Origin of the sequence: Nesterenkonia sp. AN1 (assembly GCF_000582475.1) — a bacterium.
GTDB lineage: Bacteria > Actinomycetota > Actinomycetes > Actinomycetales > Micrococcaceae > Nesterenkonia > Nesterenkonia aurantiaca.
Map to the genome: position 1 here is coordinate 1 of NZ_JEMO01000015.1, position 57671 is coordinate 57671.

Below are 57671 nucleotides of genomic sequence, written 5' to 3' on the forward strand. Positions count from 1 at the left end.
CCTCGGCGAACGCCCGGTAGCGGGCGGTGCGCGCCGCCGCCTCCGGGCCCTCCCCGGAGGCGGGGTCCACGGAGGCCCGCACCGAGAGGACCGGATCCAGTCCCAGATCGCGCAGCTGGGCGGCCGCCGTGGCGGTGACTGCCTCGCTGCCCGGGTGCAGCTGATGGTCGATCACGACGGCGCCAACTCGGGCCGTTGCGCCGGCACCCTCGCCCTCGGGGACGTCCTCGCTCGAGGCCTGGGCACTGGGGCCGTCCTCGTCGGGGCGCTTGACGGGGTTCTCCCCCGCGAGGCGCCGCTGGTGGAAGGCGGCGGCTGCGGCCAGGGCGAGGGAGTCTGCCCCACCGGAGCAGGCCACCAGGTTCAGCCCCGCAGGGTCGAGGGCGGCTTCCACAGCGCGGCGCGCCCGGTTCACCGAGTCGGGGAAGCGGGGGCTCACGCGAGCCCCATGCGCTCGATCCATTCCTGCGGGTGGTGCAGCTCCTGCTCGGTGGGCAGATGCGCTGGGGACTCCCAGATGATGTTGAACGAGTCCATGCCGATGGTGTCCACGATGTGGCCCACGAACTTCTGCCCGTCGCGGTACTGCGCGGCCTTCACATCGAGCTGGAGCAGCTTGCGGATGAACTTCTCCAGCGGGGTGCGCGTCTTGCCGCGAGCCTCGAAGCGGCGTCGGATCGTCTTCACGGTGGGCACGATCGAGGCGTCGACCCCGTCCATGATGACGTTGGCGTGACCCTCGAGCAGGCTCATCACGGCGGTCAGGTGGGACATGGTCTCGCGGTCCTGCGGAGTCTGGATGACCTCGATGAGTCCGCGGCCCGCGCGGACCTGCTCGATGACCTCCCCGAGCCGGTCCCCCAGCCCAGAGGCCATGCCCATGGTGGAGGAGCTCAGCTCGGTGATCTTGGACTTGAGGTGATCGGCGAGCCAGGGGGCGGCGGCGAACTGCACCCGGTGGGTCTGTTCATGCAGGCACACCCAGAGCCGGAAGTCTTCCGCCACCACGTTGAGCTCGGTGGTGATCTCCGCGATGTTCGGGGCCACCAGGATCAGCCGGTTCTGGGTGAACGGATCGAACTGGCCGAGCACATGGGCGGAGAGGAAGGCCAGCACCGCGCCGAGCTCTGCACCGGCGAAGGAGGAGCCGTAGACCTGCGCACTGGAGCCCTCCTTGCCCAGCTCGGGCTTCTGCTCCAGGGCGATCTTCAGCGCCGGGCCCAGCAGCTCTCTGAAGCTCTCCACATTGGCCTTGGACCAGGTGGCGCGGTCCACCACGAGGGTCTCGGCGGGATCGGCGCCGAGGTTCCGGGCGGCATCGAGCCCGGTGATCCGGTGCACGTGGTCCACGGCCTCTGCGGCCGCGCTGCGCAGCGCGGCCACCTCCTGGCTGACCTGGGCGGCGCTGAACCGGGGTCCTGCCGGGGCCACCCGTGCCGCTGTTGTGGTGGCGAGCTCCCAGTTGATCATCAGGTCACTGGCTCGGGCCGCGGAGATGCTGTTCATCGGTCCATCACACCACAACAACCGCGGCCGCGTGAGCGTCTCGCCGGCCGCGGCGGCGAAGCGCCGGGCCCGTGGTGTCGGGCATCACACCGGCAGGCTGACGCTGGAGCGCGCACCTCGAGAGTCAGCCCATCACTCGTCCGGTGATCTGGTCCAGCAGCTTGTCGCTGAGCATCCGGCGGCCGAAGAGTCCGGCCCAGGCCAGGTGGCCCAGCGCGTAGCGGGTGCGAGGACGTGAGGAGCGCGCGGCGCGCTCGATGACCCGAGCGATCAGATCGGGCCCGGAGGCGCGGCGCTGCACGCCGTCGGGGTTGAGGATGCCGCGGGCCAGGCGCTCGACCCGGTGCGCGTAATGCCCTTCTCCCGAGGCGCTGCGCGCCGCGAGGAGCGCATTGGCGCCCCACTCGGTCTTGATCGCGCCGGGCTGGACCACGACCACGCGGATCCCGAAGGGGGCCACCTCTTGGCGCAGCGAGTCGCTGAAACCCTCCAGCGCGAACTTCGTCGCGTGATACCAGCCGCCCATCGGTCCGGCGACCCGCCCAGCGACCGAGGAGACGTTGATGATGGTGCCGGTACCGTGGGAGCGCATCAGCGGCAGACTCAGCTGCACCAGTCGGGCCAGGCCGAAGAGGTTGACCTCGAACTGGCGGCGAGCCTCCTCGATCGGGACGTCCTCCACCGCTCCGAAGGCGCCGTAGCCGGCGTTGTTGACCAGCAGGTCGAGGCGTCCGGTGTCCTCGTGGATCTGCTTGAGCGCGGTGTTCAGCGAACCCTCGTCGAGCAGATCCAGAACCAGCGGCACGACGCCGTCGCCGCGCAGCTCCTCGAGGCGTTCAGCTCGGCGCGCGGCGCCGTAGACGTGGTACCCGGCGGCGGCGAGCCTGCGCGCGGTCGCGGCACCGATCCCGGAGGAGGCTCCGGTGACCAGGGCGACGGGCTGTGGGGAGGTCATGCGGTAGGCCTTTGCGTGAAGTGGCGGAGCGGTCTGCGAGCGCGCGGGATGAGGAAGTCGAGCACGGGGCGCTCGGGCGCGGGAAGGACCGCGGACACACATCGAGTGGGCGTTCTGAGGTGGATTCCCGGTCCAGAACGGTGGGAGAGCCCCGCAAAACGCCCACTCGATGAAAAGTGGGGCTGGATCAGCCCTTGAAGCGCTCGATGGAGCGGGTCAGCTCGGCCTCAGCCTCGGTACGGCCGGCCCAGCCCTCGATCTTGACCCACTTGCCGGGCTCGAGGTCCTTGTAGCGGGTGAAGAAGTGCTCGATCTCCTGGCGCGTCCACTGATCCACATCCTCGAGCTCCTGGATGTGGTCGAACCGCTTGTCCTTGGGCACGCAGAGCAGCTTGGCGTCGCCGCCGCCGTCGTCGGTCATGTTCAGCACGCCCACGGGGCGGGACTCCACGACGACGCCGGGGACCAGGTCCACGCCTGGGATCCAGACCATCGCGTCCAGCGGGTCACCGTCCTCACCGAGGGTGTCATCGAAGTACCCATAGTGGGTCGGGTACTGCATGGGGGTGAAGAGCACGCGGTCGAGCCGGAGACGGTGGGTCTCATGGTCGATCTCATACTTCACGCGAGAGCCTTCGGGAATTTCGATGGTGACGTCGTGAGTCAGGGTCACGGGTTCTCCTAGTGTTGAGCGTCAAGAGCACTGTTGCGCGGCCGCGTCGGGGCCCGCGGGGGGCCTCCCGGTGCGCGTCCGCTTCCACGGCCAAGCGTACACATTGCGCCCGGTCGCCGATCCTCGTGGCGCACGGTCACGGGCCCTCGCGTCACCGGTCACCGGTCCTCGCCGCCGCCCAGGATCTGCATCTCGGTGCCGAGCTGGGTGCTCAGCGTCCTGGCCGCGGCGCGGACGCGGGCGGTGACGGAGCGGGTGCTGTGTCCGGGTTCGGGGAAGACCCGGTTGATCTGCAGCACCGGGCCCACGCGCTGGAGGTCCACCCGGCCCACCAGTTCGGTGCCGGAGAGCACCGCCATCACATAGTGTCCATAGCGCCGTTTGTCCTTGGGAACGTAGGCCTCGAAGGTGTAGTCGAAGTCGAAGATCCGCCGCGCCCGGCCGCGATCGCGCAGCAAGGGATCGAAGGGGCCGATGAGCCGAGACTGGCCCGCCGGGGCGGTGCCAGCCGCAGCGACGGCCTGCTCGGGCAGCTCCGGAAGACAGTAGCCGAGGTCCTTCCACCCGGGGACCTGCAGCGCGGTGAGTCCGGCCAGCTCGATCCCGCAGGCGGCGTCGGCGGTGGAGAGATGGTAATGGTGGGCGAAGTCGGCCACGGTCATCACCGCCAGGGTGCCGGCGGCGCGGCGCGCAAGGTCCCCGCGCAGCTGTTCCGGCGGCAGCTGGGCGGCCTCCAGGATCGGGGCGGGCAGCGCGCGTTCGGGCAGGTCGAAGAGCCGGATGATGCCGTTGCGCGCGGTGATCACCAGCTCCCCGGTGCGGACCATCAGCTCCGCGGCGTGCTTGATCTCCGACCAGTTCCAACCTGTGGTGCGCGTGGCGCCCATCGCGGCTTCGATCCCGCCGATCTGGACGCCGTTGCGCGCTGCGGCGACCACCTCGCGGATCTGCGCGCGCATCCTCGGATCGAGTCGCTGCGCGTAGGTCTCGCGGACGCGTTCTCGGCGCAGCTGCAGCAGCGGCCAGTCCTCGATCGGGAACAGACAGGCCACCTTGGTGAAGGCCTCGAAGGAGACCGGTGTCCCGTGCAGCGGGGCTCCTGCGGGCCACAGCGAGGAGTCGATCTCCTCGGCCCGGGCGCTGCGCGGCAGACGGGTCAGCGTGGTGAGCCGCTGGGCGGTGGAGACCCGGGTGAGCGGGTCCAGCTGGATCAGACCGATGCCGCGCAGCACCGCGGCCGCATCGGCGTAGGGCCCGGGTCCGGCGGGGGCGGGGATGCGCTGAGCACCGGTGACGACGGCGCGGACCCAGTCGATGCTCACGGGCAGCGCGGACGCTGTCGGTGTCGACTTCGACGTCGTTGTCGCCGTCGACATCGGGCTCGTCGACGTCGGTGTGGCCGTCGGGCTCGCCGAGATGCTCGGTGTCCTCCTGACCGCCGGAGTGCTGGCGGGTGCGGGGCTTGTCTTTGACTCAGTCATGGCCGAAGAACGTCCTGAGCTTCTCGTTGCCGGAGACCTGGACCTGGAAGGGCGGGCGGAGCAGGTCATTCTTCGGCAGCCGGAACAGGTGCTCCCACTCAGGCTCGACTCCGTGGGCGTCGGGGACCCGCCGGGTGCCGGAGGTGAAGTAGCCCAGGGATTCGGAGACCCGCCGGGAGCGTTCGTTCCAGGTGTAGGCCCCGGATTCGGCGTATTCGGCGCCGAAGTGATCGAAGGCCCAGAGCAGCATCGCGGCCCGGGCCTCGGTGCCCAGACCCTGGCCCTGCCGGTCCGCGCGCAGCCAGCTTCCGGAGCTGACCGTGCGCAGGATCGACCAGTCTTCCGCCTGGCAGTCCTGCATCCCGATCAGCTCCCCGGGGGCTGCATCCTCGGGGCTCCCGGAGCCGGCCGGAGGCTTGAGGAAGACGCCCAGAGGCAGGTACCAGCGATCCGGGCCGATCGCGGAGCGGGTGGACCAGAGATACGGCAGCGAGGCCTTGACCAGCTCCTCCGGGCCCTCCTCGTTCCAGGCGAAGCGGAAGGGGTTCCTGCTGGTCTGCGTGACCCCGGAGGCCGCGGCGGCCGCGTAGGCGGGGAAGTCGGTCTCGCGCACGACCCTCAGCTCAAGCCGTGGGGATGCGATGCGCAGACCGAAGGGCGGCCAGAGCTCCTCCAAGGTTCTCGCGGGGGTCACCGAGGGCTCGCTGGGCTGAGGCATCCCACGATCCTAACCTCGGCCCGTGATCCCGCAGTGTCCCCGCTCACACGATGGCGCGTACTATGTCTGGCATCACATCAATCGCACCGTAACCGGCGCCTGCCCGCACGCAGGCGCCCCTCAATGAGGAGGACACGATGGACGGGGTCAATTCTCTGGTCATCGCCGCTATAGGCGTCGCCATGATGCTCAGCGGCTATTTTCTGTATTCGCGGTTCCTCGCGAAGAAGGTCTACAAGCTCAATGCGGAGTTCAAGACTCCGGCACACCAGTTCAACGACGGCGTGGACTACGTCCCCACCAACCGTTACGTGCTCTGGGGTCACCATTTCACCTCGGTGGCAGGCGCAGCTCCCATCGTGGGTCCCGCCGTCGCCGTCATCTGGGGCTGGCTCCCGGCATTCATCTGGGTCACCGTCGGCACCGTGTTCATCGCCGGCATGCATGACCTGGGCGCGCTCTGGGCCTCGCAGCGCAACCGCGGCCAGTCCATCGGCACACTCTCGGGCCGCTATATCAGCGCCCGCGGCCGCAACCTGTTCCTGGTCGTGGTCTTCCTGCTGCTGCTCATGGTGGTCGCAGCCTTCGCCGTGGTGATCTCGAACCTGCTGGTCTCCCAGCCTGGCGCAGTCATACCCACCTGGGGTGCGCTGATCGTCGCACTGCTGGTGGGCCAGGCGATCTACCGATTCCGCTGGAACCTGTTGGCGGTCACCGCCGTCGGCGTCATCGCGCTCTACAGCCTGATCATCCTGGGCAACGCGTACCCCATCGAGCTGCCGGAGAGCACCTTCGGCCTGGCGCCCAACGGCGTCTGGATCATCGTGCTCTTCGTCTACGCGGGAATCGCCTCGCTGCTGCCGGTGTGGGTGCTGCTGCAGCCGCGTGACTACATCAACGGCGTTCAGCTCTTCATCGGTCTGGGCATCCTCTACGGTGCCACCATGTTCGCCACCCCGACCATCGTGGCACCGGCGATCAACACCAACCTGCCCGAGGGCACTCCCTCGATGGTTCCGCTGCTGTTCGTCACCATCGCCTGCGGCGCGATCTCCGGCTTCCACGGCACCGTGGCCAGCGGCACCACATCCAAGCAGCTTGACCGTGAGACCGATGCCCGCTTCGTGGGCTACTTCGGCGCCGTCGGCGAGGGACTGCTGGCCCTGGGTGCGATCATCGCCACCACCGCCGGCTTCCAGACCCTGACCCAGTGGGAAGAGGTCTACGCCACCTTCAACGACAACCCGGTCGGGAACTTCGTCCAGGGCGGCGGCGCCATCGTCAACGCCGGCCTCGGGATCCCGGTTGGCCTCTCAGCCACCATCCTGGCCACCATGGCCGTGCTCTTCGCGGCGACCACCATGGACACCGGTGTCCGCCTGATGCGCTTCGTGGTCCAGGAGATCGGCGAACTGGCGAAGATCCGCATCGGCGTCATCACCGCGACCATCGTGGTGATCGTCATCGGCGGCGGCCTGACCTTCTCACAGGGCGCCGACGGCTCCGGCGGCATGCTGATCTGGCCGCTGTTCGGCACCACCAACCAGCTGCTGGCCGCGCTGACCATGGGAATCATCGTGGTGATGCTGATCCGCAAGAGGCGCCCATTCCTGCCGGTGCTGATCCCGATGGCATTCGTGCTCGTGATGAGCTCCTGGGCGGCAGTGGTCCAGGTGTTCAGCTTCTTCAACGATGGCGAGTGGCTGCTGTTCTCCATCAACGTGGTCATCATCTTCGCCGCGGTCTGGGTGTTGGCGGAGTCCATCATGTCGATGAAGCGGGCCTGGAGCGGGGAGAAGGAGCCCGAGGACGACGTCGCGCTCACCGCAGAGGAGAAGCTGCCGCTGCGCTGAGCCAGCGACTCAGAGCTCCATCCGCATCGAGTGGGCGATTTGAGTGATTTTCCGGGCCAGAATGCCCGCGGAATCCCCTCGAATCGCCCACTCGATGCGTTTCTGGCGATATGCCGAGACCCCGGCGCACAGGTCCGCTGCGACTCAGCTGTGCAGACGCCTGGTCTCAGGCGTCAGTCCTGCTCCAGCAGACTCCGCAGAACCGGCACCAGTCCGTCCTCCTCCACCGGGGCGGTGAGCTCATCGGCGACGTCGATGACCTCCTGGGGAGCCTGCCCCATGGCCACTCCGCGAGCCGCCCAGCCGAGCATCTCGATGTCATTGCGCCCGTCTCCGACGGCCACGGTGTCCTCAGCCGGCACCGCAAGCCGTTCGCGCAGCGCCTCGAGCGAGGAGCCCTTGGTGACGCCGGCGGCGGCGATGTCCAGCCAAGCCGACCAGCCCACCGAGTAGGTGACTCCATGCAGCCCGATGCTCTGCACCGCGGTGGCGAACTCCTCGGCGGTGGCCTCGGTGGAGTTGACCACCAGCCGGACTGCCTCGGCTTCCTTCATCTCCTGGAAGCTCACGCCGCGGGCATCGAGGCCGAAGGACATGTCTTCGAAGCGCTCGGTGGAGAGGAAGTCCCCGACGGAGGTCTCGATGGCGTAGCGCGCGTTCGGCAGCCGGTCCATCAGCGCGTCGAGCGCGGGGGCGGGATCGAAGACCCTCCGGTCCAGGACCTCGTAGCCATCTTCCAGGGACACGTCGATCCGCACGGTGACTCCACCGTTGCTGCACACCGCGTAGCCCTGCTCGATGCCGAAGGTCTCGACCACCGGCAGCGTGGCCGGCAGGGACCGCCCGGTGGAGACCACGACCGTGTGACCCTCGGCCACCAGGGCGCGACCGGCCTGCTTCACGGCCTCGGACATCCGCCCGTCATGGAAGACGATGGTGCCGTCCACGTCGAGGCACACCATCTTCTTGCCCGGCGTATGGGAGAAGCTGCCGCCCGCACCTGCCGGCGGGATCGAGAACTCTTCAGAAGTTGTCATTGCCGATGTATTCATTGTCATCACACTCGCTCAGAAGGGGTAACCGGTCATTATGCCTCATCGGCCAGTCTCGCACCGTCGCACCCCCTGGTTCGGCACGAATAGGCCGAACTATGGCCTTTTGGGTACTGTTGCCCCACATGTAACTTCACGTTTCACTGCCGCGGCCCGCCCGGCCCTCAGCCGGGTCGGGGCAGTGCCAGGGGAACGCGAAGGATTGCGACCTTCGTAGGAGGCACCACAATGGACGCGACGAACCCGGTATCCATCACCGGCGGCGGATACTCGGCGCAGATCAGCCTCCTCGGCGGTCAGCTGCTGAACCTCACGCATCACGAGGACGAGCTCATCGTGCCCGCTGCCAAGACAGAGGGCGCCTTCGCCGGTGCCGTGCTGGCGCCCTGGCCCAACCGGACCAAGGGTGGGCGCTACACCTTCAACGGGGTGGAGCATCTGCTCCCGGTCAGCGAGGAGGCCACCGGGGCCGCGCTGCACGGACTGCTCATGGACCTTCCGCTGCGCGTGATCTCGCAGAAGCAGTCAGAGGTGCAGCTGGCGGGCTGGCTCGAGAGCTCGGAGGGGTACCCCTTCGGCCTGGACATCGCCCTGACCTACCGGGTCTCCGCGGACCTCGGCCTTGCCGCGACGCTGATGGCGCGCTACCGCCCCGAGGAGCTGACCGAGGATGCCACCCCGGGCCAGGATGAGCTGCCGGCCGAGCCGGAGGACACCGTCGAGCCTTCGGAAGGCCTCGAAGCCGCGGCCCCTGAGACGCCGGAAGACGAGAGCAACGAGGACACCGGCGCAGAGCCGGCCGAGGCAGACCAGGCCGGCACAGACCAGGCCGAGGCAGCCGAGGGTGAGGGCGTGGAGCACGAGTTCGCAGCCTCTGCGAGCGAGGACCCGAGCGCCGAGGGTTCAGAGCCTGCGGGCTCTGAGGCTGCAGCCCCCGATGCTGAAGTGCCCGATGCTGAAGTGCCCGATGCCGAGGTGCCCGAGGACCCAGAGGCTGAGGCGTCTGAGCGCGATTCATCCGGGCCGTCCGAGGGCTCAGAGGCTGAGCCCACCGAGACCGATGCATCCACTGCGTCCGAGTCGACCGAGTCGACCGAGACCGATCCGTCCCCCACTCCGGTTCCACAGACCGCGCCCTTCGGCGCCGGCTTCCATCCCTACCTCACGGCCGGCGGGGCCTCGCTGCGGGAATGCCGACTGCGGCTCCCCGCGCGGACCATGCTCAAGACCAAGGCCGATGGCACCGTGACCGGTCGCAAGACCGTGACTCAGGACTTCGACCTCACCAACGGTCCGCTGCTGTCAGGGCGCACCATCGATCACGCCTTCACCGACCTGCCCGAGGAGGGCTGGACCGCGGAACTCATCCACGGCCCCTCGGGGTTCGTGGTGCGCATGATCGCTGATTCTCCCTGGGTCCAGGTCTACACCGGCGAGCGGATCGACCGCGCCGGCGTCGCCGTCGAACCGATGACCTGCCCGCCGAATGCACTCAACAGCGGCGAGGATCTGATCCACCTGGAACCCGGGAAATGGTTCCGCATGGGCTACAGCATCGAAGCGATCCGCGCCGCCTGATCCGGTTCACCCGGGCTGCGGGACCCACTGCAGCGGCGCGTCCACCACGCATCGCATCGCGCGCAGTGCTCCGCCGGTGGCGGCGGGGGCGGCCTGGGCCGAGGCCGTGCGCACCCTGAAGGTGCTCCATTGTGCCGAGAGCACCCGGGAGTTGAGCTCCTTCTCGATCCGGGGACGCAGCATGTCCGCCAGCGGGCCGTAGACCCCGCCGAGCACGATGTCGTGGACGTCGAGCAGGTTCATCGCGCCAGCCAAGGCCACGCCGAGCGCCCATCCGGCGCGGTCGATCGCGTCGCAGGCGATCCGGCCGGCCTCGTCGTCGCGCTGACTGAGCTCCACGAGGTCCTGCGCGGTGGCGGTGCGCTCCATCCCGGCGGCCGCGAGCAGCGAACGCTTCCCGGCGTAGGTCTCCAGACAGCCCAGCGCCCCGCAGCTACACTGCGGGCCCTCGGGCTCCACCGAGATGTGCCCGATCTCCCCGGCCCAGCCGTGCTGGCCGACGTCGACCACTGATTCGATGACCACGGCGGCGCCGATGCCCATCTGCGCGGAGACGTAGAGGAAGGTCTGCTCCTGCTGATCTTTCGCCGCGAGCTCCTGCGCCACCGCGAGCGCGGCCAGCTTGGCCTCGTTCGCGGCGTGGATGAAGCCGCCGAAGGCATCACGGTGCTCTCCCACCAGCAGCGGCACGGCGTCCACGCCGCGCCAGCCGAGGTTCGGGGCCAGCACCAGCGAGTGCTCATCGGCGCCGATCAGCCCGGGCAGCGCCAGGACGGTGCCGACCACGCGCGCCCCGCGGGCGGTGGCCTGCTGGGCCACGCGCAGCGCCATCGCCCCGGCCTGGGGCAGCACCGCCGAAGGATCCGAGCCGCGGAAGTCTCCGTCGATGATCTCCTCGGCCAGGGTCTCCCCGGTCAGGTCCAGCGCACGCGCGGCCATGAAGTCCACGCTGATCTCCACGCCGAGCCCGGCCAGGGTCGCCCGCGCCGGATACAGCGGCACGGCGGGACGGCCACGGGAGCCGCCCCCCACTGCCGGGGAGCCCTCGCGGATGATCCCGGCGGCGAGCAGGTCATCGACCAGCCGGGAGACCGTGGAGCGGGTCATCCCGGTGCGCGTCGCCAGGTCGGCCCGGGAGAGCGGCTCCACGGCGGAGAAGATCTCCTCGGTGAGCAGCAGCAGGTTCGATTCGCGCAGGGTCTCTTGACGCGCGCCGGGACGCGAGGACTGGTCGCTCGGGCCGCCCTCCGCGCGCGGGGCGCGGGAGAAGTCGCCGCGGTCGTCTCCGGAGCTGCGGCCCAGACGGGCCAGCGAGCCGCGCGAGGTCACGCCGAAGGCGGTGCTGGGCCTGGGTCCTGCGGTCCTGCGGGTAGTGTCTTGGGTCACGGACTTGATCTTAGCCCCAATAGGATTTAGGTTACATCTAGAAACAAAATGAGTGCCGGGTCACAGCCTTCCCGGTGCACCCCGGAACCATACCTTTTCCTTGCAGGAGGCCCCCATGGCATCGACGCCAGCATCTGACTACAAGCTCTCCTTCGGTCTCTGGACCGTCGGATGGACCGCGCAGGACCAGTTCGGGTCGGCCTCCCGTCCCGAGTTCGAGCCCTGGGAGTACCTGCCGAAGCTGAAGGAGGCCGGCGCGTCCGGCGTCACCTTCCATGACGACGACGTCGCCCCCTTCGGCACCGATGACTCGGCGCGGGAGAAGTACTTCACCCGTTTCAAGGAGGTCGCCGATGAGGTCAGCCTGAAGGTCGAGATGGTCACCACCAACACCTTCTCCCACCCGGTCTTCAAGGACGGCGGGCTCACCTCGAACGATCGCTCGGTGCGCCGCTTCGGGCTGCGCAAGCTGCTGCGCAACGTCGACCGCGCCGCCGAGTTCGGCGCCGAGACCTTCGTGATGTGGGGCGGGCGTGAAGGTGCGGAGTATGACGGCTCGAAGGACCTCTTCGCCGCCCACGAGCGCTACGCCGAAGGCGTGGACACCATCGCCAGCTACATCAAGGACAAGGGCTATGACCTGCGCATCGCCCTGGAGCCCAAGCCCAACGAGCCGCGCGGCGACATCTTCCTGCCCACCATCGGTCACGCGCTGGGCTTCATCGCCCAGCTCGAGCACGGCGACATCGTCGGGCTGAATCCGGAGACCGGCCACGAGCAGATGGCCGGGCTGAACTTCACCCACGGCATCGCCCAGGCGCTGTGGGCCGGCAAGCTCTTCCACATCGACCTCAACGGTCAGCGCTCGATCAAGTACGACCAGGACCTGGTCTTCGGCCACGGCGAGCTGGCCTCGGCGTTCTTCACCATCGACCTGCTGGTCAACGGCTTCCCCGGCGGTGGCCCCAGCTACGACGGCTGGATGCACTTCGACTACAAGCCCTCCCGCACCGACTACGTGCAGGGCATCTGGGACTCAGCGAAGGCCAACGTCGAGATGGTCACCATGCTCGCGGACAAGTCCAAGGCCTTCCGCGCGGACCCCGAGGTCCAGGCCGCCCTGAAGGCCTCCGGGGTCTACGAGCTCGGCGAGACCACCCTGGCCGCCGGCGAATCGCTCACCGACTTCCTGGCTGATACCTCCACCTACGAGAACTTCGACGTGGACAAGGCGGCCGAGCGCAACTACGGCTTCGTGAACCTCAACCAGCTGGCCATGAAGCACCTGATCGGCTGACCCTCAGCAGTTCTGCCGAGGCTCGGCTGTTCCGCCGAGCCTCATCGCGTGGCCGGTCGCACCAGGACACTGGGGCGGCCGGCCACTGCTGTGAGACCCTCGACACGACGTTTCCGACCATCCCGCCAGCTCCTCCCTCCGGTCTCCACGGCCGCCCCCGACCGGGCGGCGTGCCCGGGCGGGTGTCACGAAAGGACACTGCATGCCCACTCTGGTCGCAGGTATCGACTCCTCCACCCAGTCCTGCAAGGTCGTCATCCGTGACGCGCACACCGGGGAGCTGGTGCGCACCGGCTCCGCGAAGCACCCTGAGGGGACCGAGGTCGCCCCGGCCGCCTGGTGGGATGCCCTGCTGGACGCCATAGCGGCCGCCGGCGGGCTCGCCGACGTCGCGGCCGCCTCGGTGGGCGGGCAGCAGCACGGCATGGTCGCCCTGGACGCCGAGGGCGAGGTGATCCGTGACGCGCTGCTCTGGAACGACACCCGCTCCGCCGATGCCGCCGCCCAGCTGATCGCCGAATTCGGCGGCGGCGCCGAGGGCGCGGCGGCCTGGACCTCGATGACCGGGTCGGTGCCGGTGGCCTCATTGACCGTGACCAAGCTGCGCTGGCTCGCTGATGCTGAACCGGAGAACGCCGGCCGCGTGGCCGCCGTCGCACTCCCCCATGACTGGCTGACCTGGAAGCTTTCGGGCTCCACCGAGCTGGCGGACCTGGTCACCGACCGCTCCGACGCCTCAGGCACCGGCTACTTCGACGCCGCCACCGGCAGCTACCGCTACGACCTTCTGGCCCGCGCGCTGCGGATCAGCGAGGATGCCGCCCGGGCGATCATCCTGCCCCGGGTCGCCGGTCCGCAGGAGCAGGTGGGCACCGGCGACGCAGCCCGCGACTGGGCGCACCTGCTCCTGGGCCCCGGCGCCGGAGACAACGCCGCCGCAGCCCTGGGGCTGGGCATGCGCACCGGCGACGTGGCGATCTCCATCGGCACCTCCGGAGTGGTGTCTGCGGTCTCGCCGAAGCCGATCCAGGACCCTTCAGGCATGGTCACCGGATTCGCCGATGCCACCGGCGAGTTCCTGCCGCTCGCGGTGACCCTCAACGGATCCCGGGTCCTCGACGGTGCCGCGAAGATGCTCGGGGTGGACCATGCCGGTCTGGCAGACCTCGCCCTGGCCGCGGCGCCCGGTGCGAACGGGCTGACCCTGGTGCCCTATCTCGAGGGCGAGCGCACCCCGAACCTCCCTCACGCCACCGGCTCCTTCATCGGCCTGACCCTGGCCTCGATGAACCCCGAGGACGTGGCCCGTGCGGCCGTGGAGGGCCTGCTCTGCGGGCTCGCCGACGGCCTGGAGGCGATGACCTCCCAGGGCGTCCCGGTGGAATCCATCACGCTGATCGGCGGCGCCGCCCGCTCCGCGGCCGTGCAGCAGATCGCCCCGGCGATCCTGGGCCGCGAGGTCAGCGTCCCGGCCCCGGGCGAGTACGTGGCCGACGGCGCTGCGCGTCAGGCCGCCTGGGTGCTCTCCGGCGCGGCCCAGCCGCCGGCCTGGTCCACGGTGGAGACCCAGACCATCACCGGCACCCCGACCCCGGAGGTCCGCCACGCCTATGCAGCCCGTCGCGACCTGATCGCCGAGAAGCACTGAGGCGCTGCCCGGATGTGATCAGGCCCGGGTGCGATCACACTCTGGCTTGAATCACGGACCATGGCACACTGTCTGTGATCCGCCCCGCCCAGGGTGGTGTTCACGCAGGTCGGGGCCGCATCGCAGCACGGCACTGCCCGGCGCAGGGCGCTCAGCCGACGCGCTGAGCCAGGAAGGAGCTGCATGGCAGCCCAACAGCGCCAGGTGACCCTGACCGAGGTGGCGCGAGCCGCCGGAGTCTCCACGGCCACCGCCTCGCGGGCGATCAACGGCAGCTCTCGACGCGTGAGCGAAGACATCGCGGCGCGGGTCAAGCGCACCGCCGAAGAGCTGGGTTATCTGCCGAACCTCTCCGCCCAGACGGTCGCCAAGGGCGCCTCCCCCACGGTGGCGGTGCTGCTCAGCGACATCGCCGACCCCTACTTCAGCGCCATCGCCTCGGGCATCATGGCCGGAGCCAGCGAGGCGGCGCTGATGGTGACCATGGCCGCCTCGGAGCGCAGCGGTGCTCGGGAGCTGCAGATGCTGCGCACCTTCCGCAGCCAGCATCCCCGGGCCATCATCGTCGCGGGCTCCCGGGATGAGGAGAACACCCATTCACCGGAGGCCACCGCCGCGCTGCGCGCCTACGCCGAGACCGGCGGGCGCGTCGTCGTGATCTCCCAGGGGCCCTCACCCTTCGATCTGGTGGACATCCAGAACCACGACGGCGCCCGGAAGCTCGCGCACGCGCTGCTCGATCGCGGCGGGGCGCACTTCGGGGTGGTCTCCGGAAGGGTCACCCTGCACACCAACGCCGACCGGATCAACGGCTTCCGCACGGGCCTGGCCGAGCGCGGCCACACCCTGGCCGATGACGCGATCGTGGAGGCGGAGTTCACCCGCGACGGCGGCTATGTGGGCATGCAGAAGCTCCTTGCGCGGCGCGAAGACCTCGGCGCCCCGCTGGACACCGTCTTCGTCACCTCGGACATGATGGCCTTCGGCGCCGCCACCGCCATCCGAGACCATGGGCTCAGCGTCGGAGCGGACATCTCGTTGGCCGGCTTCGACAACGTCGGACTGACCCAGGACGTGACCCCGGCGATGACCTCGGTGGAGATCCCGTTGCATGAGGTGGGGCGCAGCGCGGTGCGGATGGCGCTGGGATCCGGCACGGAACCGGGGCACCTGGCAGTCCAGACCCACGTGGTGCTGCGCGCGAGCACCCCGCAGCGCTGAGCAGACTTCTCGGAGACCCTCCCCCGCACTGCCTTGCCCCCCGTCCCGCTCAGCCCTGCCCAGCCCCGCCCTGCTCAACCCCGTCCTGGCTCCGCCGCCGATGGCGACTTTGGTGACCCAATGTGATCTGAGCCACGCGATTTCTTGACTTAAGGCGTGTGATGCAACTAAGTTCTAGGAAAACGCTTACCTTGTGACCTGGATCACGGTGCATCTCCTCGCCGCAGGGTAGCTGAGTCACTCTGAGGGGAGCTGCATGAGCGCCATCGGTGTCACCGAGGGGAGCAGCCAGCCGGCGCTGCGCGAAGCCGGCGTCGTGCCTGAGTTCAAGGACCCGAATTCCACGCCGAAGAAGAAGCGCCGCGCGGACCGCAAGGGCTATGCCGGGACCAACAACACCAACACCTGGAAGCATGCGTTCAAGACCGACTGGCGGCTCTACACGCTGCTGATCCTTCCGCTGCTGTTCCTGCTGATCTTCCGCTACCTGCCCATGGCCGGCAACGTCATCGCGTTCCGCCGATTCCGCCCCGGATCCTCGATCTTCGGCGACGAGTGGGTCGGGATGCACTACATCGAGATGTTCATCCAGGACCCCACCTTCTGGCGGGTCTTCTGGAACACGATCATCCTGGGTGTGCTGACCCTGGCGATCTGCTTCCCGCTGCCGATCGTGCTCGCGCTGATGTTCAACGAGCTGCGCAGCAACAAGTTCAAACGGATCGCCCAGTCCATCTCCTACCTGCCGCACTTCATGTCCATCGTGATCGTCGCAGGCATGGTCCTGCAGCTGACCAGCGTGAACGGCACGATCAATCAGCTGATCAGCTCCTTGGGCGGGGAGTCCATGCCGTTCATGCAGCTGCCTGAGTGGTTCCGCACGATCTACGTCACCTCCGAGGTCTGGCAGACCGTGGGCTGGGGAACCATCCTCTACCTGGCGGCGCTGACCACTATCGACCCCCAGCTCTACGAGGCGGCCCGGATCGACGGCGCCAACCGCTGGAAGCAGATGTGGCACGTGACCATCCCGGGCATCACCCCGACCATGATCGTGCTGCTGATCCTCAACGTCGGCACCTTCATGGCCGTGGGCTTCGAGAAGGTGCTGCTGCTCTACAACCCGCTGATCTACGAGACAGCCGACATCATCGCCACCTACGTCTACCGGGTGGGCATCACGTCGTCGAACTTCTCCTACGCCGCCGCCATCGGTCTCTTCGAGGCGCTCATCGGCCTGGTCCTGATCCTGTCCGCCAACGGCATCGCCCGCAAGCTCGGAGGTAATTCGCTGTGGTGACAATCCCCGCCGACCCCGGCACCACGATCGAGAAGGACCCGCGCCTGGGTTCCCGCCCGACCCAGACCATCAGGATCAAGGACTCGAGATCCTACTCGGCGTTCCGGGTCTTCAACGGCATCGCGATCATCGTGATCTGCGCGGTGACCCTGTACCCCTTCCTGAACATCATCGCCCAGTCGTTCTCCTCGGAGGGCTACATCAACGCCGGACAGGTCAACCTGATCCCGCGCGGCTTCAACGTCACCACCTTCGAGGTGGTGATGAGCGATTCGATGTTCTGGCGCAACTACGCCAACACCGTGATCTACACGGTGGTGGCCACCGCGATCGCCATGGTGCTGACCACCTGCTTCGCCTATGCGCTGAGCAAACGACACCTGAAGGGACGCAGCTTCTTCATCGGGCTCGCCGTGTTCACGATGTTCTTCAACGGCGGCCTGATCCCGAACTACGTGCTGATCAACGCGATGGGCTTCACGAACACGATCTGGGCGATCGTGCTGCCCAACGCGATCAGCGTGTTCAACCTGCTGGTGATGAAGGCGTTCTTCGAAAACTTCTCCCAGGAGCTCGAGGAGGCGGCCGAGATCGACGGCCTGACCACCTACGGCATCCTGTGGCGGATCGTGATCCCGCTCTCGAAGGCCGTCATGGCGACGATGATCCTGTTCTACGCGGTGAGCTTCTGGAACGCCTGGTTCCAGGCCTTCCTCTACCTGGACCGTCGTGAGCTCTACCCGGTGACGGTCTACCTGCGCAACCTGCTCGCCGGCGCCACCGGCACCGAGCAGATGGGCGGTGCCGCCGGTGAGGGCACGCAGATCGCCTCCAACGTCCAGTCGGTCACGATGCTGCTGACCACGCTGCCGATCATCTGTCTCTACCCCTTCCTGCAGAAGTACTTCGTCCGCGGCATCATGCTCGGCTCCGTCAAGGCCTGATCCCTCACCGAACCCGCCGCGCAGCCCAGGCGGCCCCAGACCTCGCACCGGATCAATGATCGATCCGGTCAGGCACGAAAGGAACACTCGCACATGAAAACTCCAGTCACCCGGTCAGCTCAGGGACGACGTCGACGCATGCGGCACGCCTGGCCGATCACCTCGATCTTCGCCGCCTCGGCGCTGCTGCTGGCCTCCTGCGGCGGCGACACCGAGAGCGAGGCAGAGGCCGCAGAGATCGATATGGAAGCCTCCGGAGCCGGTGCGATGGAAGACTTCGCCGCCGGCGAGACCTTTGTGGCCACCGAACCGGTGGAGTTCTCGCTGCTCTACCGCGACCACCCGAACTACCCGATCCAGGGTGACTGGGACTTCTTCACCCAGCTTGAGGAGGAGCACGGGGTGAGCCTGGAGACCAGCAACGCTCCGCTCTCGGACTGGGCGGAGCGCCGCGCGCTGGTCATCGGCGCCGGCGACGCCCCAGATTTCATCCCGATCACCTACCCGGGAGACGAGACCCAGTTCATCGCCGGCGGAGCGCTGCTGCCGGTGAGCGACTACGTGGACCTGATGCCGAACTTCCTGGAGAAGGTCGAGGAGTGGGGCCTCGAGGAAGACCTCGCCTCGCTGTACCAGGAGGACGGCAAGTTCTATGTGCTCCCCGGCCTGCATGAGTCGCCTCAGCACCAGTACTCCTTCGCGGTGCGCGGCGACATCTGGGACGAGCTCGGCCTCGGTGAGCCGGAGAGCTTCGACGAGTTCGCCGATCAGCTGCGCGAGGTCAAGGAGGCCTACCCGGACATGATTCCGCTCTCCGACCGGTGGTCGGAGAACGGTCCGCTGGAAGCCACGCTGACCACAGCGGCTCCCAACTTCGGCACCAGCGCCGGCTGGGGCTACGGCGATGGCATGCACTACGACGCCGAGGCCGATGAGTTCGTCTACGCCGGCGCGATGGATGAGTATCGCGACCTGCTCGGCTACTTCGCCGAACTGGTCGACGAGGGACTCATGGACTCCGAGTCACTGACCCAGGATGATGATCAGGCGGTCCAGAAGTTCGCCTCGGGCCGGTCTGCGGTCATCGGGGCCAATGACCAGACGGTGCTGGAATACCGCACCTCGGTCGAGGAGGTCGGCGACGAGGACATGGAGGTCCGGCAGATCAGGGTTCCCTCCGGGCCGGCCGGAGACATGGTCGAGGGAAGCCGCTTCGAATCAGGGATCGCGCTGTCCGCCTCCACCGCAGAGGAAGACGACTTCGTCGCCCTGATGCAGTTCCTCGACTGGCTCTACTACTCCGATGAGGGCATGGAGTTCGCGAAGTGGGGCGTGGAGGATGAGACCTACACCGTCGATGACGAAGGCACCCGCTCGCTTGCCGAGAACGTGAACATGCACGGGCTGAACCCCGAGGCCGAGGAAGAGCTCAACGTCGATTATGGATACCACAACGGCGTCTTCCTGCTCGCCCATGGCTCCTCCACCGAGCTGGTCCAGTCCATGCTGCGTGACGAGGTCATCGAGTTCCGCGACTCCATGGATGACAAGGAGCTGCTGCCCCCGGACCCCGCCCGCCCGCTGGACGAGCTCGAGCGCGAGCGCGCCTCGATCAGTCAGACCCAGCTGACCGACCAGGTCCGCACCGCCACCGCCCAGTTCATCCTGGGACAGCGCGACATCGAGGACTGGGACGCCTTCGTCGCAGAGCTGGAGTCCTCCGGCATGGCCGAGTTCGTGGACCTGCACAATGAGGCCTACCAGCGCGCGCAGGAGAACATCGACAGTGACGTCCTCGAGGACTGAGCCTGAGCCTGAGGTGCTGCAGGACCGCTTCTGACGACCCACCGCTGCGCCCCGGCCCCTCACGGGCCGGGGCGCACTATCTTGGAGCTCTATGGACATCGATCGCAACGGCCCGCTGAGTCGGGTCACGAACTTCGTGTACCGGCTGCTCATCATCGAGCTCGGGTTCGTGCTGGCCACCGCCCCGGCGCTGATCGGGATCTTTCTGCTCGAACCCGATGCCAGCAACATCCCGCTCTATGCGGCGTGCGCGCTGCTCTTCGGTCCTGCCGTCACCGCCGGGGTCTACGCCTGGCGCACCGACCACGACGTCGTGCCCTGGCTGCGCTTCTGGAAGGGCTGGGTCGACGGCCTGGGCCAGTCCCTGCTGATCTGGGTGCCGGCCGTGGCGCTGCTCGGCCTGGCCGCCTTCAACGCCGCCTATGCCCAGGTGGGGATCGGCTTCATCGTCGCTGGCATCGTCCTCGGCGTCTCCGGGGTGATCGCCGCTGTCGCCGCCCTGGTGGTGATCGCGAACTTCTCCTTCCGCAGCCGGGACCTGTTCAAGGTCGCGCTCTACGGTGCCGCCTCCGCCCCACTCGCGGCACTGGGGATCATCTCGATGATCGTGCTCACGGGCGGTCTGATCGTGGTGGTCTCCGACTGGCTGCCGGTGTTCCTGGCCTCGTTCCTGCTGCTGCTGCTCGCCCGGACAGTGACCCCGATGCTGCACCAGATCCAGTCGGACCTGGTGGTCACGCAGAACTGAATCACAGCGGCTCAAGCCACCTCACCTCAAGCCACCTCACCTCAAGCCGCCTCGCCTCAAGCCGCCTCACCTCCGGCCGCCTCACCTCCGGCCGCCTCCGGCCGCGGTGGGTCTCCGCCCGACCTCTGCCCAGATCTGTCGCATCCCCATGCCATGTCCCATCGCTTTGGACGGAAATAGCGATGGACATGGCATAGGCATGCGACAAATTGCCGGGGGCTGAGCAGGCTGGCGGCGCCCGGGGCTGAGCAGATCGAGCAGGCAAGGCCGGCTGCGCCGCGGGGGCGGCGCAGCCGGGGCTCAGCTCATGCGGACCGGGGTTCGCAGCACGCGCTGGCCGCTGATCTCTCGGACCTCGCCGACCAGGGTCACCTCGGCCTGCAGCGGCAGCTCCCCGACAGAGGGACCGGCGTAGAGGTCGATCGCACCGGGCTCCACGATCCGGCGGTAGTGCACCCCGGTGAAGGAGAACCGGTCGGCGTGGACCTCGAAGGTCACGGTGCGGCTCTGCCCCGGAGCCAGCTCCACCTTGGAGTAGCCGAGCAGCTGGCGCACCGGACGGGCCACCGAGGCCACCCGGTCACCGAAGTAGAGCTGAGCGACCTCCTCGGTGGGCCGCTCTCCGGTGTTTCTCAGCGTCACCGAGACCTCCACGGCGCCGTCCACCGGGACCTGGGCCTCGGAGACGGTGAGGTCCGAGTACTCCACGGTGGTGTAGCTCAGGCCGTGGCCGAAGGGGTAGAGCGGGGTGGGATCGAGGTTGGACACGCCCTGGCTGTTGAGCCCGAGCGGCGCCGCGATATAACCCGAGGGCTGTCCGCCGGAATGCACCGGCACGCCGATGGGCAGCCGGCCGGTGGGCTCGATGGCGCCGCTGAGCAGGTCCACGATGGCGGGTCCGCCTTCCTCTCCGGGGAAGAAGCCCTGCACGATCGCGGCGCAGCGCTGCGCCAGGCCGCCCAGCGCATAGGGCCGGCCGGAGATGACCACGAGCACCACCGGGGTTCCGGTGGCCAGCACGGCCTCGACCAGCTCGTGCTGGGCTCCGGGGAGCTTGAGGTCTTCGACGTCACAGCCTTCCCCGGAGGTGCCGGCACCGAACATGCCGGCCAGGTCACCGACGGTCACCACGGCCAGGTCTGCCGCGGCGGCGGCTTCGGCGGCCGCGGCGATCTCGGAGTCGTCATAGCTCACGATGGGCGAGCCGTAGCTGTAGGTGACCTCGGCCTCGGAATAGGTCTCGCGCAGGGATTCCAGCACCGAAGGCATCGGCACCCCGATCCCCTTGTGCGGGAAGGTCCCTGCGGGGTATTTGGCCAGCACGTGGTTGGGGAAGGAGTAGCAGCCCATCATGGTGCGCGGCTCATCGGCGGAGGGTCCGACCACGGCGATCCGCTTGCCCGCCAGCGACTCTGCGGGGGCCGGCAGGACGCCGTCGTTCTTGAGCAGCACCAGGGACTTCGCGGCCACCTTGCGGGCCAGGCTCCGGTTGCTCTCGGAGTCCAGATCCACCGTCTCGTCGATGATCGGCTCCCAGTCGGTGTCATCGGCGCGGCGGTCGAGCAGCCCGAGCTCGGCCTTCTGCCGAAGCACCCGACGCACCGAGCGTCCAGCACGGATTCCTCGAGCAGTCCATCACGGACCTGCTGGGCCAGCGTGCGGTAGCCGCCGGTGTGCGGCAGCTCCACGTCGAGTCCGGCGGAGATCGCGAGCCGGGCGGCCTCGGCCTGGTCGGCAGCCACATGGTGCATCTTCTCCAAGAACGCCACCGACCAGTAGTCCGCGACCACGGTGCCCTCGAAGCCCCACTGCTCGCGCAGCACCTCGGTGAGCAGCCAGTGCGAGGCGGCGGGCGCCTCGCCGTCGATGTCGGCGTAGGAGTTCATCACCGAGCCGACCTTGCCCTCGCGCACGGCGAGCTCGAAGGGGTAGAAGATCATGTCGATGAGTTCACGCCTGCCCATGTGCACGGGGGCGTGGTTCCGGGCGGCCCGGGAGGCGGCGTAGCCGGCGAAGTGCTTCAGCGTGGCGATGATTCCGGCCGACTGCAGTCCCTTGACGTAGGCCGTGGCCAGCGTGCCGATCACATAGGGATCCTCGCCGATGGTCTCCTCCACGCGCCCCCAGCGGGCGTCGCGGACCACGTCGAGCACCGGCGAGAGCCCCTGCTGAACCCCGGTGGCGGCCATATCGGCGCCGATCGCGGCGGCCATCTCCTCGATGAGCTCCGGGTCGAAGGTTGCGCCCCAGGCCAGTGAGGTCGGGTAGACGGTGGCCTGATATGCGGTGTAGCCGGTGAGGCATTCCTCGTGGGCGATCGCGGGGATCCCGAACCGGTTGGCGGCGACCACTGCGGCCTGTCGCTGACGCAGATCCGCAGCACCTTCGGGCACCGAGAGCGCCACGGTGCCATAGGTGCGGGTCAGGTGCCCCTCGCCGTCGAGGATCTCGGACTCGAAGGGCAGCTTGCCCGAGGACATGGCGTCCTCCATCGGGGCCACCTCGCCCTGGGTGTCGGGATCCTCGCGCATCTCCCAGTGCGAACCGAGCTGGGAGACCTTCTCTTCGAGGGTCATCTCGGCCAGCAGCGCCTCGGCCCGCGCCGAGGCGGAGAGCGAGGTGTCGTTCCAGGGGCCGGTGGTCCGTTCTGGGTTCTGGTTGCTCACGTGGGAACTCCTAGGGTTTACGGCGCAGCGCAGCTGTCGCGGTCGGTTCGGGAACAGCGAAGCTGCCGGTCATGGAGGACCGGCAGCTTCGCCGAGGGGATCAGGGTTTGGCGCCGAGGCTCATTTGCCGAAGCCTGCGGTCAGCCCGGCCACGATGTGACGGCGGGCGAGCATGTAGACCACCAGCAGCGGCAGCGCGGAGAGCACCACGGCGGCCAGGGTGGCCGGCACGTCGATGCCGAACTGGCCGCTGTACTCCCAGAGCGAGAGCGGCAGCACCCGGACGTCGCTGCTCTGGGTGAGCACCAGCGGGAACAGGAAGCCGTTCCAGACCTGCAGCGCCTGGTAGATGCCCACGGTCATCAGCGCCGGCTTGGCCATCGGCAGCACCAGCGCGGTGAGGATCTTCCACTCCCCGGCACCGTCGACCTTCATCGACTCGAAGAGCTCGGCAGGGATGTCGCGGACGAAGTTCACGATGATCAGCACGCTCAGCGGGATCGCAAACGCGATCTGCGGCAGGATCAGCGCCCAGAGGGTGTCGTAGAGACCCAGCTGCTGGATCAGGTAGTAGACCGGGATGATCGTGGCCTGCACCGGGATCGCGATGCCCAGCAGGATGATCTGGAACAGCCGCCGACCGCCCAGGGTGGTGGACCGGGCGATGTAATAGGCCGCCATCACCGAGACCGCGAGCACGACGGCGACCGTGGAGAGCGTCACGATCAGCGAGTTGGTGAAGTAGTGCAGGAAGTCGTTCTGGATCACCTTGATGAACGGCGCCAGCGTCGGGTTGGTCGTGGGCAGCAGCTGGTTGGAGGAGCGCAGGTCCTCGCTGGTGCGGAAGGAGGTGATGACGATGTAGTAGATCGGCAGGATGATGATGGCCAGCCAGAGCCAGCCGCCGAGACCGCCGAGGAGGTTCGGCTTCTCCCCCGGGGCGCCGGTGCGGCGGACCTTGTTCTGCTTCACGTCGCGGTGTTCGAAGCCGGGCACCTCAGGGTTCAGGGCCTTGCCGGCGTCGGGGGTCGCGGATTGGGTGCTTGCGGTGTGAGTCATCATGCGCCTGCCTTGTCGCTCTCCATCTTGGATGAACCGGAGATGATGTTCAGCAAGAGGGAGAGGGTCAGTCCGATGGCTACCAGGATCACCGCGATGACCGAGGCGTAGCCGAGGTTGTATGAGCTGAAGCCGGTCACGTACATGTCCAGCGGCAGGATGCGCACCGCGTTGGCGGGCTGGCCGCCGGTGAGCACGAAGATCAGGTCGAAGTAGGTCAGCGAACCGACCAGCATCAGCGTGGAGGAGGTGATGATCGTGTAGCGCAGCTGCGGGATCGTGATCGAGAAGAACTGCCGGACCCGGCCGGCGCCGTCGATGGTGGCGGCCTCATACATGGACTGCGGGATCTGGCGCACGCCGGCCTGGTAGAGCAGACCGTGGAAGGGCACGAAGCACCAGCCGACCACGAAGATCATCACCCACATGACCAGGTCCGAGTTCGACAGCCAGTCATTGGGCAGCCAGTCGAAGGGCAGCGCCGCGGAGAGCCCGTAGTTCGGGGAGAACAGCGACTGGAAGGTCAGGCCCACAGCCACCGAGGAGAACAGCAGCGGCAGGAAGTACAGGACCGCGAGCAGTGCGCGGTAGCGCTGCTGGCCCGCCATGAAGACGCCCAGCAGCAGGGCCACGGGGGCCTGGAAGAGGTAGGAGCCGATGACGAAGGTGATCGTCAGGCCCAGTGCGGTCCAGGTGAAGGGCCTGTCGAAGAGCACCGCCTGCCAGTTGCTCAGACCCACCCAGGAGGGCGAGCCCAGAACGTTCCACTCCATGAAGGAGATCACGACCACCCCGAAGAGCGGTATCAGGGCGAATATTCCGAAGAACAGAACAGCGGGCAGCGCCATCAGGAATGAAGGTCCCTTATGGCCCAATCCGGTCGTCCTGCTTCGAGCAGCGGTTTCAGTCATGAGCTCGATTCAGATTCTTGTTGTCGGTGCAAGGCAATCGGTTCGGGGCGGCTTCATCAGCCGCCCCGAACCGATTTCAGGGGTGTATCAGAGGGAGTTCATCGCTTCGACGAACTGCTCGGGGGTCATGTCCCCGCGGAGGATCTGTGACAGGTTGTCCGTCAGCGGCTGGGCCACCTCAGGAGCGACTGCCTGATCCCAGGAGAGCTGGAAGTGATTGGCCTCGCCGACCAGGTTGGAGGAGAACTCGAGGAACTCAGCATCCTCGGTCTCGGCGATCTGGTCCTCGATGTCACCCAGCGGCGGCAGCGAACCTGCCTCCAACATGGCGGTCACGGTCTCCTCGTTGTAGAGGTTCTCGCTGATGTAGTCGAAGGCGATCTGCTGCTCCTCCTCCGAGGCGTCCGCTGAGACCGACCAGAAGTTGGCGGGGTTGCCCACGATGTTCGAGGGATCACCGGCACCGTCTTCCAGGGTCGGGAAGGAGGTGAAGCCGAAGTCACCGGATTCGGCGAACTCCGGGAAGTCCTGGTGGATCGTGGAATAGACCCAGGAGCCCTGCAGCAGCATCGCGGCCTGTCCGTCGGCCAGCAGCTGGGCATCCTCGTTCTGGTCCGCGGTCACCGAGTTGAAGGTGTCGATGTAGCCGCCGTTCTCCCCCAGGTCCTGCATGGTCTCCAGCGCGTAGAGGATGGACTCGTTGTCCCACGCCCCCTCTTCGCCTTCGACCACGGCCGCGAAGACCTCTTCGCCGCCGTGGCGATCGGTGAGGTACTGCAGCCACATCAGGGCGGGCCAGACGGAGCCGCCGGCCAGCGAGAAGGGCGCGACGTCGTTCTCGTTGAACGTGTCGATCGCGGCTTCGACGTCTTCCCAGGTCTCGGGGATCTCGACGCCGGCCTCGTCGAAGACCGCCTGGTTGTAGTACATGACCACTGGCTGCACGTCGTTCAGCGGCACCGCGTAGGTGCTGTCGTCGATCTGACCGTTCTGCCAGACCGAATCGAAGACCCGGGACTCCAGCTCCCCGGTGTGCTCGCTGAGGTCGACGATGCGTTCTTCCTCGGCGTACTCCAGCAGCGCGCCGCCGGTCCAGGACATGATCAGCGTCGGTGCCTCGCCGGAGCCGACGGCGGTGCGGATCTGACCCTTATAGGAGTCGTTCTCGATGGCTTCGGTGTCGATCTGGGCATCTTCGTTGGCTTCGTTCCAGCGGTCGAAGTCTTCCTGGATGGCGGGCCAGCCGCCGCCGGTGAGGATCCACGCGTCAGCGTCGGCCTCGCCGCCGTTCTCGCCTCCCCCGCCACAGGCCGAGAGCGCCAGGAGGGATGTCACGCCGAGGCCTGCAGCGGCCACTCGAGTTGTTCTGCGCATCGTTGCGTCCTTTTCTCATCAGTGCGAGCCCCAGCTCTGTACCGGTACATCGCCGAGGTCTTCCCAGCACTCCGGATCGGCCGGACCGGTGACTCAGCAGCACAGCGCCAAAGTCCGAACCAGATCGGTCCTGAGGCCAGGAACGGGGCCTGGTGCAGACTGTGATCTGGATTTCGTCTTGCCGTAAGACTAAATAGCCTGCAGGTGTGTGTCAAGACACAGCACATGACCGCTGTCACAGTCGAGCAACATGATCGGCCGGTGCCTCCAGCGGCCACACCAGGTCAGCGGCTCCCCCACTCGGAGCCCTGGCCACCCGCGCTGCCCGCGCAGGCGGCCAGGCCCCGCAGCTGCACCAAGTCAGGTCTCGATCGGCAGGCAAACGCGAAAGAGCCCCCCGTCGGCACCGATGAGGTGCGGACGGGGGGCTCTTCGAGCCGGCTCAGGATCTAGTCGATCAGGAGGCGGTGCCTGCCTTGTCCAGGTGCGAGCGGATGAACCACTGGAAGAGCTCAAGCTCCCTGACCTGCCCGACGAGCAGGTCTTCAGTGATCGGGTCGAGCTCGCCGACCTTGTTGAGCACATCGCGGTGATCGCCGATGACGCCGTCGCCGATGACGCCGTCGTAGACCTTCTCGAGCTCGGCCAGGTGGCTAGCTCCGTCGGCCTTGAACAGCGGGTAGTCCTCCCAGTGACGCTTGGAGACCAGCTCGCCGCTGAGGCCCGAGGGAGATCCGCCGAGGGTCGCGATGCGCTCTGCGACCTCGTCCGCGAAGCCGCGGACGACCTCGGTCTGCGGGTCGAGCATCTCGTGGATCGCGATGAAGTTCGGGCCCACGACGTTCCAGTGCACGTGCTTGAGCACGAGGTGGAGATCATTCAGGGCGTACAGGCGGCTCTGCAGCAGGCCGGCGATCTCGTGGCCGTTCTCCTGCGCGAGACCTGGAGCGGTGTAGTCGGAGTACTTCTGAGTCATGTGACACTCCTTGTGCTGTTGAGGCAATTGGCGCTGTTCGGCGCCGACCCTCTTGATACTAATGATTCAGAAAAGCGCTGGCTAGGCAGATGAGCCTATCCTCAGTTGAGTTCGCTCACGCCACCGGCTCGATGACCTCCAGGCCGCCGAGGTAGCGGCGCAGCGCCTCGGGAACCCGGACCGTGCCGTCGGCCTGCTGGTGGTTCTCCAGGATGGCCACCAGCCAGCGCGTGGTCGCCAGGGTTCCATTCAGCGTGGCCAGCGGCCTGGTGGGCCCCTTGGATCCGTCTTCCTTGAGCGTGCGCTCGCGGATGTTGAGCCGGCGCGCCTGAAAGGTGGTGCAGTCGGAGGTCGACGTCAGCTCACGGTAGGTCTGCTGCGAGGGCACCCATGCCTCGCAGTCGAATTTGCGCGCGGCCGAGAGGCCGAGGTCACCAGCGGCGATGTCGACCACCCGGTAGGGCAGCTCCATCTTCTGAAGCATCTGCTCTTCCCAGGCCAGGAGCTTTGCATGCTCCGCGGCGGACTCCTCGGCGGTGCAGAAGATGAACATCTCCAGCTTGTTGAACTGATGCACGCGCAAAATTCCACGGGTGTCGCGTCCGTGGGAGCCGGCTTCGCGGCGGTAACACGTGGACCAGCCGGCGATCCGCTCCGGCCCCTTGTCGAGGTCGAGGATCTCCTCGGAGTGATATCCGGCGATGGCCACCTCGGAGGTGCCCACGAGATAGAGGTCATCGCGCTCGAGCCGGTAGATCTCGTCGTCGTGCTCCACGTCGAACCCGGTGCCTGCCATGGTCTCCGGGCGGACCAGGGTGGGGGTGATCATCGGGGTGAAGCCGGCCTCGACCGCCTGATCCATGCCCATCTGCATCATGGCCAGCTCAAGACGTGCGCCGATGCCCTTGAGGAAGTAGAACCGGGAGCCCGAGACCTTCGCACCGCGCTCCATGTCCAGTGCGGCGAAGGACTCGGCGAGCTCCAGGTGATCCTTGGGCGTGAAGCCCTCTGCGGCGAAGTCGCGGGCCGCGCCCTCCTCGCGCAGCACCACGAAGTCGTCCTCTCCGCCGGCGGGGACCCCCTGATGTATCAGGTTCGGGAAGGCGCCCTGGAGTCTGCGCAGCTGCTCCTCTGCCTCCTGGGACTGCGCCTCGGCGGCCTTCACCTCGTTCGAGAGCTCCTTGACCTCAGCCAGGAGCTGCTGCTTCTGCTCCCCCGCGGCCTGTGCGACCCGCTTGCCGAAGGACTTCTGCTCCGCGCGCAGGGTCTCGAAGCGCGTGATGGCGGCGCTTCGAGACTGCTGCGCGGCGATCAGCGCGTCCACGGCGGACTCCTGCACCTGACGCGCGCGCTGGCTGGCCCGGTACTTCTCGGGATTCTCGATGAGGTCCTTGATGTCGATCACGTCCCCCAGCTTATCGCCACCGGAGGCTGGTGGGCGCGCGAGGCTGGGCTGACGCCCACCGGCAGCTCAGCAGGCCCGGGCTGAGATCCAGCTCCGCCGGGAACTCACCGCAGTAGACTGCAGATGATGACTACCGCCACGCTCAGCACCCTCTTCTGGTCCACGCTCGTCCTTGCTGCGATCCTGCTCGTCGCCGTGGTCTGGCTGGGCGTCGCCCACCACCGGCTGCGCCGCAGCACGGGCCGACTCACTCGGCAGCTTCAGGACGCCCCCGCGGGGCGCACCGCGGCGGCCCAGGCCCCGGGGCGACTGGTCGCCGTGGTCGTGAACACCATCAAGGACTCCGCCGACGACGTGGTGCGCCAGATCCACTCGGCCTGCTCCCGGGCAGGCATGCCCGCCCCGCTGGTGATGGCGTCAAGCGCAGAGGATCCCGGACATGAGATGACCCGGCGAGCCATGAAGGCCGGGGCAGTCACCGTCATCGCCGCCGGAGGTGACGGCACCGTGCGTGCCGTGGCCGCCGAGCTGGCCGGAACCGAGACCGCGCTGGGCATCGTGCCGCTGGGGACCGGCAACCTCTTCGCCCGCAATATCGGGCTGCCGTTCCAGGATCTGCCGGCCTGCGTGGATGAAGCCCTCCACGGCCGCAGCCACCGGGTGGACACCCTTGACCTGAGCTTGGAACGAGCCGACGGCAGCGTCGAGGAGGAGAACTCGCTGGTCATCGCCGGCGGCGGGCTGGATGCCGAGGTCATGGGTGACACCCGCGAGGCGTTGAAGCAGCGCGCCGGCTGGCTCGCCTACGGCGAGGCCGGGCTGCGCCACATCATGGGTTCGCGTTCCAGCGTCACCATCTCGGTCGACGACGGCGAGGCGCAGACTCACCGGGTGCGCTCGGTCCTGCTCGCCAACTGCGGCTCCCTGCAGGCCGGCATGCTGCTGGTGCCTTCGGCCAAGTTCGACGACGGGCATATGGATGCAGTGCTGTTCACTCCGCGCCATGCGTGGGACTGGGCGAGGATCATGGCCAAGACCGTGACCCGCTTCGCAGCGGACATTCCGGTGATGACCGTGCGGCAGGCCAAGCGCGTCACCGTCACGATGGACGAGCCGATGCCGTTCCAGATCGACGGTGACGCCGTGGGTGAGGTCACCAGCGTCTCAGCGCGGGTCCGCCCACATGCTCTGGTGGTCAACGGCGTCTCCGTCCGCGGCATCCAGGAGCTGGAGGCCGCGGACGAAGACACCGAGTCAGACGAGGCTCCGGATCAGGGCGACGAGCCGAAGCTCACGAAGGGGCGGATCACCAAGGCGCCCCAGGGAGCCTGAACAGCTCCCCGGGGCACCAGATGGTCGTTCAGCTCCGCTGACCAGAGCAGATCAGACGCCTGCTTCTTCAAGGATGCCGCGGCACTCCTCGAAGCTGGCGTCATCCTTCCAGGCGGACGCACCTTCTTCATGCTCCACCAGCGTGCGCTGAAGGATGCAGTAGGTGGGCTTGCGCTCGTAGTCACCCTCATGCAGGGTCGCGTCGCCCTCCCCGGGGAAGGTGTTGGGCACCCAGCTCTGCGCATCCAGGGTTCCCCAGATGGTGAAGGAGTTGCACAGGCTCACGTCCAGGCAGGCCTGCAGCACCGTGGCGTAGCGCTCTGCGGCGCCCGCGCGATCCTCCGGCGACATCATGTCGTTCTCATCGACCTCGCCGCGCACGTCGATCTCGGTCACCGCGGTGTGGATGCCCAGGTCGTCGAAGCGCTGGAGATTCTCCTGGTAGCTGTCGTCGAACCCGTACTGCATGGACAGGTGGGTCTGGGCGCCGAAACCGTGCACCGGGACTCCACGTTCGAGCTGCTCGCTGATCAGGTCGTAGTACCGATCGGCCTTGGCGTTGAGGCCATCCACGTTGTAGTCGTTGTAGAACAGCAGCGCGTCAGGATCCTCCTCATGCGCCCAGGTGAAGATGTCGTCAAGGATCTCGGGCCCGAGCTCGCGGATCCAGATGTTCTCGCTGTCGCGGATGCTGGCGGCCTCGTCGTCCTGGAAGATCTCATTGGCCACGTCCCACTGGTCGATGCAGCCGGCATAGCGCGAGACCACGGTGCGGACATGGTCTTCGAGGATCTCGCGCAGCTCAGCCTCGGAGAAGTCACCCTCCTCGAGCCAGTCCGGGTTCTGCGAGTGCCAGGACAGGGCATGGCCGCGCAGATCCATACCGTTGACCTCCGCGAAGGCGACGACTGCGTCGGCCTGCTCGAAGTCGTAGACCCCCTGCTCCGGCTGGACGAACTCCCACTTCAGGTAGTTCTCATGAGTCACCGACGAATACTCCTGGGCGACATGATCCCGGTACTCCGGGTCCGAGGGGAACGGATCGGGGTAGTCGGCGTCGGAGTGGTGTCCGCCGCCAGCCGCGATGTTGCCGATCCGCAGATCCTCCGGAGCGACGCCGGCCAGGGAGTCGCGCTCCCAGGCGCCCTCGACGGCACCACCCTCCGGCGTGAACTGACACTGGGTCTGCCCGGGCGCGTCCGTTCCCCCGCCGTGGCCGGGTCCCTTTCCGTTGCCCTTGGCGTGATCCGGAGGTCCGGGCTGACCCGCATGATCGGGCTTGCCGGGCTGGCCCGCGTGATCGGGGCGCCCCTGGGACTTCTGTCCCTGCTTGTCCGCGGCCTTGGCGGCGATTCCTTCATCTGCTGTCTGGCTGCTGGCCTGGTGTGCCGGGACAGCGCCTGCCATGGCGGGCGTGCCGAGCGCGAGTGCGCCCGCACAGACCACCGCGGCGGCCAACGTTCGTCGGTTCGATCGGGTGAACATGCATTCTCCTCGTTGTCGCCATTGACTTGCATGGACGGCGGCGTGTGCCGCGATACAAGAGGGCGGCCCGGACGCCTCGGTCCCAAGAACCCACTGAGCAAGACTTCTACACCAGGAGATATCGGAAATGTGAGCCAGGACACCATTTTGTATCACGAGAAGACTAAAAAAAGATCACAGCTGTGTCAAGGCTCACACAGCTTCCAGTCACGGGTCTGGGCTCGCTTACGCGTGTCTCAGCGAGCTGATCCACGCGGCGGCGGCGGTGAAGGCTTCGTCGGAGACTTCTGCTGTCAGCAGCTGAGTCTTGCGATCCGCTCGGGGGTAGGACCCGAGGAATCGAATTCCGGGCGCGATCCGGTGGATCCCGGCCAGCGCGTCGGCCACGCGCGCCTCTTCGATATGACCCTCAATATCGATCGAGAAGTAGTAGAGCCCCAGACCGTCACCGGTGGGTCGGGATTCGATGCGACAGAGGTTCACACCCCGGGTCGCGAAGTGCTCGAGCAGCTCCATCAGGGCTCCCGCCCGGTCCTGTGGCAGCGGAATCATGATCGTCGTCTTGTCCGCCCCTGTCATCGGTGGGATGGCACCGGGCCGGGAGACCAGCACGAACCTGGTCACCGCGCCGGTCACATCTTCGATGCCGCGCTGCACCACACTCAGGCCCAGCTGCTGGGCCACCAGCGGCGAGCAGACCGCGGCGTCGGCCACGGGAGTCTCTTCCAACAGCCCACGGGCCGCAGCGGCGGTGGATGAGGCGGGCACGAACTCGGCTTCCGGGATCGCAGAGTCGGCCCAGCGCCGCACCTGGGCCCAGCCATGAGTATGGGTGGAGACGGTGCGGATCTGCTCCAAGGCCAGAGGAGCCGCGGCCGCCAGCACGAAGCTGATCTCGACCAGCTCTTCGCGCAGGATATGCAGCTCGTGCGCCACGGATATGGCATCCAGGGTCGCCGTGACCCCACCCTCCACCGAATTCTCGATCGGCACCATCGCGGCGTCGACCTCACCGGATTCGACCAGGTTCAGAGCGGTCAGCACCGAGCCGGCCGACACGCGCTCCGCCTGGTCCGCACCGGGCACCTGCAGCAGGGCGGCCTCGGTGAAGGTGCCGGCGGGCCCGAGGAAGGAGTACCTCGACGCGCTGACCGCGGACTGCGCGGCGACGATCGCGGCGGGGTCAGTAGAGCGGCTCATCGAACCTGAGGCGCTTCGCCGGTGGAGGACTCCATCGGACGCCCGGCCTCGAGCCAACCTCCCATGCCCTCGGCGACGAACACCGCGGAGTAACCCTGACCGGTCAGCCAGGCCGTGATCTGCACCGAACGTCCACCGGTGCGGCAGATGACGTAGTAGTCCTCATCCGGGTCGAGTTCCGCCTCGAACCGTGCCGGGACTTCATCGACCGGCATGTGCAGGGCCCCCGGGGCGTGACCCTCGGCGAACTCATAGTCCTCGCGCACATCCAGCAGCGCGGCATCGGCGGGAACCTCTGCGGCGCGGACGGTCTCGAAATCTGCCATCTGCGGCCTCCTTCAGTGCGGAACGATCTTCTCTGCTGCGCTGTCAAGACTAGCGCCTGCCAAGTTCCGTCCGCATAGAGTGAGCCCATGGTGCATCCAGCCGATCCCGCCCCACACCGCCGAGCACCCTCTCGGCTCCCCACGCCTGTGTTGACCGACTTCCGCGCCGCCAGCGCCCTCGCGTGGCGCCAGGACCTCGTCGCCGGTGAGGTCACCGCCGTGGAGCTCACCCGCACCGCGATCACCGCCGCTGCGGCCCAGAACCAGCTCGGCGCATACCTCCACCTGGATCCGGAATCGGCCCTGCTGCGTGCCGCCGAGATCGATCAGGTCCGCTGCGCCGTGCTCGACTCCCGGTCGAGTTCGGCTCGGAGCGCCGCCATGGAGGAGCTCGCTGCGCGCGCGCCGCTCTTGGGGATGCCCACTGCCTTCAAGGATCTTCTCGACGTGGCCGGGATGCCCACCACCCGTGGCACAGCGGCCCTTCCCGCACGGACCCCCGCCCATGACGACCCCCTCCCCCGGCGGGTCCACGCCGCGGGGGCGATCAGCATCGGCAAGACCCAGGTCCCCGAGTTCGGGCTGCCCTGCTATTCGGAGAATGAACTCGCCCCTGCGGCACGGAACCCGCTGGCGCCGGAGCGTACTGCGGGCGGATCCACCGGAGGCGGAGCCGCCGCGGTCGCCGCGGGCATGCTCCCACTGGCGCCCGGCAGCGACGGCGGCGGTTCGGTGCGCATTCCCGCAGCCGCCTGCGGCCTGATCGGGCTGAAGCCCGGGCGCGGACGGCTGCCTGACGATAAGCAGGTCCGCAGCGTGCGCAACCTGGCGGTGTCCGGACCGATCGCCCACACCGCAGAAGATGCAGCCCTGCTCTTCGACGTGATGGCCGGTCACCGCTTCCGCCCCTCCGCCGAGGCGGACGGCCTCCCGGCAGGCCCGGCGCTGCGCCGGGTGCGCCATGCGCTGAACCATGGGATGGACCAGCTGAGCATCGGAGTGACCACAGAATCGCCGTTCTCCCCCGACCTGGACATCGTCCTCGCCGAATCGGCAGTCCTTGCCCTGGAACAGGGTCTGGCAGCACTGGAACAGCGCGGACACATCGTGGAGGGGAGCAGCCACTGCACCGGCGCGGAGGCCTTCTGGCCCGACGGCTACCACCGGCACTTCCAGGCGCTGTGGACCACGCCGCTGGGCGAGCTGGATCCGTCGGTCGAACAGCTGGAGGCGATGGCCCCGCTGACGCGCTACTTCATCGAGCTCGCCAAGGATCGCCCGGAGGAGCAGACCCGGGAATCGATCGCCGCCCTGGAGGACTTCTCCACCGACGCCGAGGCCTTCATGGGCCCTTGGGACATTCTGGCCACGCCGATGCTGGCCTACGCGCCGCCTGAGATCGGCTGGTTCGCCAGCCTCGAACCGGAGGAGAACTACCGGGAGCAGTGCAGGTTCACCCCGTACAGCTCGGTGGTCAACGTGATGGGACTCCCGGCGATCAACGTCCCGACCCACACCGACACCGAAGGGCTGAGCTGGTCGATTCAGCTGATCGGACGCACCGGGTCGGAAGAGCAGCTGCTGGCTCTGGCCGGCACCATGACGCAAGGCTGAAGGGCCAGGGACCTCGCCGGGGGCCGGCCCTCAGGGGCGCCAGCGCATACAACAGCGCCGGGTTCGATGCATCGAACCCGGCGCTGGGAATCTCTCAACTCCGCAGTGAGCGCGGCGGTGAGGTCAGATTCAGTTGTTCTTCTTCAGACCTTCAGCGAAGCCCTTGACGCTGTCCTTCGCGTCCTGAGCGACATCCTTCGCCTTCGCCTGGTTCTTCTGGCCCTTGCCTTCGGCCTCGGTCTCCCGATCGCCGGTCAGCTTGCCGAAGCCCTCTTTGGCGGAGCCGGTAGCTTCTTCGGTCTTGTTGCTCGTCTTGTCATCGAGTCCCATGGGTGACTCCTTTCGTCGGCGGACAGGTCTCTGGTCACGCTACCGACCGTGCTCAGGACTGTCACTCCGATTAGACACTTTCCAGGGAATTCACAGCCAACCGATGCCGCGTCGAAATCTAACCGTCGCGCCGCTCCGGCTCGGCGGCGGGTGGGTGGCGCTCGGCCTGGGCGGCGAGGTCCTCGGCGTTGAAGGGAGTGGCCAGGGCGTCCTCGTCCTCCGTGGCGAAGCCGACGTCGGTGCCTCGCCAACGCGCGATCGCGCTCATCACGTGATGGATGGCCAGGGCGGCGAAGCTGCCCAGCGCGATCCCCTCAAAGACGATCTCGCCGAAGACCATGGTGAAGTTCGCGATCGCGATGATCAGCGGCACACCGGCGACGGCGAGGTTGATCGGGTTCGCGAAGTCCACCCGGTTCTGCACCCAGATACGCACCCCAAGCACTCCGATCATGCCGTAGAGCACGGTGCCGGCCCCGCCGAGCACCCCGACCGGCACGGTGGCGATGACTGCGCCGACCTTCGGCAACAGGGCCAGGGCAATCGCGAAGAGACCAGCCACCCAGTAGGCGGCGGTGGAGTAGACCCGGGAGGAGGCCATCACGCCGATGTTCTCGGCGTAGGTCGTGGTGCCGGAACCGCCGCCGGTGCCGGCCAGCATGGTCGCGGCACCATCGGCCATCAGGGCGCGTCCGGTGACCGGATCGAGGTCTCGCTTGGTCATCAGCGCCACAGACTTCACGTGCCCGACATTCTCGGCCACCAGCACCAGGACCACCGGGATGAAGAGGCCCAGCACGCCGATGTGAAAGGTCGGAGTGGTGAACTCCGGCAGGCCGATCCAACCGGCGGAGCCGATGCCGGAGAAGTCCACCTCGCCGCGCAACACGGCCACCAGGTAGCCGATGACCACGCCGAGCAGGATGGAGAGCCGACCGAGCAGCCCACGGAAGAGCACGCCGGCCAGCAGCATCGACACGATGGTGATCGTCGCGGTCACCGGCGCCTCGTTGACGTTGTTCCAGGCGGCCGGCGCCAGGTTCAGCCCAATCAGCGCCACGATCGCGCCGGTGACCACCGGAGGCATCAACCGCTGGATCCAGTGGCTCCCGGCGAAGTGCACGATCAGGCCAACTACCGTCAGTCCGAGTCCGGTCAGGAAGATCCCGCCGAGGGCTCCCGACATCCCGTACTGCGCCGTGGCGGCGCCGACCGGGGCGAGGAAGGCGAAGGAGGATCCGAGGTAGCTGGGAATGCGACCGGCCGTGATGATCAGGAACAGCACGGTCCCGATGCCGGAGAAGAACAGCGTGGTCGAGGGCGGAAATCCGGTGATCAGCGGCACCAGGAAGGTGGCCCCGAACATCGCCACCACGTGCTGCATGCCCACGCCGGTGGTCTGCAGCCAGCCCAGCCGCTCGTCGGGGGTCACCACCGCGCCGGGTCGGACCGTCTTGCCGTCACCGTGGAGCGTCCAGCCGAAACCTGGCAGGCGGCTCTTCTTCTGCGTAGTCATCACAGCCACCTTAGCTTCACCTGAGCACCGTCAGCGCAGGTCCTGAGCATGGGGCACATCACGTTCCAGTATTTAGACATTCATAAATTGGATCACATGATAATTACATTCGAAGTATTTCATCGTGAAGAAGTCGGCCATGTTCCAGTGCCCTTGGTGCGCCTGGGATGCAACGGCACGGATAACCCCCGGACTAAACTTCTCCGAGCCCGCTGGGTGGGGATTTCACCACGTATTCACGAAGTTCTCGGTTGAATCTCAATGTTGGCTCACTACTGTGGAGGTCGATGCCTGAGACCGCAGATACCCCTGCCCAGAACTCCACCGACGCCTCCACGGGCTCGGAACGAGTTGAAATTCGCACGCCCACCGTGGCTGACGGCACCTCCCTGTGGAGGCTCGCCGCCGGAACCGGCGTGCTGGATGTGAACACCCCCTACGCCTACATCCTGTGGGTGCGGGACTTCGCCGAGACCTCGGTGATCGCCGAGGTCGACGGAGTGCCCGCGGGATTCATCTCCGGATACCGACGTCCGAGCGACCCAGAGACCCTGTTCATCTGGCAGGTCGCCGTCGACTCCCGCTTCCGCGGCCGCCGACTGGCCTCCCGGATGCTGGGCACCCTGGTGGACTCGGTCGCCCCGCGCCGACTGGAGACGACCATCACCTCCGACAACGCGGCCTCGATCGCGCTGTTCACCGGCCTGGCACGAGACAAGGGAGCCGAGATCACCACTGCTGCGCTCTTCACCGAAGCCGACTTCCCCTCAGCCGACGAGTCTGGCGAGGTCCATGCCGCCGAGGACCTCTACACGGTGGCTCCGCTGAACTGACCGGCTGACCGACAGACATCGATTGAGCACGCTCGCTTCGCTGCGCCGCCTCTGGCGGCCACGCCGTCGCTCCGAGTGACTATCCCGCCCGACTTCCCCGGAACGTAAGGACAGATGAGCACCATGGCTACAGACATCTTTGACACACGCGAATCCCAGGTCCGCAGCTACTGCATGAACTGGCCCGCCACCTTTGCGAAGGCCTCCGGCCCCTACCAGTGGACCGAGGACGGCACCCGCTACCTGGACTTCTTCTCCGGTGCCGGTGCCCTGAACTACGGGCACAACCACCCCGAGCTGCGCGACCTGGTGGTGGACTATGTCGCCAACGACGGCGTCACCCACTCCATGGACATGAAGACCCCGGCCAAGCGGCGCTTCCTGGAGACCTTCGAGCGGGTCATCCTGGAACCGCGCAACATGGACTACAAGGTCATGTTCCCCGGCCCGACAGGCACCAACACGGTGGAGGCGGCACTGAAGCTGGCCCGCAAGGTCACCGGCCGCCAGCACATCCTGTCCTTCACCAACGCCTTCCACGGCATGACCCTGGGTGCACTCTCGGTGACCGGCAACTCGATGAAGCGCCGCGGCGCCGGCATCCCGCTGACGAACTCCTCGAAGATCCCCTATGACGATTACTTCGACGGCGACATGCCGGACTTCCTGTGGCTGGAGAAGATCCTTGAGGATTCCGGCTCCGGCGTGGACAAGCCCGCCGCGGTGATCGTGGAGACGGTCCAGGGCGAGGGTGGCCTCAACGCCGCGCGGATGGACTGGCTGAAGTCGCTGGCCGACCTGCTGCGCCGGCACAAGATCCTGCTGATCGTCGATGACGTCCAGGCTGGCTGCGGACGCACCGGAAAGTTCTTCTCCTTCGAGGAGGCTGGCCTCTACCCGGACATCGTCTGCGTGTCCAAGTCGATCTCCGGCTACGGTCTGGCCATGGCGCTGACCCTGTTCAAGCCCGAGCTCGACGTCTGGGAGGGCGGGGAGCACAACGGCACCTTCCGCGGCAACAACCTCGCCTTCATCACCGCCGCCCGCGCGCTGGAGCTCTTCTGGGCCGACGACAGCTTCCAGAACCAGCTCGCCGAGCGCATCACCGAGCTCAACGAGGGACTGAAGCGGATCGCCGAACACGTTCCCGGCTCCTCGATCCGGGGCCGCGGATTCCTCACCGGCATCCACTTCCCCAACCCCGACACGGCCGGCAAGGTCGCAGCCGAGGCGTATAAGCGTAATCTGCTGGTGGAGACCTCCGGACCGCAGGACGAGGTCGTCAAACTGATGCCCGCGTTGAACATCGAGTCCGAAGATCTGCAGAAGGGCCTGGCCATCATCGAGGAGTCACTCCTCGCGGCCACCGGCAACCTCGGAGAGCCCTCCCGCCTGCGAGCACCCCGGTAAACCCTTCACCCCCGCAACCTGAGCCGCCACTGATCGGAGATCTGCGTGTACACCTTGAACATCGACGCCCTCAACGGCACCGACCGCGACATCCAGCAGGAGAACTGGCGCTCTCGGCGCATGGTGCTGGCCAAGGAGAAGGTCGGCTTCTCACTGCATGAGACCACGCTCTACGCCGGCACCACCAATGAGTTCTGGTACGCCAATCACGTGGAAGCCGTCTACTGCGTGGGCGGCAAGGGCACGCTGACCGACCTGGAGACCGGAGAGAAGTACACCATCACCGATGGCTTCCTCTACATGCTCGACGGCCAGGAGAAGCACCGGGTCGAGGTGGAGGAGGAGATCCGCGTGGTCTGCGTCTTCAACCCCCCAGTCACCGGGCGCGAGGTCCACGACGAGAACGGCGTCTACCCGCTGATCCTCGAGGACGAGAACGCCTGATCTGCTGAACAGCTGAGCTCTTCGCTGCGCCGAGTCGCAGCGCACGACGGCGCCGGCCCACTTGAACCACGCAGAACTGACGTGGATGAGGCGGACCGGCGCCGTCGTCGTGTGTGGGGTGATCCACCTGGGAGGCCGTGACGCTCTGCGGGCCGACCAGGACGGCTGGAGGGTTGGAAGGTGGAAGGCGAAGATCCGGTTTTGGACTTCTGCCGGGAGCTGTGATGTGATGCACAAGACATGTGACCCATCACACGTGAGTCTTGTGTCACCACAATCACCTTCACTACGGATCGTCGGGCACGTACCTGCCCGTGAAAGGGACATATCATCATGGCTTCTGTGACCTATGCCTCCGCCAGCCGGATCTATACTCCGGGCGCGCGACCGGCCATCAATCAGCTTCAGCTCGAGATCGCCGACGGCGAGTTCCTGGTCCTGGTGGGACCCTCCGGCTGTGGCAAGTCCACCGCGCTGCGCATGCTCGCCGGCCTCGAAGAGGTCAACGAGGGAGCCATCATGATCGGCGGTGAGGACGTCTCACACGTCTCACCCAAGGATCGCGACATCGCGATGGTCTTCCAGAACTACGCGCTCTACCCGCACATGTCCGTGGCCGAGAACATGGGCTTCGCGCTGAAGATCGCCGGGGTCTCCAAGGAGGAGCGGGCCGATCGGGTGATGAAGGCCGCTGAGATCCTGGACCTGGTCCCCTACCTGGAGCGCAAGCCCAAGGCTCTCTCCGGTGGCCAGCGTCAGCGCGTGGCCATGGGCCGCGCGATCGTGCGCTCCCCCAAGGTGTTCCTGATGGATGAGCCGCTGTCCAACCTCGACGCCAAGCTGCGCGTGCAGACCCGTACGCAGATCGCCGCACTGACCCGCGAGCTGCAGACCACCACCGTCTACGTCACCCACGACCAGGTCGAGGCCATGACCATGGGCGACCGGGTGTGCGTGCTCAAGGACGGGGTGCTGCAGCAGGTGGACTCCCCGCGCAACCTCTACGACAACCCGGCCAACGTCTTCGTGGCCGGCTTCATCGGATCCCCCGCGATGAACCTGTTCCAGGTCAAGATCCAGGGCCAGGGCGTTGTGGTGGGCCAGGACGTCATCCCGATCCCCGACGGCCACCTGGACAAGGCTCACGGCGATCAGGTCACCCTGGGCGTGCGTCCCGAGGACATGGAGCTCAGCACCGACGGGACCGGCCTGCAGATGACCGTGGACCTGGTCGAGGAGCTCGGCGCCGACGCCTTCATCTTTGGCACTCCCGACGGCATCAAGACCTTCCAGCCCTTCATCGTCCGGGTGGACGGACGCCGTCCCCCGATGCGCGGCGAGCGGGTCACGATCAAACCGAACCCGAACCATGTGCACCTGTTCGATATCGAGAACGGACTGCGCCTCAACGGCTATGTCCCTGACCACACACCCCACGCATCACTCTCCGACGTGGAAGCCCTGGCAGACGCTGAAGACTGATTGAACCCAGCATCACCCCAGGTCAAAAAGGATTGACCGCCCTTGAGCCGGGGGTCGACGCCCTGGCATCCAGCAACTGCACAGGTAAAACCCCGTAGGGTGGGACTCATGGCCAATAGAGCACTGTCTATTGTCATTTCCATCGTGCTGGTGCTGGTGGTCCTTCGGATCGCCCTCTGGCTGTTTGGCATCGTTCTAAACCTGTTCTTCAACATCGTTCTGGCGATCCTAGTGGTGGTGGGAATCTTCTTCATCATCCGGGCCGTCAGCAGACGTTAGCGAAACACCTTATGATCGACCAGACACATCATTATCGAAAGGCAGAAAAACATGGGACGTATCCTCCCGATCAGCTTGACCGCCATCCTCCTCATCGTGATCATCGTGATCCTGGTGACGTGATCCGCTGAATCTAGCAACACCTGAGAGGGCGGGATCCGAGTATTCGGGTCCCGCCCTCTTGCTGTGCCCGGCGACTCCCCAGCGCCGCCGCAGTGCACCGGATCGAAGCTCAGTCCTCGCTGAGTCCCGCGGCCGGTTCCACCTTCGACAGCGCCCGAGCCGGGAGCAGCGCCGCGAGCGCGGCGGCGAGCAGCGTGATCCCCCACAGCATCACCAGCCGCAGCCACGGAATCTCCACCGCAACGGCCCAGTCCTCGCGCGCCACCATGGAGGCGACACCGGCCCAGCCGAGGAACACCGCGAGGATGGTGCCGATCAACAGCGCCGCTGAAGCCAGCAGCAGCGCCTCGATGGTGATCATCTGCCCCACCGAGCGGCGGTTCATGCCGACGGCCCGGAGCAGGGCTGCCTCACGGCGACGCTCGAGCACCGAGAGCGAGAGCGTGTTGCTCACCCCGATCACGGCCACCAGCACTGAGGCTCCCAGCAGGACCAGCACGATCAGCAGCACCATGTCGATGGTCTGTGAGTAGCTGGCACGCATGAGTGCCCCGACGTCGTTGAACTCCTCCGTGTGATCCTCCAGCAGCCCCGCCAGACCGTAGGACTCCTCGGGGCCGACGCCCTGGGCGAGACGGATCAGCGTGATGCCCTGCGCATCGCTGAAGGCCCAGGGAGATGCCGCCTGGGCCGGATCGTCACCGGGCAGGGATCCCGCGGTGATCAGCACCGTCTCTGCCGGAAGCCATGAGGCGATGGAGGCCTCCACGGTGATCGCCTGGTCCTTGGCACCGGAGGAGGCCGTCCCATACGGCGTGAGTTCCACCTCGGCACCGTCACCGGAGAAGACCTGACCGTTGAACTGTTGAGCGAGGACCGCCTCACCGGAGCCCGGAGCGAGGCCCTCCGTGCGGGCCACCTCTGCGAAGGTCTCGTCATCGACAAGGATCACTCGACCCTCGGTGCTGCCCAGCTCGCCCACCACCGTGGCGGGAGTGCCCGCGGCGCTGCTGAAGGATTCGACGAGGTCGCTCTCGGCGAGGTCTGCCTCCAGCTCCTCACCCACGGCATACGCCGAAGCCTCCACCGGGTAGCGCTCGGCCAGCTCGTCATAGAGCACCGTCTGCGCCGTGGAGGCCCCCACCATCATGGTGCCCACCAGGGTGACCCCGACCAGCAGGGCCGAGGCGGTCGCCGTCGTGCGTCCCGGCACCTGCTGGGCGTTGCGTCCGGCGAGCCGGGCGTTGACCCGCAGACCGGGCAGCCTGCTCAGGAGTGCGCCACCATGCGCCACCAGTGGCGGCACCACCAGGCGGGCCAGCACGAGGACTCCGCAGAAGCCGAGCATGGCGCCGGCCACCCCGACCAGCGGCGCCGGCAGGCCCAGTGGAACGTTCTCCCCTGCGGCGAGCAGCGCGGCGGTCAGCACCGCGGCGAACCCGCCCAGCGTCAGGACCAGTCCGATGACGATGCGCGCCCTCGACGGCCGCCCCGCTGCCGGGGTCAGCCCGACCGGGCGCAGCGCGGCCATCGGTGAGACGCGTCCAGCCTTGATCGCCGGGACCAGGGCGGAGAGCACCGTGACCGCGAGACCCAGCCCGAGCCCCACCGCGACGGCGAGCACCGTCGGTGTGGCCAGCGGGAGGTCCGGGGCGAAGGTTGCTCGGGCGATGGCCGAGAAGCCCAGCGCCGCGCCGGCGCCCAGCACGACGCCGGCCGCGCCGCCGATCAGCCCCAGCAGGCCGCCTTCGAGCAGGGTCGCGCGCTTGAGCTGCACAGAGGTGGCACCGATGGCGCGCAGCAGCGCCAGGGTGCGCGCTCGCGAGGCGACGAGCACCTGGAACGTGTTGGAGATGACCAGCCCGGAGACGAAGACCGAGATGCTGCCGAAGCCGATGGCCAGGTAGGCCAGCCCGTTCGCGCTTCCCGACTGCTGGGCCATGCGGGCATCGACGATCTCCTCGGTGGTCTGCACCTGCAGCGCGGTGAGGCTGGCGGCCCGATCCTCATCCAGATCCGCGGCCTGTCCGGTGATCAGCTCCTGGATCTGAGACTGCACCGCAGTGGCCTCCCCCTCGGCAGCGAGCTGCACCCGGATCTCTTCGGGCGAGGGGCTGGCGGGCATCCGCTCCATCCCTGCGCCGGTGAGGTAGCCGCGTGGTGCACCCTGGGTGTCCAGCACGCCTACGACGGTGTAGTCCTGCTCCACCACGGTGGGCTCCGCATCCTCCGGGGCGCCCTCCTCCGCGCCCTCGGCGTAGACGAACTCCTGGGCGGTCAAGGTGACGCCGAGCTCGAGACCTCGGCCCTCGACGGCCGCCGAGCTGATCACGACCTCGTCCGCGGCCTGAGCCTCACGCCCCTGAGCGATCTCACCGGCCCGGGTCGCCGACTGTTCGCCCACCTGGAAGCCGATCGTGGAGCTCCCGTCCTCGGCCAGCTCGCTGAGGTAGCCGGATCCGATGGCGTCGGCCACGGCCACGCCGTCAAGCTCCTGGATCGCTTCGGCGAGCGCCACGTCCTCGCGCAGCGGCTCCTGGGTCTCCTCGTCCCAGCCGGAGACCCAGTGGGTCTCGATGATCAGGTCGCTGCCGGCGGCCTCGGCCTCGATCTGCTGGGTGAGGCCGCGGGTGAAGGAGTCCAGCATCAGGATTCCTGCCACGATGAACGCCACGGAGATGGCGACGGCGGCGCCGGCGGCGAGGAGCTTCCTGCCCGCCGAACGCAGGTTGACCCGCAGCACCGGGTTGCGGCTCATCGGCCGGCCTCGATCAGCGCGGCCGCGAGCTGTGCCGCGGTCGGACTCTCGAGTGTCCCGGCCACTCGCCCGTCGGCCAGCAGCACGGTGCGGTCGGCCTGGGCGGCGGCATTGGCGTCGTGGGTGACCATGATGACGGTCTGGGCGAATTCGTCCACCGCGGTGCGCAGCAGGCCAAGCACCTCGGCGCCGGTGGTCTGGTCCAGGTTGCCGGTGGGCTCGTCGGCGAAGATCACTGCGGGCCGACCCACCAGTGCCCTGGCCACCGCCACGCGCTGCTGCTGACCACCGGAGAGCTCGAAGGGACGGTGCTTCAACCGGTCGGCGAGCCCGAGCCGGTCGATGACCTGCTCGTAGAAGGTACGGTCCACGGATCCGCCGCCCAGGTTGGTCGGGAGCAGGATGTTCTCCTCGGCGGTCATCGCCGGGACCAGGTTGTAGGACTGAAAGATGAACCCGATACTCTCGCGGCGGACCCGGGTGAGCTGCTTCTCGTTGAGCCCGGTCAATGTGGTCTCGCCGCGCTCCGAGGACAGGATCACCTCGCCGTCGTCGGCGGTGTCCAGTCCGGCGAGCACATGGAGCAGCGTGGATTTCCCGGAGCCGGAGGGCCCCATCACCGCGGTGAACCTCGCGGCGGGGAACTCGATCGAGAGGTCGCGCAGCGGGTGGACCGCCGCGTCCTCGGCGCCGTAGGTCTTGTTCAGCGCCCTGGCGCGCAGCGCGGGAGTCAGTGTGGTGAGCATGGACTTCACACTACGAACGGGCAGGGTGCTCCCACATCGGACCACAGGCCGGTCCGGACCTCATCCTGCAGGATGAGCTGCGGCGGTGCGGGAGTTCGGCGGCTGTGCCGGTTCAGGCCACCAGCCCGGTCTCGTAGGCGAAGACCACGGCCTGGACCCGGTCGCGCACCTCCAGCTTCGCGAGCACCTGCCCCACATGGGTCTTCACGGTGGCCTCGGAGACGAACAGCCGGGCGGCGATCTCGGTGTTGGAATCTCCTGTGGCGAGCTCCAGCAGGATCTCACGCTCCCGATTGGTCAGCCGATCCAGCCGCTGCTGCTGCCCGGCATCGGGGCTGCGCCGTCGGCCACCCTCGCGCAGAGTGGAGTCCAGCAGCCTGCGGGTGGTGGTCGGGGCGATCACCGCTCCGCCGGTGGTGACCGTGCGGATGGAGTCCAGCAGCGCCTCGGGCTTCACGTCCTTGAGCAGGAAGCCGGAGGCCCCCGCGCGCAGCGCCTCCAGGGCGTATTCGTCGGTGTCGAAGGTGGTCAGCACAATCACCCGGGTCTTCGACAGTGCAGCATCCTCGGTGATCCTCCGGGTGGCCTCGAGTCCGTCCATGATCGGCATCCGGATGTCCATGAGCACGACATCGGGAAGGTGCACGCCGGCTGCGGTGAGCGCGTCCTGGCCGTTGCCGGCCTGTTCCACCACCTGCAGGTCCGGCTGCGAGTCGATCACCATCGCGAACCCGGCGCGCAGCAGCGCCTGATCATCGGCGAGCAGGATCCGGATCTTCGCCGGTCCGGTCTCCGCTGCGGCGCCCCATCCGGTGTTCTGCCCTGGGTCCTGCTTAGGGTTCGAGGAGGGGTTCTCCTCGGGGTTCGAGGAGGCATTCTGAGCGGTGATCATGGGTTCTCCCGGCCATGGTTCGAAGGATTCGCCTCAGCGGCGGACCCTCCAGGCGATGCGGCTGCCGCAGTGCGCAGCGGGAAGCGGGCCAGCACGTCGAAGCCGCCCGCGTGCGCCCGGGTCGTCACAGTGCCGCCATAGAGCCGGGCCCGTTCGGCCATGCCGAGCAGTCCGGAGCCGGCGCCGTCGTCCGCCGTCGCCTCACCCAGGCCGGAATCCCGGATCTCCAGCATCAGTGCCGGCTCGGACTCCGCCGCCGTGGCGACCCAGACCTCGGCCTGGGCCTGCGGGCCAGCGTGCTTGAGCGTGTTGGTCAGCGCCTCCTGGACGATCCGGTAGGCCGCGAGGCCCACACCCTCGGGCAGCCGGGGGATGGACTCGCTGAGCATGTGCAGTCGGACCGGGAGGCCCGAGGCGGTGACATCGTCGATGAGCTGGGGCAGGTCGTCGACTCCCGGCGCGGGGCGCTTCTGGAGGGCACCCTCCTCCTCGCGCAGCACTCCGAGCATCCGGCGCATCTCGGTCAGCGCCTCGCGTCCGGTATCGCTGATCGTTGCGAAGGCGGCCTCGGCGCGGTCCGGGTGCTGCTGCAGCACGTACCTTCCGCCGTCTGCCTGGGCGATCATCACCGACATCGAATGCGAGACCACATCGTGGAGCTCCCGGGCGATGCGCATCCGCTCGGCGTCGACGGCCAGCCGCGCCTCCTGGTCCCGCTCACGGATGAGCAGCTGGTTGCGCTCCGAGATGGCCTCGAGCTCTCGACGACGACGGCCGGCCAGGTGCCCGGCGAGCCAGAAGACCAGAGCGATGGCGCCGGCGAAGCCGCCGGTGAGTCCGGCTCCGCCCAGCGAGTCTGTCCACTCGCCGCCATAGTCGTACTGCTGCATGTAGTACAGGTCCAGGTACACGAAATAGGCGCCCAGCGCCGCGGCCCCGAGCAGCGCCACGGCGAGATAGCTCCATGAGACGCGCGGTGTGCCGTATTTCGCGCACACATAGACCGCCAGCGGCACGGCGAGTGCGGAGACTCCCGGCGCCGCGCCGATCACCAGCTGCCCGGCGCAGAAGACCGCCATGAACCCGGCGGCCGCTCCCGGGTTGGTGCGTGAGAAGGCGAGCGGCAGGATGCACAGGGTCTCGACGATGATCCCCGCATACCAGGGGACCTCGATCCCGATCTCGCTGAAGGAGCGCCTGCCGCCGGAGTGCGAGAACAGCATCAGCACCAGCAGCGGCAGGACCTTGACCAGGGCATCGATCAACCGCTGCCGGGTGCGGGTCCTGGCCCCCTGGGGATCAGTCAGCGGCGGCATCGCGGCCTCTGCCCCGTTCCGCCGGCCCGGCTTCTTCCTGCCCGGCTTCTTCCCGCCCGGTTTCTTCCTGCCGGGCTGCTTCCTGCCCGGCTGCTCGCCGGGCCTCCTCACGGCGCTGCGCCACCTCCTCGGGCGCGTACTTCTCCACCATGCCCTTCTCCGGGCGGCCATGTTCGCGGCGGTAGCGCACGGTCTCCGAGACCAGGTAGATCGCAGGCCCGATGATCGGCAGCAGGAAGATCACCGCGCCCCAGATCGTGGTGCGTCTGCCGGTCTTGCCCGAGTCCTGGACCAGCACCATCAGTGCCGCCACCAGCAGCCCTACTGCGGTGACCGCAATCGCCCAGGCCCAGACGGGGTTGCTCTCGGTCAGGAGGCGTAGCGCGACCGCGGAGTTGAAGGGATTCACAGTCTCAGTCTAGAAGCCGCGCCTGGGCAGGGCCTCCTCCTGCGGGACCAGATCAGCGCCGGTGAGGCAATGCCTCGCCAGGTCAGACCCGGCTCTGCCGCAATGGACCCTGGCACGCTTAGACTTCGCTCACGGATCGACGTGGTGGGCCGGCACAGCCCGGTCCAGGGCCGCGCCGTGGTGGATCGGGAACCGAGAGGTGGACGGCATGGCGAAGCTCTCTGCACGCGGTGCCGCCTTCCTGCGAGCACACCTGATCCACCTGATCTGCGCCCTGGCACTGGCCTCCCTCGCGCTGACTCCATCGCTGGTGCCCCGCCCGACGGTCTTCCAGGGCGTCATGGCCGGGCTGTGGTTCATGGTCGGCTTCCAGCTCGGGTTCGCGGTGCGCGCCGCGGTCCGGGCTCTGGCTCGGCGTCTCTCCGGCAGATGGCCCAGGTCGATGGCAGGCCCGGACGCTCCTGCCGACTCCACTCGCGGCGGGCGGGAAGGGCGCTCACCGCTTCGCGCGGGGGGCCTCGCCGCTGCCATCGGCGTGGGGCTGTTCATCTACGTGATCGGCTACGGGGCGCTGGTGGTCTCGTGGCAGAACGAGGTCCGCGAACTGGTGGAGATGGAACCGGTCGACGGCCCCGGGCACGCCGCGTTCCTGGTGAGCATGGCCACGACGATGCTCCTGGTCTTCGGGATCGCCAAGGCGATCACCGCGCTGCGCGACGCGGTGGGACGCTGGGTGGCACGCCGAGGGGGTTCCGCGCGACGGACCCGCTGGGCCTCGCGGACCACGGCCGTCGCCGCGGTGCTCGCCCTGGTCCTGGGCCTGATCGGCGGTGGGCTCGGCGTCGTCGGGCGGATCTATCAGGACCGCGATGCCGGCACGCTTGAGGGCAGCTCGCCCCCGGTGCTGCCCGGCCGCTCCGGCGGACCTGGATCGGCCGCGGACTGGGACGGGCTGGGCCGACAGGGCCGAGCCTTCACCGGTGGCGGTCCCAGCGCGGCGCATATCGCGCAGGTCACCGGCACTTCGGCAGAGGAACCGGTCCGGGCCTACGCCGGACTGTCGCAGGGAGCAGACATGCAGGCCCGGGCGGAGCTGGTCGTCGAGGAGCTCGAGCGCCACGGCGGGTTCGACCGTGAGGTGCTGCTCGTCGCCACGCCCACCGGTTCCGGCTGGCTCGAGCCGCAGGCGATCGCGGCTCTGGAGTACCTCTATGCCGGGGACACCGCCGCCGCGTCGATGCAGTACTCGGTGCAGCCCAGCTGGGTCTCGTTCCTGTTCGACCCCGAACTTCCCCGGAATTCGAGCCAGGCGCTGTTCGACGCGGTCCACGCGCGGTGGCAGGCGCTGCCCGAGGCGGAGCGGCCCCGGCTGGTGGTCTACGGGCTGAGTCTGGGCGCCCTGGGCATGTCTGGCAGCTTCGAGAGTCTGGAGGACCTGCTGGCGCGCACCGACGCGGCGCTGTTCACCGGTCCGCCGGCGACCTCCGAGCCGTGGCGCACCCTGCAGGCGAACCGGGATCCCGGGAGTCCCGTCTGGCAGCCGATCTATCGGGACGGAGAGCGGGTGCGCTGGCAGTCCAAGCCCGGTGACTTCGCCGCGCCGGAGGGTTCATGGCGAGAGCCTCGCCTTGGTTATCTCCAGCACGCCACCGACCCGATCACCTGGCTGGATCCAGCGGTGATCTATCGCTCCCCCGAATGGCTGAGCGGGCCAGCGGACTCCGGTGGACGCGGCGCCGATGTCAGCGATTCGATGCGCTGGATCCCCGGTGTCACGTTCCTGCACCTGGTGGCGGACATGCTGGTCAGCGAGGCGGTGCCGCCCAGCCACGGTCACAACTTCGGCGACGTCGCGGTGGACGGCTGGGCGCAGGTGCTTCCGGGCCATGAGCGCAGCCAGGCGCAGCTGGATGAGATCCAATCCGTCATCGAAGGCATCGACACCCACGACCCGACCTGGGAGTGAGGCTTGCACCGACCTGCGCTGGGGAGCGGATCAGCGTTGCGGCGTGGATCAGCGCTGCGGCCAGACGGAGCGCTCCCGCATGACCTCGGCGAGCGCCTCGGCGTCGTCCGTGATCAGACCGTCCACGCCCATGTCCAAGAGCTCGCGCATCTCGGCAGGCTCATCGACCACCCAGACGTGGACCTGAAGGCCCGCCCGGTGGCAGCGCTGCACGAAGCGCGGGGTCACGACCCGGACCCGGCCCTGGGAGACCGGGACCTGTACGCAGTCGATCTCGGCGATGCGACCGCCGAGCCGGCCGATCAGCCCCAGCGGGCCCAGCAGCACGATCAGCGCGGTGGCCGCCCAGCCACCGGAGGCGGTGACCGGCCGGGTCAGCCGACGTCGGACGCGGTGGCGTCGGGCATCGTTGAAGCTGGCGACGAGCACCCGGTCGTGGGCCTGGTGCTCCTCCACGAGACGCACGAACTCGGTGACCGCGGCGGCGTCCTTGAGGTCGACGTTGAGATGGACGTCGTCCCAGGCGTCCAGCAGCTCCTCAAAGCGCACCAGAGGTTCGCTGACGTCGTCTCCGGTGCCTACCCGCAGCTCGGCGAGCTCCGCCCAGGTCTTCTCGCTCAGCCGGCCGCTTCCGGTGGTGGCGCGGTCCAGCTCCTCGTCGTGGAAGACCACCAGGGTGCCGTCGGCGGCCGTGCGGACGTCGATCTCCAGGTAGCGATAGCCGAGTTCGACCGCGTGGCGAAACGCGCCCATGGTGTTCTCCCGGCGCGGATCGGCACCGCGGTGCGCGAAGGCCAGCGGCCGATGGTGCAGCGGGCCGGGCCGGGAGTTCAACAGGTACGGAACATCCCGGTAGGCCGGCCGGCGGGAGAGCTTGGGCATCTAGAGCTCTCCGGCGAGCAGCTTCTCGATCACCTGCGCCACGCCGTCCTCGTCGCAGGAGGCTGCGGTGTGGTTCGCGGCGGAGCGGGCCTCCGGGTGGGCCGAGCCGACGGCCCACGAGGTGCCGGCCCAGCGGAGCATCTCGATGTCATTGGGCATGTCCCCGAAGGCGACGACACGTTCCTGATCGATCTGCTGGGAGGCGGCGTAGCGGGCCAGGCCGGCTGCCTTGTTCACCCCGGGGGCGGAGAGCTCCAGCAGGCTCACCCCGGGAGCGGAATGCGTGACGGTGAGCAGGTCCCCGACCATCCCCTGGACCCGGCCCAGGAACTCATCCGGGGCCATGGTGTCGGTCTTGCAGAGCAGCTTCACGACCCGGTCGGTCACGTGGGCGCTGGTGACGTCACTTCCCGGGGTCTGGGCCGCGTTGCTGAGCCCGTCGCGCTCCAGGGTCTCGTCCAGCGGTCCGAGCCGCAGGTCCTCCTCGGTGACGCCGGCGGCGCGGCGGCGGTCGGCTTCGAAGAACAGCGAGCCGGCGATGAAGGGCTCCTCCATGTGCAGGTGCTGGAGGGTCTCGGCCGCGAAGGAGGCGCGGGGATCAATCTGGCTGATCATGTCCTTGACGCTGAACAGCGCCTCGGCGTCCAGGGCGGACTCGTGGATCAGCCGGTCGGCGGCGAGGTCGTAGATGACCGCTCCGTTGGAGGCGATCACGGTCCCCGGCGCCCCGAGCGTCTGGCTGATGTGCTTGAGCCAGCGCACCGGGCGTCCGGTGACGAGCACCACCCGGACCCCCGCCGACTGGGCGGCCTGAAACGCCTCGACGGTGCGCATCGAGACCGTGCCGGAGTGGGTGTGGGTGTAGCTGAGGATGGTCCCGTCGATGTCGCTGGCGATCAGGTGCACCGGTCCGCCGGTGAGCGTCGGAACGGAGGCGGGGAAGGAGAGCTCGGTCATCGGCTCAGCTCTCGAGCGCCTGGGCAAGCTCGTCCGCGGTGGGCGGCTGGGCACCGAAGCGGGAGGAGTTGATCGCCGCGGCACGGGCGGCGGTGCGCAGCACGGTGGCCAGCTGCTCGGTGCTGATCTCCCGCAGCGCTTCCCGCCGGGAGGCGCCGAGCAGATGCATTCCGCGCAGCGTGGAGAGCGTGGCGGCCATGAAGGAGTCCCCGGCGCGACCGTGTCGGCCACCTCGATGGAGAAGGCCTCCTGCTCGGCGAAGCCGGCTCGGGTCAGCCCCATCGCCCCGGAAGGCCCGCGGGTGACGGTGACGAGGGCGGGCCCCAGCTGCATCCAGGCCTCCATGGTCTCGCGGTGGCTGCGCTCGGGATAGAGCAGATCGAGATCATCGGTGGAGGCCTGGATGACGTCGGCGCGGGCGATGAACTCCTCGGCCTGCCGCCGGGCCTCTTCGCGGTTGGGCACCAGGGTGGGGCGGTAGTTCGGGTCATAGGAGATGGTCGCGACGACCCGCGCCCGATCCAGCACCCCCTTGACCGTCTCCGCGCCAGGCTGGAGCATCGCCCCGATCGAGCCGGCATGGAGGTGCTCCAGCGGACCGGCCTGGACCGGGTCACCGCGCTCCGGGCCTGCGTGTTCCGAGTCTGCGTGTTCCGGGCCTGCGGCGGCAGGCTTGGTCTCCCGGGCCAGGGCGCAGAACTTGTTCTCCAGCTCCTCGGCGCTGGGAAGCGTCCAGTCCAGGGTGAATTCGTAGCTGGCCTGCCCGGTGGGGTCCAAGGTGGCCCGAGCCACCGAGGTCGGGGAGGCGTCGGCGTCGAGCAGGGCGGTGATGCCCTGGGCTCGCAGGCTGCGCGCGATCATCCGGCCGTAGTCGTCGTCGCCGCGGCGACCGGCGAAGACCACGTCGTGCTCCAGCCGGGCGAGTCCCACCGCGACATTGAACGGCGAGCCCCCGACGTGCGCTTTAGGGGCAGATGTCTCCGAATGGACGACATCTACCAGGCATTCTCCGATGACCGCCAGGTATGCACTCACGCTACTAAAGTACCGCACCGGGGAAGGCTTAGAGCTGTCTGTAAAGCTCATAGCCCCCGATGAGGTTGCGCAGCTGCGCCTGCGGGTGGCGCTGGCGCAGCACTTCCAGCGCCTGACGGGAGCGGACCCCGATCTTGCAGTAGAGCACCACAGGTCTTCCGGCGTCATCCTCGAGTCCCGAGACTCCGGCGTCGTCGGCCCAGAGATCGCGCAGCGGGACGTTCACCGCGCCCTCGATGGTGCCCATCTGGTGCTCCCAGGGCTCCCGTACATCAACGATCCCACCGATCGCTCCGGCGTCGATGAGCTCACGCAGCTCCTTCGGGGTGAGCTCGTCCGCGAGCTTGGGATCCCCGGTGAAGGGGTTGAAGTCGAGGTCCTCGACGTCGGCGGGCTGATCTGCTGCGGGCTCCGATTCAGGCTGCTCGACGGCGTCCGGGGCGGGGGCGGCAGGAGCCTGCGCGGCTGCCGCGGCGAGGGCGGCTGCCGCGGCGGGGGCATCCTCGCTGAACCCGCCGAGTCCCGCGACGTCGGCGCCGATGCTGGTCACCGGCACCCGCTCAGGATCCGGGTGCAGGCTGATCTCGCGGAAGCTGGCATCCAGCGCGTCATAGATCAACACCCTGCCCAGCAGGGTCTCACCGATGCCGGTGAGGAACTTGATCGTCTCGGTGGCCATGATCGAGCCGATCACCCCGGGCAGCACGCCGAGCACCCCGGCCTGAGCACAGGTGGGGACCTCCCCGGCGTCGGGAGCCTCGGGGTAGAGATCACGGTAGGCGGGACCGTGACCGGCCCAGAAGAGACTGACCTGGCCGGCGAAGCGCAGGATCGACCCGGAGACCATCGGCTTATCGGCGATCTCACAGGCATCGGCGACCACATAGCGGGTCGTGAAGTTGTCCGAGCCGTCCACCACGATATCGGCCTCGTTGATCAGCTCCAGCGCATTGGCGGCCGTGATCGGCTCCCGGTGCTCATGGATGACGATCTCGGGGTGCAGCCCGCGCATCACCGCCGCGGCGGAGGCGGTCTTGGGCTCCCCGATGCTGGCCTCGGAGTGGATCACCTGACGGTGCAGGTTGGAGCGGTCCACCACATCGTGATCGATCACCTCGATGGTGCCCACCCCGGCGGCGGCCAGGTAGGTCAGGATCGGGGCACCCAGACCCCCGGCGCCGATGACCACCACGCGGGAGTTCAGCAGCTTCGCCTGGGCCTCGATACCGAAGCCGTCCAGGGAGAAGTGCCGCTGGAACCGCTCCATCTGGGAGCGGGAGAACTGAGAGAGATCATTCATCGTGGGGCAGGGTCCTCAGGTGAGTTCGTCGATCGGGGAAATCCGGCCGTCCATGCCGGAGGAGGCCAGGGCGTGTTCGCGTCGCGGGATCCGGCCCGCACGCGCGGAGAGGTATCCGGCGTGCACGGCCATCCGCATCGCGGTGGCCATCTCGGTGGGGCGCTGGGCGCGGGTCACCGCGGAGGCGACCAGCACCGCGTCGCAGCCGAGCTCCATGGCCAGGGCGGCCTCGGAGGCGCTGCCGATGCCAGCATCCAGGACCACCGGGATGCTGGCCCGGGAGGTGATCAGCTCGATGTTGTGCCGGTTCAGGATGCCCAGGCCGGTGCCGATCGGGGCCCCCAGCGGCATCACCGCGGCGGCGCCGGCCTGTTCCAGGCGCAGCGCGACGGCCGGGTCGTCGGAGGTGTAGACCATCGGGATGAATCCGCGGTCGGCGAGCTGTTCGGTGGCTTCGAGGGTCTCGATCACATCCGGGAGCAGTGTGTGCTCATCGGCGATGACCTCGACCTTGATCAGGTTCGTCTCCAGCGCCTCGCGGGCCAGCTCGGCGGTGAGCACCGTGTCCTTGACCGTGTAGCAGCCTGCGGTGTTGGGCAGGATGTCGATGCCGAGTCGCTCCAACATCGAGAACACCGAGGTCTTGGTCTCGGGGCTGTATCGGCGCATCGCCACGGTGGTCAGCCTGGTGCCCGAGGCGAGCAGGGCGCGTTCGAGCGCCTCGAGGTCGGTGATGCCCCCGGTGCCCATGATCAGGCGGTTGGCCAGGGTGTAGTCACCGACTTCCAGGGCGGGAAGGTCTGCGGCGCGCAGTGATGTGTTCATAGGACTCTCTTCTCAGCCGCCCTGGACGGCGGTGACGATCTCGAGGTCTTCGCCCCCGGTCAGGGGGGTCGCGGACCAGCGGCTGCGCGGGACCACGGCGGCGTGGAGTGCGACGGCGACGCCGAGCCTTCCGCCGTCGGCGGGGGTGCCGTCGGGGTTGAGGCTGCGCCCGGTGGTCGCGGCGACGGCGTCCACCACGGTGGCATCCTCGGGCAGCGTCACGGGTTCTTCATTGATGCGGACGGTGAGCATGGTTCTCCATGTCATCAGGTGCGGGTGGTCTTGGCACAACACAGCCCGGGCCGGGTGTGTTCCTGGTCCGATCCAGGGACGCGCCGCCGGTGCGACGCGGGCCTGGTCCAGTCTAGTGAGTCAGCCCCGGTGCCGGGTGAGCCGCATGCTCGCAAGGAGCTGCTGGTCCGCTGCGCTGAGCTCCCCCGCGGATTCCCGCGACGCCGTCTCCCGCGGCGCCGGCTCCCGCGGCTCCGGCTCCGGCTCCGGCTCCGGCTCCGGCTCCGGGCCCAGCCGTCCCGGACCCAGCAGGGATGCGCCGAGCCGGGCGCCAGCGGTGCGAGCAGGATCCCGTGGCGGGAGTAGCCGGTGGAGACCACCAGTCCGGGGTGCAGCTCCCCGAGGAAGGGCCGCTCGTCCGGGGTGCCTGGGCGGGCGCGGGTGGTGATCTCGGTCAGCTCCATGTCCTTGACCGCGGGCAGCACGGCGACGGCGTCGGTGAGCAGCTCCTGGACGGATCCGGCGTGGGTGCCGGTGAGGCTGTCTTCGCGGGTGGAGGCTCCGATCACCAGCCCCCCGTCGGCGCGCGGGACCAGGTAGACCGAGCGGCCGTTGACCTTCGCTCGCACGGTGGCCTCCAGGATGTGGGATTCCCCGCGCATGAGCTGCGCCGGGTTGACCTGCAGGCGCAGCACGTCGCCGAGGATCGGGCGCAGGTCCAGCGGGCAGTCCTGGGTCAGGCCGGTGATCTCGGAGTAGCCGAGGCCAGGCACCAGCATCACTGCGCGGAACGGGTGCGCCGCGCCGTCCTGGATGGTGAGGGTGAAGCGCGGAGCCGGGACGTTTGGTTCGTTGGGTGCGGCGGGAGCTGCGGCCGCTGACTCGTCGATGGCGGTGACCGTGCCGGTGAGCCAGCGGGCGGGGGCCCCGGCGCCGGGGAACTGACTCGGGTCCAGCTCGGCCTCCAGCGCGGCCTGGGTGGCGCTCACCAGTTGGCGCGGGTCGATCTGATGATCACTGGGGACGTCCCAGCCCTTGGAGAGTCCAGGCGCGAGGCCCGGCTCGCGGCGGCGCAGCGCGGAGCTGGTCAGCGCGGTGACCTCCATGCCGTGATCACGCTGGACCACCGCGAGCTCGGCGACCGCCTCCCGGTCGGAGCGATCAGCGGCGATGAGCAGCGTGCCGTTCTCGCGGTATCCGGTGGGCACCGAGGTGGCACGGGAGAGCGTGGCGAGGAACTGTGGATACTCGGCGCGGGAGGCGGTCATGATCGGCCAGAGATCCTCTTGGCCGTATTGAACCTCGCTGATCGGGGCCAGCATCCCGGCGGCGGCATACGAGGCGTCCTGGGCAATGGACGGTGCGATGACGGTGACGTCATGACCAGTCAGACGCAGCTGCCAGGCGGTCAGAAGCCCGATCACGCCGGCGCCGACGACTGCGGTGTTCGCCCTGGTGTTCACAGAGCGGGCGACGGGAATCGAACCCGCGTCGTCTGCTTGGGAAGCAGAAGCTTTGCCATTAAGCTACGCCCGCATTCTGGCCGGTTGCGGCCAGGGTTCGAGATTACCAGGTGCGCCGGGGTCACGCGCGCCGCCCTCCCGGGCCACGCTCCCAAACCCCGCACCCCAAACCCCGACGCCCCGCCCCGTCCCCTCAACCCGGGGCCCCCGTCCGGGCCCCGCCCGTCTGTCGCATCGCTATGCCATGTCCCATCGTTATTTCCATAAATAGCGATGGGACATGGCATAGGGATGCGATAGATGAGGAAGAGGCGGGATGGAGCGGCGGAGGGAAGAACTCCCAAGCCTTCGGCGTTGGTGTTGATAGTGCCGCAACCGGCATCTTCAACCGCACATCGACGAGCACGAGGAGCCCACATGCCTACGGCGACTGCAGCAGTGGACCGCGAGACCATGCATCAACTCTTCGAAGGCCGCCACACCACGAACCTCTTCTCCGAGGGCGCGGTGGACCTGGCGCTGATCCAGCAGGCCTACCAGGATGCCCGCTGGGCTCCGACCTCCATGAACTGCCAGCCGATGCGCCTGACCGTGCTGAACCCCGGAGAACGGCGCGACGCCGTCGTAGAGCACTTCAAGGGCGACAACGGCAAGAAGACCTACGCGGCACCGCTGACCGTGGTCCTCGCCTATGACCCGAACTGGCATGAGCACATGCCCACGCTCTACCCCCAGGCCGAGGGGCTGCGCGAGAAGTTCGCCGGGCGCCTCGAGTTCCGCGAGAAGATGGGCCGCGACAACGCCTTCCTGCAGGCCGGGTACTTCATCGTGGCGCTGCGCGCCCTCGGCCTCGACGTCGGGCCGATGGCCGGACTCGACGCCCCCGGGGTCGACGCCGAGGTCCACGCGGACACGGGTTGGAAGACCTTGATGGTGCTCAACGTGGGCCACGGCCCCAGCACCGACGAAGACGCCCAGTACCCGCGCGGAGAGCGCTTCGACTTCGCCCAGATCTCCCAGGTCCTCTGACCCCCTGCACGCCAGCTCAGGCGAGCACCCAGGCTCGCGCGAGCGCGCATCACCTTCAGCTCGCGTGCAGGAGGCGCGTTGCCATCGACCAGCGCCACCGGTTAGATTCCACAGGTGCAGCGGGCCCTCATGGACCTGACCACCGATTCCAAGGAGCATCATCATGGCTGAGAATTCACCACAGATCACCGGCAAGACCATCGCACTGCTGGTCACCGACGGCGTCGAGCTGCCGGAGCTCACGGAGCCCATCGCCGCCATCAAGGCCGCCGGTGGGACCGCCAAGATCGTCTCCCCCAACCAGAAGTCCCTGCAGGCGATGGAGGGGGACTGGAACCACTCGGACCATTTCGACGTCGACGTCCAGCTGGGCTCCGCCTCAGCAGCTGACTACGACGGGCTGGTCCTGCCCGGCGGCACCCTGAACGCTGACAGCCTGCGGATCGACGAGGACGCCAAGACCTTCGTCTCCGCGTTCTTCGCCGCCGAGAAGCCCGTGGCTGCGATCTGCCACGGATCCTGGATCCTCACCGACATCAATCAGGTCAAGGGCCGCCGGGTCACGAGCTACCCATCCCTGAAGACTGACCTCACCAATGCTGGCGCCGAATGGGTGGACGAGTCAGCCGTGGTCAGCGATCGCTTGGTCACCTCTCGGACCCCCGATGATCTGGATGACTTCAACCAGGCGTTCCTGACCCTGGTCTCCAAGGTCTGAACACTCGGCCTCGGCCGATGAGCTGAAGGCGAAGAAACGCTGCGGCCAAGACCTGACAAGGGTCCTGGCCGCAGCTCTGAGTCCTGGCCTGCCCCGCGATCTCGGATCTGGGTCGCTGCACAGCCCCCAGGGGTGCCCTACTGTGGAGACATGAAGGACACTGAGGCCATGGCACACACTCCGCACCCCTCCCACATGGGCCACCTGCGCCGT

The 57671-nt window shown here is 67.9% G+C and carries 50 protein-coding genes, 1 tRNA gene and 1 pseudogene (1 of these 52 running past the window's edge); 20 read left to right on the forward strand and 32 right to left on the reverse strand.

Annotation, left to right across the window (positions count from 1 at the left end):
• From BG28_RS08005 to BG28_RS08030, 6 genes and pseudogenes are all read right to left on the reverse strand, one after another.
• Positions 1-439 (reverse strand): annotated as a pseudogene (locus BG28_RS08005) (ATP-binding protein); the annotation flags it as partial.
• A complete protein-coding gene (locus BG28_RS08010; RefSeq protein ID WP_036475644.1) occupies positions 436-1506 on the reverse strand; it encodes a zinc-dependent metalloprotease in 1071 nt (356 codons plus the stop codon). The pseudogene BG28_RS08005 and the gene BG28_RS08010, both read right to left, overlap by 4 nt.
• Positions 1507-1630: 124 nt before the next feature.
• The gene (locus BG28_RS08015; protein WP_036475646.1) at positions 1631-2461 is read right to left on the reverse strand and encodes an oxidoreductase; all 831 of its coding nucleotides are present in this window, start codon (positions 2459-2461) and stop codon (positions 1631-1633) included.
• Between the two features lie 187 nt (positions 2462-2648).
• Positions 2649-3128 (reverse strand): inorganic diphosphatase, encoded by a 480-nt coding sequence (locus BG28_RS08020; RefSeq protein WP_036475813.1) that lies wholly within the window; start codon positions 3126-3128, stop codon positions 2649-2651.
• 164 nt (positions 3129-3292) lie between these two features.
• Positions 3293-4615, reverse strand: coding sequence for a DNA glycosylase AlkZ-like family protein (locus tag BG28_RS08025; RefSeq protein ID WP_161634817.1), 1323 nt, complete (start codon positions 4613-4615; stop codon positions 3293-3295).
• On the reverse strand, positions 4608-5333 hold the full coding sequence (locus BG28_RS08030) for a GNAT family N-acetyltransferase (protein WP_051501186.1): 726 nt from the start codon (positions 5331-5333) through the stop codon (positions 4608-4610). The genes BG28_RS08025 and BG28_RS08030 overlap by 8 nt, the downstream gene beginning before the upstream one ends.
• A gap of 137 nt (positions 5334-5470) precedes the next feature.
• Between BG28_RS08030 and BG28_RS08035 the strand changes: the two genes are divergently transcribed.
• Positions 5471-7186, forward strand: coding sequence for a carbon starvation protein A (locus tag BG28_RS08035; protein ID WP_036475649.1), 1716 nt, complete (start codon positions 5471-5473; stop codon positions 7184-7186).
• A 173-nt stretch (positions 7187-7359) separates the two neighbouring features.
• Here the strand turns inward: BG28_RS08035 and BG28_RS08040 are convergent, their stop codons facing one another.
• The gene (locus BG28_RS08040; RefSeq protein ID WP_036475651.1) at positions 7360-8223 is read right to left on the reverse strand and encodes an HAD family hydrolase; all 864 of its coding nucleotides are present in this window, start codon (positions 8221-8223) and stop codon (positions 7360-7362) included.
• 243 nt (positions 8224-8466) lie between these two features.
• Between BG28_RS08040 and BG28_RS14420 the strand changes: the two genes are divergently transcribed.
• Positions 8467-9816 carry a hypothetical protein gene (locus BG28_RS14420; RefSeq protein WP_051501187.1) on the forward strand — a complete coding sequence of 450 codons (1350 nt, stop codon included), beginning with the start codon at positions 8467-8469 and terminating at the stop codon, positions 9814-9816.
• 6 nt (positions 9817-9822) lie between these two features.
• Here BG28_RS14420 and BG28_RS08055 read toward each other — a convergent pair whose 3' ends face one another.
• Positions 9823-11202 carry an ROK family transcriptional regulator gene (locus BG28_RS08055; RefSeq protein WP_133725683.1) on the reverse strand — a complete coding sequence of 460 codons (1380 nt, stop codon included), beginning with the start codon at positions 11200-11202 and terminating at the stop codon, positions 9823-9825.
• Positions 11203-11317: 115 nt separating this feature from the next.
• Here BG28_RS08055 and xylA point away from each other — a divergent pair, with 115 nt between their 5' ends.
• The 7 genes from xylA (at position 11318) to BG28_RS08095 (ending at position 20166) form a co-directional block, all read left to right on the forward strand.
• Complete coding sequence (xylA, locus tag BG28_RS08065; protein WP_036475654.1) at positions 11318-12499, forward strand: xylose isomerase; 1182 nt, start codon at positions 11318-11320, stop codon at positions 12497-12499.
• Positions 12500-12701: 202 nt separating this feature from the next.
• The gene (gene xylB, locus BG28_RS08070) at positions 12702-14147 is read left to right on the forward strand and encodes a xylulokinase (protein WP_036475656.1); all 1446 of its coding nucleotides are present in this window, start codon (positions 12702-12704) and stop codon (positions 14145-14147) included.
• Positions 14148-14330: 183 nt separating this feature from the next.
• The gene (locus BG28_RS08075; RefSeq protein WP_036475658.1) at positions 14331-15368 is read left to right on the forward strand and encodes a LacI family DNA-binding transcriptional regulator; all 1038 of its coding nucleotides are present in this window, start codon (positions 14331-14333) and stop codon (positions 15366-15368) included.
• A 256-nt stretch (positions 15369-15624) separates the two neighbouring features.
• Positions 15625-16668 carry a sugar ABC transporter permease gene (locus BG28_RS08080; RefSeq protein WP_036475659.1) on the forward strand — a complete coding sequence of 348 codons (1044 nt, stop codon included), beginning with the start codon at positions 15625-15627 and terminating at the stop codon, positions 16666-16668.
• 44 nt (positions 16669-16712) lie between these two features.
• Positions 16713-17612, forward strand: a complete 900-nt coding sequence (locus BG28_RS08085) for a carbohydrate ABC transporter permease (RefSeq protein WP_235181050.1) — start codon at positions 16713-16715, stop codon at positions 17610-17612.
• Positions 17613-17705: 93 nt separating this feature from the next.
• Positions 17706-19418: an extracellular solute-binding protein gene (locus tag BG28_RS08090; protein WP_235181035.1), complete on the forward strand. Its 1713-nt coding sequence runs from the start codon at positions 17706-17708 to the stop codon at positions 19416-19418.
• A gap of 91 nt (positions 19419-19509) precedes the next feature.
• Positions 19510-20166, forward strand: a complete 657-nt coding sequence (locus tag BG28_RS08095) for a hypothetical protein (RefSeq protein WP_036475661.1) — start codon at positions 19510-19512, stop codon at positions 20164-20166.
• 300 nt (positions 20167-20466) lie between these two features.
• On the opposite strand, the gene BG28_RS16235 is transcribed toward BG28_RS08095, so the two are convergent.
• The 7 genes from BG28_RS16235 to serS all read right to left on the reverse strand — a co-directional run bounded on the left by BG28_RS16235 (position 20467) and on the right by serS (position 28557).
• A complete protein-coding gene (locus tag BG28_RS16235; protein ID WP_235181051.1) occupies positions 20467-21618 on the reverse strand; it encodes a glycoside hydrolase family 3 C-terminal domain-containing protein in 1152 nt (383 codons plus the stop codon).
• The gene (locus BG28_RS16240) at positions 21516-22832 is read right to left on the reverse strand and encodes a glycoside hydrolase family 3 protein (protein WP_235181036.1); all 1317 of its coding nucleotides are present in this window, start codon (positions 22830-22832) and stop codon (positions 21516-21518) included. Before BG28_RS16240 ends, BG28_RS16235 begins: the two co-directional genes overlap by 103 nt.
• Before the next feature lie 120 nt (positions 22833-22952).
• Positions 22953-23894 (reverse strand): carbohydrate ABC transporter permease, encoded by a 942-nt coding sequence (locus BG28_RS08105; protein ID WP_235181037.1) that lies wholly within the window; start codon positions 23892-23894, stop codon positions 22953-22955.
• Complete coding sequence (locus BG28_RS08110) at positions 23891-24802, reverse strand: carbohydrate ABC transporter permease (protein WP_036475662.1); 912 nt, start codon at positions 24800-24802, stop codon at positions 23891-23893. Before BG28_RS08110 ends, BG28_RS08105 begins: the two co-directional genes overlap by 4 nt.
• 87 nt (positions 24803-24889) lie before the next feature.
• Positions 24890-26176, reverse strand: coding sequence for an ABC transporter substrate-binding protein (locus BG28_RS08115; RefSeq protein ID WP_036475663.1), 1287 nt, complete (start codon positions 26174-26176; stop codon positions 24890-24892).
• Between the two features lie 457 nt (positions 26177-26633).
• Entirely contained in the window at positions 26634-27152 is a 519-nt protein-coding gene (locus tag BG28_RS08120) for a Dps family protein (protein ID WP_036475664.1), read from the reverse strand.
• Between the two features lie 115 nt (positions 27153-27267).
• Complete coding sequence (gene serS / locus BG28_RS08125) at positions 27268-28557, reverse strand: serine--tRNA ligase (protein ID WP_036475665.1); 1290 nt, start codon at positions 28555-28557, stop codon at positions 27268-27270.
• A gap of 126 nt (positions 28558-28683) precedes the next feature.
• On the opposite strand from serS, the gene BG28_RS08130 reads away from it, so the two are divergent.
• Entirely contained in the window at positions 28684-29889 is a 1206-nt protein-coding gene (locus BG28_RS08130) for a diacylglycerol kinase family protein (RefSeq protein ID WP_161634818.1), read from the forward strand.
• A gap of 51 nt (positions 29890-29940) precedes the next feature.
• Here BG28_RS08130 and BG28_RS08135 read toward each other — a convergent pair whose 3' ends face one another.
• The 3 genes from BG28_RS08135 to BG28_RS08145 form a co-directional block, all read right to left on the reverse strand.
• Positions 29941-31374 (reverse strand): endo-1,4-beta-xylanase, encoded by a 1434-nt coding sequence (locus BG28_RS08135; RefSeq protein ID WP_036475666.1) that lies wholly within the window; start codon positions 31372-31374, stop codon positions 29941-29943.
• 225 nt (positions 31375-31599) lie between these two features.
• On the reverse strand, positions 31600-32574 hold the full coding sequence (pheA, locus tag BG28_RS08140; protein ID WP_051501189.1) for a prephenate dehydratase: 975 nt from the start codon (positions 32572-32574) through the stop codon (positions 31600-31602).
• Positions 32571-32900: a rhodanese-like domain-containing protein gene (locus BG28_RS08145; protein ID WP_036475667.1), complete on the reverse strand. Its 330-nt coding sequence runs from the start codon at positions 32898-32900 to the stop codon at positions 32571-32573. Before BG28_RS08145 ends, pheA begins: the two co-directional genes overlap by 4 nt.
• An 87-nt stretch (positions 32901-32987) precedes the next feature.
• Here BG28_RS08145 and BG28_RS08150 point away from each other — a divergent pair, with 87 nt between their 5' ends.
• The gene (locus tag BG28_RS08150; protein WP_051501190.1) at positions 32988-34514 is read left to right on the forward strand and encodes an amidase; all 1527 of its coding nucleotides are present in this window, start codon (positions 32988-32990) and stop codon (positions 34512-34514) included.
• 129 nt (positions 34515-34643) lie between these two features.
• On the opposite strand, the gene BG28_RS08155 is transcribed toward BG28_RS08150, so the two are convergent.
• Both BG28_RS08155 and BG28_RS08160 read right to left on the reverse strand, forming a co-directional pair.
• A complete protein-coding gene (locus BG28_RS08155) occupies positions 34644-34844 on the reverse strand; it encodes a CsbD family protein (protein ID WP_036475668.1) in 201 nt (66 codons plus the stop codon).
• Positions 34845-34962: 118 nt separating this feature from the next.
• Complete coding sequence (locus BG28_RS08160; protein WP_084479575.1) at positions 34963-36360, reverse strand: uracil-xanthine permease family protein; 1398 nt, start codon at positions 36358-36360, stop codon at positions 34963-34965.
• 287 nt (positions 36361-36647) lie between these two features.
• Here BG28_RS08160 and ectA point away from each other — a divergent pair, with 287 nt between their 5' ends.
• From ectA to BG28_RS15650, 5 genes are all read left to right on the forward strand, one after another.
• Complete coding sequence (ectA, locus tag BG28_RS08165) at positions 36648-37193, forward strand: diaminobutyrate acetyltransferase (protein WP_036475669.1); 546 nt, start codon at positions 36648-36650, stop codon at positions 37191-37193.
• Positions 37194-37316: 123 nt separating this feature from the next.
• Positions 37317-38603 (forward strand): diaminobutyrate--2-oxoglutarate transaminase, encoded by a 1287-nt coding sequence (gene ectB / locus BG28_RS08170; RefSeq protein WP_036475834.1) that lies wholly within the window; start codon positions 37317-37319, stop codon positions 38601-38603.
• A gap of 45 nt (positions 38604-38648) precedes the next feature.
• A complete protein-coding gene (locus BG28_RS08175; protein WP_036475670.1) occupies positions 38649-39047 on the forward strand; it encodes an ectoine synthase in 399 nt (132 codons plus the stop codon).
• A 333-nt stretch (positions 39048-39380) separates the two neighbouring features.
• The gene (locus BG28_RS08180; RefSeq protein ID WP_036475671.1) at positions 39381-40529 is read left to right on the forward strand and encodes an ABC transporter ATP-binding protein; all 1149 of its coding nucleotides are present in this window, start codon (positions 39381-39383) and stop codon (positions 40527-40529) included.
• Between the two features lie 108 nt (positions 40530-40637).
• A complete protein-coding gene (locus BG28_RS15650) occupies positions 40638-40808 on the forward strand; it encodes a hypothetical protein (protein WP_161634819.1) in 171 nt (56 codons plus the stop codon).
• A 232-nt stretch (positions 40809-41040) separates the two neighbouring features.
• Here BG28_RS15650 and BG28_RS08185 read toward each other — a convergent pair whose 3' ends face one another.
• From BG28_RS08185 to BG28_RS08205, 5 genes are all read right to left on the reverse strand, one after another.
• On the reverse strand, positions 41041-43689 hold the full coding sequence (locus tag BG28_RS08185; protein WP_036475672.1) for an FtsX-like permease family protein: 2649 nt from the start codon (positions 43687-43689) through the stop codon (positions 41041-41043).
• Positions 43686-44435: an ABC transporter ATP-binding protein gene (locus BG28_RS08190; protein ID WP_036475673.1), complete on the reverse strand. Its 750-nt coding sequence runs from the start codon at positions 44433-44435 to the stop codon at positions 43686-43688. Before BG28_RS08190 ends, BG28_RS08185 begins: the two co-directional genes overlap by 4 nt.
• 112 nt (positions 44436-44547) lie before the next feature.
• Positions 44548-45204, reverse strand: coding sequence for a response regulator transcription factor (locus BG28_RS08195; protein WP_036475837.1), 657 nt, complete (start codon positions 45202-45204; stop codon positions 44548-44550).
• A 119-nt stretch (positions 45205-45323) separates the two neighbouring features.
• Complete coding sequence (locus BG28_RS08200) at positions 45324-46643, reverse strand: sensor histidine kinase (protein WP_051501191.1); 1320 nt, start codon at positions 46641-46643, stop codon at positions 45324-45326.
• Positions 46627-47052 (reverse strand): PLD nuclease N-terminal domain-containing protein, encoded by a 426-nt coding sequence (locus tag BG28_RS08205; protein ID WP_036475674.1) that lies wholly within the window; start codon positions 47050-47052, stop codon positions 46627-46629. The genes BG28_RS08200 and BG28_RS08205 overlap by 17 nt, the downstream gene beginning before the upstream one ends.
• Before the next feature lie 208 nt (positions 47053-47260).
• Here BG28_RS08205 and BG28_RS08210 point away from each other — a divergent pair, with 208 nt between their 5' ends.
• Positions 47261-49018: an alpha/beta-hydrolase family protein gene (locus BG28_RS08210; protein ID WP_051501192.1), complete on the forward strand. Its 1758-nt coding sequence runs from the start codon at positions 47261-47263 to the stop codon at positions 49016-49018.
• A 48-nt stretch (positions 49019-49066) separates the two neighbouring features.
• Here the strand turns inward: BG28_RS08210 and BG28_RS08215 are convergent, their stop codons facing one another.
• The 7 genes from BG28_RS08215 to BG28_RS08245 form a co-directional block, all read right to left on the reverse strand.
• Positions 49067-49900: a glycerophosphodiester phosphodiesterase gene (locus BG28_RS08215; RefSeq protein WP_036475675.1), complete on the reverse strand. Its 834-nt coding sequence runs from the start codon at positions 49898-49900 to the stop codon at positions 49067-49069.
• The gene (locus BG28_RS16775) at positions 49901-51892 is read right to left on the reverse strand and encodes a Cof-type HAD-IIB family hydrolase (protein ID WP_369797213.1); all 1992 of its coding nucleotides are present in this window, start codon (positions 51890-51892) and stop codon (positions 49901-49903) included.
• A gap of 28 nt (positions 51893-51920) precedes the next feature.
• On the reverse strand, positions 51921-53192 hold the full coding sequence (moeB, locus tag BG28_RS08225; protein WP_036475680.1) for a molybdopterin-synthase adenylyltransferase MoeB: 1272 nt from the start codon (positions 53190-53192) through the stop codon (positions 51921-51923).
• A 15-nt stretch (positions 53193-53207) separates the two neighbouring features.
• A complete protein-coding gene (locus BG28_RS08230; protein ID WP_036475681.1) occupies positions 53208-54017 on the reverse strand; it encodes a thiazole synthase in 810 nt (269 codons plus the stop codon).
• A gap of 12 nt (positions 54018-54029) precedes the next feature.
• Positions 54030-54269: a sulfur carrier protein ThiS gene (gene thiS, locus BG28_RS08235; RefSeq protein WP_036475683.1), complete on the reverse strand. Its 240-nt coding sequence runs from the start codon at positions 54267-54269 to the stop codon at positions 54030-54032.
• 14 nt (positions 54270-54283) lie between these two features.
• Positions 54284-55711: an FAD-dependent oxidoreductase gene (locus tag BG28_RS08240; RefSeq protein ID WP_051501193.1), complete on the reverse strand. Its 1428-nt coding sequence runs from the start codon at positions 55709-55711 to the stop codon at positions 54284-54286.
• Between the two features lie 2 nt (positions 55712-55713).
• A tRNA-Gly gene (locus BG28_RS08245) sits at positions 55714-55784 on the reverse strand.
• A 344-nt stretch (positions 55785-56128) separates the two neighbouring features.
• Between BG28_RS08245 and BG28_RS08250 the strand changes: the two genes are divergently transcribed.
• The 3 genes from BG28_RS08250 to thiE all read left to right on the forward strand — a co-directional run.
• Entirely contained in the window at positions 56129-56740 is a 612-nt protein-coding gene (locus BG28_RS08250) for a malonic semialdehyde reductase (protein WP_036475684.1), read from the forward strand.
• A 163-nt stretch (positions 56741-56903) separates the two neighbouring features.
• Positions 56904-57458, forward strand: coding sequence for a type 1 glutamine amidotransferase domain-containing protein (locus tag BG28_RS08255; RefSeq protein WP_036475685.1), 555 nt, complete (start codon positions 56904-56906; stop codon positions 57456-57458).
• Between the two features lie 168 nt (positions 57459-57626).
• Positions 57627-57671, forward strand: the 5' end (the start) of a protein-coding gene (gene thiE / locus BG28_RS08260) for a thiamine phosphate synthase (protein ID WP_051501223.1). 666 nt of this gene lie beyond the right edge of the window; 45 of the gene's 711 nt are visible here — the first part of the coding sequence; the start codon lies at positions 57627-57629; its stop codon lies off the right edge, out of view.

Bases quoted from the DNA above. Each gene is read 5' to 3' on its own strand.
- BG28_RS08030 (WP_051501186.1), bottom strand. From the start codon at position 5,333: ATGCCTCAGCCCAGCGAGCCCTCGGTGACCCCCGCGAGAACCTTGGAG.
- xylB (WP_036475656.1), top strand. From the start codon at position 12,702: ATGCCCACTCTGGTCGCAGGTATCGACTCCTCCACCCAGTCCTGCAAG.
- BG28_RS08135 (WP_036475666.1), bottom strand. From the start codon at position 31,374: ATGTTCACCCGATCGAACCGACGAACGTTGGCCGCCGCGGTGGTCTGT.
- BG28_RS08130 (WP_161634818.1), top strand. From the start codon at position 28,684: ATGACTACCGCCACGCTCAGCACCCTCTTCTGGTCCACGCTCGTCCTT.
- BG28_RS08015 (WP_036475646.1), bottom strand. From the start codon at position 2,461: ATGACCTCCCCACAGCCCGTCGCCCTGGTCACCGGAGCCTCCTCCGGG.
- BG28_RS08185 (WP_036475672.1), bottom strand. From the start codon at position 43,689: ATGAGCCGCAACCCGGTGCTGCGGGTCAACCTGCGTTCGGCGGGCAGG.
- ectB (WP_036475834.1), top strand. From the start codon at position 37,317: ATGGCTACAGACATCTTTGACACACGCGAATCCCAGGTCCGCAGCTAC.
- BG28_RS08250 (WP_036475684.1), top strand. From the start codon at position 56,129: ATGCCTACGGCGACTGCAGCAGTGGACCGCGAGACCATGCATCAACTC.
- BG28_RS08145 (WP_036475667.1), bottom strand. From the start codon at position 32,900: ATGGCAGATTTCGAGACCGTCCGCGCCGCAGAGGTTCCCGCCGATGCC.
- BG28_RS08080 (WP_036475659.1), top strand. From the start codon at position 15,625: ATGAGCGCCATCGGTGTCACCGAGGGGAGCAGCCAGCCGGCGCTGCGC.
- BG28_RS15650 (WP_161634819.1), top strand. From the start codon at position 40,638: ATGGCCAATAGAGCACTGTCTATTGTCATTTCCATCGTGCTGGTGCTG.
- BG28_RS08120 (WP_036475664.1), bottom strand. From the start codon at position 27,152: ATGACTCAGAAGTACTCCGACTACACCGCTCCAGGTCTCGCGCAGGAG.
- BG28_RS08180 (WP_036475671.1), top strand. From the start codon at position 39,381: ATGGCTTCTGTGACCTATGCCTCCGCCAGCCGGATCTATACTCCGGGC.
- BG28_RS14420 (WP_051501187.1), top strand. From the start codon at position 8,467: ATGGACGCGACGAACCCGGTATCCATCACCGGCGGCGGATACTCGGCG.
- moeB (WP_036475680.1), bottom strand. From the start codon at position 53,192: ATGAATGATCTCTCTCAGTTCTCCCGCTCCCAGATGGAGCGGTTCCAG.
- BG28_RS08075 (WP_036475658.1), top strand. From the start codon at position 14,331: ATGGCAGCCCAACAGCGCCAGGTGACCCTGACCGAGGTGGCGCGAGCC.
- BG28_RS08040 (WP_036475651.1), bottom strand. From the start codon at position 8,223: ATGACAACTTCTGAAGAGTTCTCGATCCCGCCGGCAGGTGCGGGCGGC.
- thiS (WP_036475683.1), bottom strand. From the start codon at position 54,269: ATGCTCACCGTCCGCATCAATGAAGAACCCGTGACGCTGCCCGAGGAT.
- pheA (WP_051501189.1), bottom strand. From the start codon at position 32,574: ATGAGCCGCTCTACTGACCCCGCCGCGATCGTCGCCGCGCAGTCCGCG.
- BG28_RS08160 (WP_084479575.1), bottom strand. From the start codon at position 36,360: ATGACTACGCAGAAGAAGAGCCGCCTGCCAGGTTTCGGCTGGACGCTC.
- ectA (WP_036475669.1), top strand. From the start codon at position 36,648: ATGCCTGAGACCGCAGATACCCCTGCCCAGAACTCCACCGACGCCTCC.
- BG28_RS08115 (WP_036475663.1), bottom strand. From the start codon at position 26,176: ATGCGCAGAACAACTCGAGTGGCCGCTGCAGGCCTCGGCGTGACATCC.
- BG28_RS08090 (WP_235181035.1), top strand. From the start codon at position 17,706: ATGAAAACTCCAGTCACCCGGTCAGCTCAGGGACGACGTCGACGCATG.
- BG28_RS08035 (WP_036475649.1), top strand. From the start codon at position 5,471: ATGGACGGGGTCAATTCTCTGGTCATCGCCGCTATAGGCGTCGCCATG.
- BG28_RS08105 (WP_235181037.1), bottom strand. From the start codon at position 23,894: ATGATGACTCACACCGCAAGCACCCAATCCGCGACCCCCGACGCCGGC.
- xylA (WP_036475654.1), top strand. From the start codon at position 11,318: ATGGCATCGACGCCAGCATCTGACTACAAGCTCTCCTTCGGTCTCTGG.
- BG28_RS08155 (WP_036475668.1), bottom strand. From the start codon at position 34,844: ATGGGACTCGATGACAAGACGAGCAACAAGACCGAAGAAGCTACCGGC.
- BG28_RS08215 (WP_036475675.1), bottom strand. From the start codon at position 49,900: ATGCCCAAGCTCTCCCGCCGGCCGGCCTACCGGGATGTTCCGTACCTG.
- BG28_RS08200 (WP_051501191.1), bottom strand. From the start codon at position 46,643: ATGCCGCCGCTGACTGATCCCCAGGGGGCCAGGACCCGCACCCGGCAG.
- BG28_RS08095 (WP_036475661.1), top strand. From the start codon at position 19,510: ATGGACATCGATCGCAACGGCCCGCTGAGTCGGGTCACGAACTTCGTG.
- BG28_RS08190 (WP_036475673.1), bottom strand. From the start codon at position 44,435: ATGCTCACCACACTGACTCCCGCGCTGCGCGCCAGGGCGCTGAACAAG.
- BG28_RS08025 (WP_161634817.1), bottom strand. From the start codon at position 4,615: ATGACTGAGTCAAAGACAAGCCCCGCACCCGCCAGCACTCCGGCGGTC.
- BG28_RS08110 (WP_036475662.1), bottom strand. From the start codon at position 24,802: ATGACTGAAACCGCTGCTCGAAGCAGGACGACCGGATTGGGCCATAAG.
- BG28_RS08150 (WP_051501190.1), top strand. From the start codon at position 32,988: ATGGTGCATCCAGCCGATCCCGCCCCACACCGCCGAGCACCCTCTCGG.
- BG28_RS08010 (WP_036475644.1), bottom strand. From the start codon at position 1,506: ATGAACAGCATCTCCGCGGCCCGAGCCAGTGACCTGATGATCAACTGG.
- BG28_RS08255 (WP_036475685.1), top strand. From the start codon at position 56,904: ATGGCTGAGAATTCACCACAGATCACCGGCAAGACCATCGCACTGCTG.
- BG28_RS08230 (WP_036475681.1), bottom strand. From the start codon at position 54,017: ATGAACACATCACTGCGCGCCGCAGACCTTCCCGCCCTGGAAGTCGGT.
- BG28_RS08210 (WP_051501192.1), top strand. From the start codon at position 47,261: ATGGCGAAGCTCTCTGCACGCGGTGCCGCCTTCCTGCGAGCACACCTG.